This is a genomic window from Pseudoalteromonas sp. BSi20311 (assembly GCF_000239875.1).
Classification (GTDB): domain Bacteria; phylum Pseudomonadota; class Gammaproteobacteria; order Enterobacterales; family Alteromonadaceae; genus Pseudoalteromonas.
In genome coordinates, this window is record NZ_BADU01000078.1 from 1 (window position 1) to 49780 (window position 49780).

47 protein-coding genes and 1 pseudogene are annotated in these 49780 nt (G+C 40.7%); 30 read left to right on the forward strand and 18 right to left on the reverse strand.

Annotated features, from left to right (window positions below):
* Positions 1-30 precede the first annotated feature (30 nt).
* Positions 31-636 carry a TIGR04211 family SH3 domain-containing protein gene (locus P20311_RS08745; RefSeq protein WP_008111843.1) on the reverse strand — a complete coding sequence of 202 codons (606 nt, stop codon included), beginning with the start codon at positions 634-636 and terminating at the stop codon, positions 31-33.
* Between the two features lie 212 nt (positions 637-848).
* Between P20311_RS08745 and P20311_RS08750 the strand changes: the two genes are divergently transcribed.
* Positions 849-2369, forward strand: a complete 1521-nt coding sequence (locus P20311_RS08750) for a CYTH and CHAD domain-containing protein (RefSeq protein ID WP_008111845.1) — start codon at positions 849-851, stop codon at positions 2367-2369.
* The gene (locus P20311_RS08755) at positions 2369-3061 is read left to right on the forward strand and encodes an START domain-containing protein (RefSeq protein WP_008111847.1); all 693 of its coding nucleotides are present in this window, start codon (positions 2369-2371) and stop codon (positions 3059-3061) included. The genes P20311_RS08750 and P20311_RS08755 overlap by 1 nt, the downstream gene beginning before the upstream one ends.
* 46 nt (positions 3062-3107) lie before the next feature.
* Here the strand turns inward: P20311_RS08755 and P20311_RS08760 are convergent, their stop codons facing one another.
* Complete coding sequence (locus tag P20311_RS08760) at positions 3108-4625, reverse strand: S10 family peptidase (RefSeq protein ID WP_008111849.1); 1518 nt, start codon at positions 4623-4625, stop codon at positions 3108-3110.
* A gap of 305 nt (positions 4626-4930) precedes the next feature.
* Between P20311_RS08760 and P20311_RS08765 the strand changes: the two genes are divergently transcribed.
* From P20311_RS08765 to mrcB, 4 genes are all read left to right on the forward strand, one after another.
* On the forward strand, positions 4931-5713 hold the full coding sequence (locus tag P20311_RS08765; RefSeq protein WP_008111851.1) for a response regulator: 783 nt from the start codon (positions 4931-4933) through the stop codon (positions 5711-5713).
* A gap of 258 nt (positions 5714-5971) precedes the next feature.
* A complete protein-coding gene (locus P20311_RS08770; protein WP_010391070.1) occupies positions 5972-6310 on the forward strand; it encodes a P-II family nitrogen regulator in 339 nt (112 codons plus the stop codon).
* A 9-nt stretch (positions 6311-6319) separates the two neighbouring features.
* A complete protein-coding gene (locus P20311_RS08775; RefSeq protein ID WP_008111855.1) occupies positions 6320-7549 on the forward strand; it encodes an ammonium transporter in 1230 nt (409 codons plus the stop codon).
* Between the two features lie 140 nt (positions 7550-7689).
* Complete coding sequence (mrcB, locus tag P20311_RS08780; protein ID WP_036985023.1) at positions 7690-10023, forward strand: penicillin-binding protein 1B; 2334 nt, start codon at positions 7690-7692, stop codon at positions 10021-10023.
* A 63-nt stretch (positions 10024-10086) separates the two neighbouring features.
* On the opposite strand, the gene hemL is transcribed toward mrcB, so the two are convergent.
* The 4 genes from hemL to P20311_RS08800 all read right to left on the reverse strand — a co-directional run bounded on the left by hemL (position 10087) and on the right by P20311_RS08800 (position 14668).
* A complete protein-coding gene (gene hemL, locus P20311_RS08785) occupies positions 10087-11367 on the reverse strand; it encodes a glutamate-1-semialdehyde 2,1-aminomutase (protein ID WP_008111861.1) in 1281 nt (426 codons plus the stop codon).
* Positions 11368-11405: 38 nt separating this feature from the next.
* Positions 11406-12422 carry an aspartate carbamoyltransferase gene (locus tag P20311_RS08790; protein WP_008111864.1) on the reverse strand — a complete coding sequence of 339 codons (1017 nt, stop codon included), beginning with the start codon at positions 12420-12422 and terminating at the stop codon, positions 11406-11408.
* Between the two features lie 112 nt (positions 12423-12534).
* The gene (locus tag P20311_RS08795) at positions 12535-12969 is read right to left on the reverse strand and encodes a CopD family protein (protein WP_008111866.1); all 435 of its coding nucleotides are present in this window, start codon (positions 12967-12969) and stop codon (positions 12535-12537) included.
* 16 nt (positions 12970-12985) lie between these two features.
* Positions 12986-14668 carry a chloride channel protein gene (locus P20311_RS08800; protein ID WP_008111867.1) on the reverse strand — a complete coding sequence of 561 codons (1683 nt, stop codon included), beginning with the start codon at positions 14666-14668 and terminating at the stop codon, positions 12986-12988.
* 237 nt (positions 14669-14905) lie between these two features.
* Between P20311_RS08800 and erpA the strand changes: the two genes are divergently transcribed.
* The gene (gene erpA, locus P20311_RS08805) at positions 14906-15244 is read left to right on the forward strand and encodes an iron-sulfur cluster insertion protein ErpA (RefSeq protein WP_002958911.1); all 339 of its coding nucleotides are present in this window, start codon (positions 14906-14908) and stop codon (positions 15242-15244) included.
* 55 nt (positions 15245-15299) lie between these two features.
* On the opposite strand, the gene P20311_RS19290 is transcribed toward erpA, so the two are convergent.
* The gene (locus P20311_RS19290) at positions 15300-15488 is read right to left on the reverse strand and encodes a hypothetical protein (protein WP_008465463.1); all 189 of its coding nucleotides are present in this window, start codon (positions 15486-15488) and stop codon (positions 15300-15302) included.
* Between the two features lie 368 nt (positions 15489-15856).
* Between P20311_RS19290 and P20311_RS08815 the strand changes: the two genes are divergently transcribed.
* Positions 15857-16096, forward strand: a complete 240-nt coding sequence (locus P20311_RS08815; protein WP_008111877.1) for a helix-turn-helix domain-containing protein — start codon at positions 15857-15859, stop codon at positions 16094-16096.
* A gap of 72 nt (positions 16097-16168) precedes the next feature.
* On the opposite strand, the gene P20311_RS08820 is transcribed toward P20311_RS08815, so the two are convergent.
* The 4 genes from P20311_RS08820 to P20311_RS08835 are packed head-to-tail and all read right to left on the reverse strand — an operon-like array spanning position 16169 to position 19929.
* Entirely contained in the window at positions 16169-17545 is a 1377-nt protein-coding gene (locus tag P20311_RS08820) for an MFS transporter (protein ID WP_008111878.1), read from the reverse strand.
* A 51-nt stretch (positions 17546-17596) separates the two neighbouring features.
* Positions 17597-18217, reverse strand: a complete 621-nt coding sequence (locus tag P20311_RS08825) for a peptidylprolyl isomerase (RefSeq protein ID WP_008111880.1) — start codon at positions 18215-18217, stop codon at positions 17597-17599.
* Between the two features lie 2 nt (positions 18218-18219).
* Positions 18220-18780 carry a YajG family lipoprotein gene (locus tag P20311_RS08830; RefSeq protein WP_008111881.1) on the reverse strand — a complete coding sequence of 187 codons (561 nt, stop codon included), beginning with the start codon at positions 18778-18780 and terminating at the stop codon, positions 18220-18222.
* Positions 18781-19929, reverse strand: a complete 1149-nt coding sequence (locus P20311_RS08835; RefSeq protein WP_008111883.1) for a methyltransferase — start codon at positions 19927-19929, stop codon at positions 18781-18783. It lies immediately after the preceding gene.
* A gap of 43 nt (positions 19930-19972) precedes the next feature.
* On the opposite strand from P20311_RS08835, the gene P20311_RS08840 reads away from it, so the two are divergent.
* The 17 genes from P20311_RS08840 (at position 19973) to cyoE (ending at position 35732) form a co-directional block, all read left to right on the forward strand.
* Positions 19973-20566 (forward strand): alpha-ketoglutarate-dependent dioxygenase AlkB, encoded by a 594-nt coding sequence (locus P20311_RS08840; protein ID WP_008111886.1) that lies wholly within the window; start codon positions 19973-19975, stop codon positions 20564-20566.
* Positions 20567-20639: 73 nt separating this feature from the next.
* Positions 20640-20957 carry a BolA family transcriptional regulator gene (locus tag P20311_RS08845; RefSeq protein WP_008111888.1) on the forward strand — a complete coding sequence of 106 codons (318 nt, stop codon included), beginning with the start codon at positions 20640-20642 and terminating at the stop codon, positions 20955-20957.
* A 102-nt stretch (positions 20958-21059) separates the two neighbouring features.
* Positions 21060-22253 (forward strand): enoyl-ACP reductase FabV, encoded by a 1194-nt coding sequence (gene fabV, locus P20311_RS08850; protein WP_008111889.1) that lies wholly within the window; start codon positions 21060-21062, stop codon positions 22251-22253.
* A gap of 355 nt (positions 22254-22608) precedes the next feature.
* Positions 22609-23952 (forward strand): Na(+)-translocating NADH-quinone reductase subunit A, encoded by a 1344-nt coding sequence (locus P20311_RS08855; protein ID WP_008111891.1) that lies wholly within the window; start codon positions 22609-22611, stop codon positions 23950-23952.
* Position 23953: 1 nt separating this feature from the next.
* Entirely contained in the window at positions 23954-25159 is a 1206-nt protein-coding gene (locus P20311_RS08860) for an NADH:ubiquinone reductase (Na(+)-transporting) subunit B (protein WP_008111893.1), read from the forward strand.
* Entirely contained in the window at positions 25152-25901 is a 750-nt protein-coding gene (locus tag P20311_RS08865) for a Na(+)-translocating NADH-quinone reductase subunit C (protein WP_008111895.1), read from the forward strand. The genes P20311_RS08860 and P20311_RS08865 overlap by 8 nt, the downstream gene beginning before the upstream one ends.
* The gene (locus P20311_RS08870; protein ID WP_006791491.1) at positions 25901-26533 is read left to right on the forward strand and encodes an NADH:ubiquinone reductase (Na(+)-transporting) subunit D; all 633 of its coding nucleotides are present in this window, start codon (positions 25901-25903) and stop codon (positions 26531-26533) included. Before P20311_RS08865 ends, P20311_RS08870 begins: the two co-directional genes overlap by 1 nt.
* A 10-nt stretch (positions 26534-26543) precedes the next feature.
* Complete coding sequence (nqrE, locus tag P20311_RS08875; RefSeq protein ID WP_006791490.1) at positions 26544-27152, forward strand: NADH:ubiquinone reductase (Na(+)-transporting) subunit E; 609 nt, start codon at positions 26544-26546, stop codon at positions 27150-27152.
* 17 nt (positions 27153-27169) lie between these two features.
* Positions 27170-28393 carry an NADH:ubiquinone reductase (Na(+)-transporting) subunit F gene (gene nqrF / locus P20311_RS08880; protein ID WP_008111899.1) on the forward strand — a complete coding sequence of 408 codons (1224 nt, stop codon included), beginning with the start codon at positions 27170-27172 and terminating at the stop codon, positions 28391-28393.
* A 99-nt stretch (positions 28394-28492) separates the two neighbouring features.
* On the forward strand, positions 28493-29515 hold the full coding sequence (locus P20311_RS08885; RefSeq protein ID WP_024601890.1) for an FAD:protein FMN transferase: 1023 nt from the start codon (positions 28493-28495) through the stop codon (positions 29513-29515).
* Positions 29516-29612: 97 nt separating this feature from the next.
* Positions 29613-29825, forward strand: a complete 213-nt coding sequence (gene nqrM / locus P20311_RS08890; protein ID WP_010391098.1) for a (Na+)-NQR maturation NqrM — start codon at positions 29613-29615, stop codon at positions 29823-29825.
* A gap of 326 nt (positions 29826-30151) precedes the next feature.
* The gene (locus P20311_RS08895) at positions 30152-30580 is read left to right on the forward strand and encodes a hypothetical protein (protein ID WP_008111904.1); all 429 of its coding nucleotides are present in this window, start codon (positions 30152-30154) and stop codon (positions 30578-30580) included.
* Positions 30581-30908: 328 nt separating this feature from the next.
* On the forward strand, positions 30909-31862 hold the full coding sequence (cyoA, locus tag P20311_RS08900; RefSeq protein ID WP_008111912.1) for a ubiquinol oxidase subunit II: 954 nt from the start codon (positions 30909-30911) through the stop codon (positions 31860-31862).
* Positions 31863-31864: 2 nt separating this feature from the next.
* Positions 31865-33853, forward strand: coding sequence for a cytochrome o ubiquinol oxidase subunit I (cyoB, locus tag P20311_RS08905; RefSeq protein ID WP_008111914.1), 1989 nt, complete (start codon positions 31865-31867; stop codon positions 33851-33853).
* A complete protein-coding gene (gene cyoC, locus P20311_RS08910; RefSeq protein ID WP_008111916.1) occupies positions 33850-34482 on the forward strand; it encodes a cytochrome o ubiquinol oxidase subunit III in 633 nt (210 codons plus the stop codon). Before cyoB ends, cyoC begins: the two co-directional genes overlap by 4 nt.
* Positions 34482-34838 carry a cytochrome o ubiquinol oxidase subunit IV gene (gene cyoD / locus P20311_RS08915; protein ID WP_008111918.1) on the forward strand — a complete coding sequence of 119 codons (357 nt, stop codon included), beginning with the start codon at positions 34482-34484 and terminating at the stop codon, positions 34836-34838. Before cyoC ends, cyoD begins: the two co-directional genes overlap by 1 nt.
* A 9-nt stretch (positions 34839-34847) precedes the next feature.
* Positions 34848-35732, forward strand: a complete 885-nt coding sequence (gene cyoE / locus P20311_RS08920) for a heme o synthase (protein ID WP_008111919.1) — start codon at positions 34848-34850, stop codon at positions 35730-35732.
* A gap of 78 nt (positions 35733-35810) precedes the next feature.
* Here the strand turns inward: cyoE and P20311_RS08925 are convergent, their stop codons facing one another.
* The 4 genes from P20311_RS08925 to ettA form a co-directional block, all read right to left on the reverse strand.
* The gene (locus P20311_RS08925) at positions 35811-36479 is read right to left on the reverse strand and encodes a hypothetical protein (protein ID WP_008111921.1); all 669 of its coding nucleotides are present in this window, start codon (positions 36477-36479) and stop codon (positions 35811-35813) included.
* A 60-nt stretch (positions 36480-36539) separates the two neighbouring features.
* Positions 36540-37448 (reverse strand): histone deacetylase, encoded by a 909-nt coding sequence (locus P20311_RS08930; RefSeq protein ID WP_008111922.1) that lies wholly within the window; start codon positions 37446-37448, stop codon positions 36540-36542.
* A 57-nt stretch (positions 37449-37505) separates the two neighbouring features.
* Positions 37506-37868 carry a PilZ domain-containing protein gene (locus tag P20311_RS08935; protein ID WP_008111924.1) on the reverse strand — a complete coding sequence of 121 codons (363 nt, stop codon included), beginning with the start codon at positions 37866-37868 and terminating at the stop codon, positions 37506-37508.
* A 137-nt stretch (positions 37869-38005) separates the two neighbouring features.
* Positions 38006-39679, reverse strand: coding sequence for an energy-dependent translational throttle protein EttA (gene ettA / locus P20311_RS08940; RefSeq protein WP_008111928.1), 1674 nt, complete (start codon positions 39677-39679; stop codon positions 38006-38008).
* Positions 39680-39904: 225 nt separating this feature from the next.
* Between ettA and metA the strand changes: the two genes are divergently transcribed.
* From metA to metH, 3 genes are read left to right on the forward strand one after another with little or no spacing between them, the layout of a single operon-like run.
* Positions 39905-40852, forward strand: a complete 948-nt coding sequence (gene metA / locus P20311_RS08945) for a homoserine O-succinyltransferase (RefSeq protein WP_008111930.1) — start codon at positions 39905-39907, stop codon at positions 40850-40852.
* A complete protein-coding gene (locus P20311_RS08950; RefSeq protein WP_008111932.1) occupies positions 40842-41912 on the forward strand; it encodes a homocysteine S-methyltransferase family protein in 1071 nt (356 codons plus the stop codon). The genes metA and P20311_RS08950 overlap by 11 nt, the downstream gene beginning before the upstream one ends.
* Positions 41913-41922: 10 nt before the next feature.
* Entirely contained in the window at positions 41923-44553 is a 2631-nt protein-coding gene (gene metH, locus P20311_RS08955) for a methionine synthase (RefSeq protein WP_008111934.1), read from the forward strand.
* Positions 44554-44677: 124 nt separating this feature from the next.
* Here the strand turns inward: metH and P20311_RS08960 are convergent.
* Positions 44678-45537, reverse strand: a pseudogene (locus P20311_RS08960) (IS982 family transposase).
* A 525-nt stretch (positions 45538-46062) separates the two neighbouring features.
* Here P20311_RS08960 and P20311_RS08965 point away from each other — a divergent pair.
* Together P20311_RS08965 and P20311_RS08970 are read left to right on the forward strand one after the other, a co-directional pair.
* Positions 46063-46830, forward strand: a complete 768-nt coding sequence (locus P20311_RS08965; RefSeq protein ID WP_008111938.1) for a hypothetical protein — start codon at positions 46063-46065, stop codon at positions 46828-46830.
* A gap of 71 nt (positions 46831-46901) precedes the next feature.
* Positions 46902-47597, forward strand: a complete 696-nt coding sequence (locus P20311_RS08970) for an aspartate/glutamate racemase family protein (RefSeq protein ID WP_008111940.1) — start codon at positions 46902-46904, stop codon at positions 47595-47597.
* 75 nt (positions 47598-47672) lie between these two features.
* On the opposite strand, the gene P20311_RS08975 is transcribed toward P20311_RS08970, so the two are convergent.
* Positions 47673-47870 (reverse strand): CsbD family protein, encoded by a 198-nt coding sequence (locus tag P20311_RS08975; RefSeq protein ID WP_008111942.1) that lies wholly within the window; start codon positions 47868-47870, stop codon positions 47673-47675.
* Positions 47871-48192: 322 nt separating this feature from the next.
* Positions 48193-49710 (reverse strand): DUF3360 family protein, encoded by a 1518-nt coding sequence (locus P20311_RS08980; protein WP_008111944.1) that lies wholly within the window; start codon positions 49708-49710, stop codon positions 48193-48195.
* Between the last annotated feature and the right edge of the window lie 70 nt (positions 49711-49780).

Sequence of the window (49780 nt, forward strand, 5' to 3'; positions counted from 1 at the left end):
TNTTTTTATGCCTGCTATAGTAAGTTAAGCTTATGCCCAACCTTCATAGCGTTTTCTACGTGATAACACGATAGTTAAGATAATTCCTAAGAACAAACCTAAAAATGCAATGGCTCCGCCGTATGTAAGTAACTGGCGTTTTTCTTTAGCACTGGTTGCTTGTTTTAGTTGTTGCTCTTGAGAAAGCTCACCTTGTAACTGACTAATTTGTGCTAATAGTTGCGCGTTTTGTTCGGTTAACTGTGCGTTTTGCTCTTGCAGCTCAGGTAACTCAACTTGCGCTTGACGAAGTCTATTTTGCATAGTGCTTATTTCATTATTGAGGGCTTGGTATTGTTGTTTTAAACCAGCTGATTCACTAATGAATTTAGCTTCTACCCAGCCTTCACGATCTTTATCATCTTTAACTTTTATAAAACCATTTTGTTCATCAGATAATAAAGTGAGTTGCGTACCTGCATCTATTGAACCAAGTAAACGATAGTCTTTACTGGCACCTGAGCGCATGAAAGTATACAAATTATCGATTATATAAGCTGTTTTAGCATTAGTCGGCGACGTTGATTGAGCTTCCTCTGCTTGGCTCATAAACGGGGCGGCTGTTAAAAGCAGCCATAGTAAACAGTGTTTTAGCATTTATCTACCTTGTTAATCTAGCAGTGTCCGTTGTGAACGTGATTTTTATTTCGCATAAGTATATAGATAGTATGGATTTAATAGTTTAATAGCAAGACAGATATTGTAACCAGAGCATTTTGCTTGTGTGTTTATGACTAAAAAATTTGCAATATAGGGCTGCTTTGTTTATTTTGAGCACTTATTAATTTTAAGGGTAATCCGCAAGCCTAATGGATACTGAGATAGAACTGAAATTTTTGGTATCAGATGACGTCATTCCACTGATCCCCTCACTAATTACTCAATTTGCAAAAACAGTCACAAACAAACCTTCTAAAAGTTTGCAAAATGCTTATTATGATACACCAAGCAGAGAGTTAAGAGCACTCGATATTGGCTTTAGAACGCGTTGTACAGACGAGCGCTGTGAGCAAACAATTAAGCTAGCTGGAGAAGTGGTAGGGGGCTTACATCAGCGCCCAGAGTACAATCTTCCAATAGAAACAAACCGACCAAATCTAATGGCGTTTGATTCATCAATTTGGCCTCACGGTATGCAAATTGATGCCATATCACAAAATCTATTCCCTATTTTTAGTACTAATTTTATTCGCCGTACGTGGTTAATAGAAACCCCAAATGGTGCCAAAATTGAAGTGGTATTAGATAAAGGTGAAATTGCTGCGTCAGGTAAGGTAGAAATCATCAGCGAGCTTGAAATCGAGCTGGTTGAAGGTAGTCGTGAGGAGCTATTTGCTTTTGCAGATATATTAGTGAGCCAAAACAGCATTCGTTTAGGGCTCTATTCAAAAGCAGCAAGAGGGTACCGCCTTGCGGATGACACGCCGCTTCAACCAAGTAAATCAATCGGCTTTGTGAAACTTAATAAGCAAGCCACTCAAGAGCAAGCCCTTATTGAAGCTATGGGGTTTGGTATTCGCTTTGTGCAAAAGCACGAGCAATGCTATTTCGATAAGCCAAGTTTAAAAACATTAAAACGTGTAACCGACGGCATTAGCTTAATTCGCCACAACTTTTGGTTGTTTGACGATATTGTTAGTAAAGAAAGTACCGAGCAACTCAGAACAGAACTCAAGTGGCTATTAAGTGAGTTAGCATGGGTTGAAAATGCAATTCAGTTAAAAACTTATACTTCTAAGCGCCATGCTTTTTATAAAAAAATAAATAGCGCCCCAGCGTTAACGCAAGTTATTAACGATTTAAAAGAGTTACAGCCGAGCATTGACGATATTTTTTCGCTTTTTCATAGTGCACGCTACAACCGTTTATTGCTGAGCTTAACAACGTGGCTGATAAATAAGCAGTGGCGTAAAGATTGGAGCCAAGCAGAGCTTCAAAATGCAGAGCAACCTATTGTAGATATTGCTCATCGCTTATTTGATAAAGATTGGAAAAACTTACACCGTTTACTCCCTAAAGAGCAAAGCTTAGCAGGCAATGATTACTTAAACTTTCGCACTCAATTAGAAAATAGCTTACTCAGTGGTAATTGTTTGGGCGCACTGTTTAATAAAGATGAGCGATTAGAATTTAGGCTCCCTTGGCTGGATATTTCTCATGGGATGTATGAGTTAAGCACGCTTGATTATTTAAAACAGCTGTGTGGCGGGCAAGAAGATGCTCAACTGGCAAAAATACAACTATGGTTAGAGCAAAAATCTGACTTTTTAGTCAGTGCCATGGAGCAAAGTCGACATGCTTCATTTGATACAGAACCTTATTGGCTTTAATGACTAAGCACTTTTGTGGCCGGACTTTGCTGCAAAAGTGCATGATTTTTTCACTTTTGTGTTTTGCTACCAATGTGTGTTCACAGCCATCTTGGCAACTTTACGAAAGTAAACAAGGGGTAAGTGTTTATTTTCAGCGTTTAACTGACGATACCTTGAAAATGAAAGCTGAAACGGTGGTTAACAATGTCACCGCAGAGGATTTAGTTGCTTTACTTAGTGATACCGATACAGCCCCTAGCTGGATAGAAAACATTACTAAGGTCACGTTACTCAAAAGTTTAAGCCCTTCAGAAAACTTAGTTTATAGTTATATTGATAGCCCGTGGCCTGTTAGCAATAGGGATGTGATTACTTATTCGTGCTATACAAGGGTGAGTTCGTTGCAAACGCAGCTTAGTATTCACGCGCGCCCAGATTTTTTACCTAAAACTAAAGGGGTAATAAGAATAAGCATCTTAAATGCAACGTGGTTGCTAACTCAGCAGGCGGAAAATTTACACATTAGTTATCAGGTATATGCGTTACCAGGCGGCAAGATACCTACATGGTTAAATAATAGGGTCGCTTTAAAAAGCACCCTTAAGACTCTAATCAATTTAGCTGAAACACTTGCGACTAAGCAGTACACAGCGAAGTCAACCGTCATTCGTACTGGGGATTGCACACATGGCGAATTGCCGCAGTTATAAGCTAAAAAGTGACCTAAGAGGTCACTTTTTAGTGGGTAAAAGCTAATTAGTATTTAGCGGATTCACCGTCTTTGGGTAAAGACTGATTTATAAACTCGCGTAAATCGTTATTAGAGCTTTCTAAATCTGCGTGGCGTAGATACATCATATGGCCACTGCGGTAGCCTTTAAAGCTTAACCTATCTTGCATTTTACCACTTGGATCTAATTGCCACATAGTATATTTGGCATCAAAGTAATTGGTTGCACCGTCAAAGTAGCCCGCCTGAACCATTACATTTAAATAAGGGTTTTGAGCCATGGCTAAGCGTAAATTTTCACCGGTATTATTTCCGCTTCTATCCCATGGGTGAACGTTACCAAATAAGTTATATTTGATATCGGTTTTGTAATTAAGCTCTTCACGAAGATAATAGTTAATTGCAGGAGTGAAAGAGTGCAGCCATGATGTAAGCTCTGCCCAGTAATCTGGTGACTCACCGGCATCGCGTTTATCTATGCCTAAATAGCGCGAATCCAGTCGACCAACCATTTGTCCGCGTTCACGCAATAACTCTTTCCAAAAAAACTGTGTTGGAATATCTAAATTGTTTTGACTAACAAATGTTTCAGATAAACCCGCATATTCAGCCATTTTTTTAATAATACGACGTTTTTCGTCAGGCGCAATAAAGCCGCCTTTTGCAAGCGCAGGAATAAGCTCATTAACGGTAAACTGTTCAACTTCCGGTAATAGCTCGTCTAAATCTTTTGCTTGTAAATCGGCGTTTAATGCTTTGTGGTACCATGCAGTAGCTGCAAAGTAAGGTAGGCGGTTAGCTGCTTTTACTGGTCCGTCGCGTTTAATACCGATATCGGTAGGAGATACGAGTACAACACCGTTAATGTACATCCACTGACTATTTTGCAGCTCATGCGCTAAACCCGATACACGAGTAGTACCATAGCTTTCACCAATTAAAAACTTTGGAGAACGCCAACGTTCATTTCGAGATACAAAAGTATTAAGCCATTCTGCGAGGTACTTTATATCGGCATTAACGCCAAAAAATAGCTCTTTTTGTTTATCTTTGGGTAAAAAGTTACCGTCTTTATCTTCTACAACACGTGAATAACCTGTATTTACAGGATTTACATAAACGATATCCGCTACATCTAAAACCGAATAAGGGTTATCTTTTACACCATAAGGTTGAATTGGGTAGCCTTCGTCGTCAATTTTTAAAACGCGAGGGCCGGTGTAAGCTAAATGCATCCAAACTGATGCTGAACCAGGGCCACCATTAAATGAAATAAGTAATGGACGCTTTGTTCTATCATCTACTTTATCGCGGGTGTAGTAAGTGTATTGAAGGGTTGCAATGGCATCACCCTTGTTATCCCATACTGGCTGTGTGCCTGTTGCTACCGTATAAGAAAATCGTTCGTTATTTATTTTTGCTTTGTGCTGAGTAACTACTTTACTGTCGATATCAATACGGCGTTGATTATCGGCAAACGTTGCACTCGTAAATGTAAGTGCAATTGCGGCAATGGGTAAAAATAGACTTCGACTAAATTTCATAACTAACCCTTTTTATTTTATGTACTGCAGTTATAGCGATATTTGAGTAAAAAACAAAAGTATTGAGACTAGCTGCCGATAATAATCGTTGAGTTTATGTAATTAAGATTAATCTCAACATAGCAAACAGGCGAAATATACTTGATGTGTATGCCATACTGTAAGTTTAAGGCGATTAAGAAATTTAATTATTAATTAAGCTTTTTAGGTTATTGGTCGCTTTAATTGTTTTTAAATGGATGCTTGAGAGTGATTTATTTTTAGGTTTATTACCATAAAGGGTGAACGTAAATGAAAGGGAGTTTATGCAACGGGTTTTAATTGTTGAAGATAATATAAGGGTACAACAGGTACTCAAACATATTGCTGCTCATTATCTTGGTGTGCGGGTTGATTTCGCTCAGTCACTTACTCAATGTAAAAAGTTACTAAATCAAACTAGTTATTCGCTCGCGTTAGTTGATTTATCTGTTGGTGGTCAAATCGATACTGATATAACTCGCTTTACACTGTCGCAAGGTATCCCTACGTTGGTGATGACAACGCAAACAGATGAACATACACGTTTAAAAATGCTGGAATTAGGTATTATCGATTACGTCATTAAAGATAATCGCGACTCTTATCTTTACGCTATAAAATTTGTAGCACAGTTATTGCGTAACCAGGGGCGCAAAGCGCTGGTTGTAGATAATTCCTTATTGAGCAGTAGCTTGGTTAAGCAAATGCTCGAAAAACAATTGTTTGACGTCATTACTGTTGATAATAGTGCGCAAGCTCTTCATATACTTGAGCATGATCAGGCTATCAACTTAGTGATCACTGACCATAACTTATCAGGTATGAATGGTTTTGAATTAATTAGAGTTATTCGTAATATTAAAAGCCGTGAGCAATTGGCCATTATTGGTTTAGCTGATGTATATAGTTATGGCGTTGCTGCACGATTTATTAAATCAGGTGCGAATGACTTTTTAACTAAACCCTTCACCCATGAAGAGTTTCACTTTCGAGTGGTGCAAACTATGGAGTCAATATGGCTAAGTAATGCTAAAAAACCGGCTTTGTCTTTCGATGCGACAGAGTAACTTTAATCTTAAATACATTATCAATGTGTATTTGGCGAGAGTGTAACGGTTAGTTAAAGACGATTATTTGCGTATTTATCGACTCGCACCAATTCTGTATTTTGACTTAAAAAAAGCGCACCTAAATGGTGCGCTTTTTTGTTTTTTATATTATTTAATTTAATAACCCTCTGTTTTTATTTGTAATTTAAAGCTGGCACAAAGGTTGGATTGCATAGAGCAAATACAATAACAAGCTAGTGTCCTAAGGGGGCCTTTGTGAAAATGATCAGTGCAATAATAAAGCCATTCAAACTAGATGATGTGCGTGAAGCACTCGCTGATTTAGGCATCGAAGGAATGACCGTGGTTGACGTTAAGGGGTTTGGACGTCAAAGAGGTCATACAGAGTTATACCGTGGTGCAGAGTACCAAGTTGACTTTATACCTAAAATTAAACTTGAAATTGCCACTCGTAGTGAAAATTGCCAACGCGTTGTAGAAACCATTACCAAAGTTGCTGGAACGGGCAAAATTGGTGACGGCAAAATTTTTGTTTACGACTTAGATCAAATTGTCCGTATTCGTACTGGCGAACTTGATGATGATGCTATTTAAGGGGGCAACATGGAAAATACAATTATAGAGCTGAAGTTTTCGCTCGATACGTTTTACTTTTTAATCTCTGGCATCTTAGTTATGTGGATGGCAGCTGGTTTTGCAATGTTAGAAGCAGGTTTAGTGCGCTCAAAAAATACCACAGAAATTCTAACTAAAAATATCGCACTTTATTCTATCGCTTGTACTATGTTTTTGTTGGTCGGTTACAACATTATGTATGTAGACAACGTTGAAGGCGGAATAATTCCTTCATTTGGTGGCCTAATAGGTAGTCAAGCGGCAGACGCCGATCATTCACTAGAGTCTGATTTTTTCTTCCAAGTAGTATTTGTTGCAACGGCTATGTCTATTGTATCTGGCGCCGTAGCGGAGCGTATGAAGTTATGGGCTTTCTTAGTGTTTACAGTAGTACTTACAGGATTAATTTACCCAATTGAAGGTTACTGGACATGGGGTGGCGGCTTCCTATCTGAATTAGGCTTTGTTGATTTTGCAGGTTCTGCCATTGTCCATGCAACCGGTGCAGCTGCAGCGCTTGCGGGTGTAATTCTACTGGGTGCACGTAAAGGTAAATATGGTAAAAATGGTGAAATTTACCCAATTCCAGGTTCAAACTTGCCACTTGCTACATTGGGTACATTTATTTTATGGATGGGTTGGTTTGGCTTTAACGGTGGATCACAGTTATTAATTTCAGATAAAGAAAATGCAACTGCAGTAGGTCAAATACTACTTAACACCAATGCTGCTGCAGCTATGGGTGCAATATCAGCCTTGTTCTTATGTAAATTATTATGGGGTAAGGCAGATTTAACCATGGTACTTAATGGCGCACTTGCAGGCTTAGTGGTTATTACTGCAGATCCATTATCACCATCACCATTAATGGCGTGTTTATATGGCCTACTAGGTGGATCTTTGGTTGTACTAAGCATTGTGGCACTTGATAAAGTGAAAATTGACGACCCTGTAGGTGCCATCTCTGTGCATGGTGTATGTGGCATATTAGGTGTGGTATTAGTGCCGGTTACTAATGCCGAGGCTAGCCTTGTGGCACAGTTAATTGGTTTACTATGTATCATTGGCTTTGTGTTTATCGCTTCATTCATTGTTTGGGCAGTCTTAAAACAAACTATGGGTATTCGTGTTACCGAAGAGGAAGAGCTAAACGGTATGGATCAACATGATTGTGGTATTGATGCTTACCCAGAATTTGTTTCAGTAAGAAGTAATTAAAAGTAAAAGTATTGTGTGTTCAATCAAAGCCCTACTCAGTTAGGGCTTTTTTGATTTCAGGAAGGGTTAATTTTTCAGGTGTTAGAGTAATGTGATAAGCTCCTCGCGTTAAATCAACCTTTGGAATGTATTACACTTAAATGGCTGAAAAAAAGAAAACACCGACCAGTAAACCCTCGACTAAGCGCGCTACTAAGTCATCTAAAACATCAGCGCGAAAAAGTGCTGCAAAAAAAACCGCAAGTTCGGCTAAACGGCCATTTTTAAAAACTTTGTTTTCTATTTTTTGGAAACTGAGTCTGGCGACTTTCATCGCTGTAGCACTTTACTTTATTTATCTTGATGCAAAAATCACCCGCCAATTTGAAGGCAACAAATGGCAACTTCCAGCCCAAGTGTATGCGCGTTCAATGACGTTTTTTCCTGGGCAGTTTTTATCTGAGCAAGAAGTTTTATGGGAGCTTAAACGTTTAAATTACACGGCAGTTAATCGCTTGAGCCGCACAGGGCAATATATTAAAACAGCTAATAGTATTAAGATTTTTCGTCGTGATTTTGAATTTTATGATGGTTTAGAAAATGCTCATGTAATTGAATTACGTTTCTCTGGGGAAAAGGTTGCCAGTATTAAAGATAAATTCGGTCGTCGCTTAAACACTGCCAGATTAGAGCCTGTACAAATAGCCCGTATAGGTAATGACTCAAAACAAGACCGCGAATTTGTGCCATTAGATAAATTTCCAGACATGCTTAAGAATGCTTTGTTAGTGGTCGAAGACCGCGATTTTTATGATCACCACGGGGTATCGGTATTTTCTATTTTACGGGCTTTATATACCAATATTCGCGCAGGAAGAACCGTGCAAGGGGGCAGCACACTGACACAACAGTTGGCTAAAAATATTTATCTTACCCGTGAACGTTCATTAGTACGTAAAATCAATGAAGCTTTTATTGCGCTTATTCTTGATTATCGTTATTCAAAAGATCAGATTCTCGAAGCCTATTTAAACGAAGTCTACCTAGGTCAGTCTTATAACCAAGGTGTGCATGGTATGGGATTAGCGGCTGAGTTTTACTTTGCAAAACCCGTTGATGAACTTGAGTACGACCAAATTGCTCTGCTGGTGGCCATGGTTAAAGGCCCTTCTTATTATAACCCTAGACGTTATAAAGAACGTGCTATGGAGCGTCGTGACTTAGTGCTGCGTTTAATGGTCGATAACAAACTTATTTCCACTAAAGAGTATCGAGCCTCATTAAAGCGCGCAATTGATATTGCGCCAATGAAAGCCAGCTTACAAAAGTCTTACCCAGGTTACTTGGAGTTGGTTAATCGCGAGTTAAAACAGCTGCTACCTGATCAAGAAGTATTAGATGCAGGGGTGCGCGTATTTACCTACTTCGACTTGCAAAAACAAACCGCAATGGAAGAATCGATTAAGGCCAGTTTACCTTATTTGGAAAGGCGTCCAAATACCAAAGAATTAGAAGCGGCAATGATCTCCGTTAATGTTGAAAAAGCTGGTGTATCAGCGTTAGTCTCTGGACGTGATGTGCGCTATTCAGGGTTTAACCGCGTACTTGATACCAAGCGCAATATTGGCTCATTAGTTAAACCGGCAGTGTATTTAAGTGCACTGCAGCTTCCTCATTATAATTTAGCGACGTTGCTTGATGATTCACCCGTGCAAGTCACCAACGAAGAGGGAAAAGTATGGCAGCCAGAAAACTTTGATCATCAATATCGAGGTGCCGTGCCTCTTTATAAAGCATTCAGCCACAGCATTAATATTCCGGCAGTTAACTTAGGGCTTGATGTTGGGGTTGATAAAGTTGCTAATACACTCAGAGGACTAGGTGCTAAAGGCCATATTAATGAATACCCGTCGCTGCTATTAGGGGCTATTGAAATGTCGAGTTTTGAAGTGGCTCAGCTTTATACCACAATTGCTGCTGATGGCGAATACAGAGAGCTGACGTCTATCTCGGCATTAACCGACTCTGTTGGTAAAGTACTTTATAAGCATAAAGTGAGTAACGAACAACGCTTTGATAAAGATGCCATGTACATGACCAAATACGCTATGAAGCGAGTAACTAAAGATGGCACCGCTAAACGCTTAAATTTACATTTTCCGTCGATTCAGCTCGCAGGTAAAACAGGTACCAGTAACGAATTACGCGACAGCTGGTTTGCTGGGTTTGATCAAAATACAGTGACGGTTGCATGGTTAGGTCGTGATGATAATAAAAGTACTGGCTTAACCGGCAGTGTAGGCGCGCTTGAAACCTATATTCGTTATTTAAAACCCTTAAACCCGCAAGCAATTGCCGATACCCGTCCACCTTCAATTCGGTGGGCATTTGTAAACGAGCAAACCGGGAAGCAAGCACCACCAGGGTGTGGCAAAGTGATTCAATTACCGCTTAGGGCCAGTGAGTTTAAACCAAGGCCCCAATGTATTCGCTAAGTAATAAAAACAAAAAAGCCCGAAAGGGCTTTTTTATGGGTAAGCGATCTTATGAGCTAAACGTTATAGTTTAGCAAAAGCGCGCTCTGCCGCTTCAATCGTTGCCTGAACTTCTTGCTCTGTATGCGCAGCACAAACAAAACCAGCTTCAAACGCTGAAGGTGCTAAATAAACTCCTTCTTCAAGCATTAAGTGGAAGAACTTTTTAAAGCGCTCTAAATCACATTCAGTGGCTTGTTGGTAAGTAGTTACTTTTTCTGCATCAGTAAAGAAAAAGCCATACATGCCGCCAGCGTAGTTAGTCGTTAAGGCAATACCTACTTTTTTAGCTGCTGCTTCAAAGCCTTCACAAATCGCTTTACTAATAGCTTCTAATTTTTCGTGAACGCCAGGTGCACTTAGTAACTCAAGTGATTTTAAGCCTGCAGCCATCGCAATTGGATTTCCTGAAAGTGTACCCGCTTGATAAACTGGGCCTACAGGTGCGATGTAATCCATAATTTCTGTTTTACCACCAAACGCGCCTACTGGCATGCCACCACCAATTACTTTACCTAAACAGGTTAAGTCTGGTTTGATGTTGTAGTAAGCCTGAGCGCCACCAAGGGCTACACGAAAACCTGTCATTACTTCGTCAAAAATAAGCACAGATTGGTACTGATCACAGACTTCACGCAGTCCTTCTAAAAAGCCAGGTACTGGTGGGATACAGTTCATGTTACCTGCAACTGGCTCAACAATAATACACGCGATTTCATCGGCGTATTTAGCAAAAATTGCTTTCACTTCTTCAATATTGTTAAACGAAACCGTAAGGGTGTGCTTAGCTAAATCTTCAGGAATGCCTGGAGAGTTAGGTACACCCATAGTTAATGCACCAGAGCCGGCTTTTACTAGCAGTGAATCTGCATGGCCGTGGTAACAACCCTCAAACTTTAAAATTTTGTCACGACCAGTAAAACCACGAGCTAAGCGAATTGCACTCATTGTTGCTTCAGTACCTGAGCTTACCATACGTACTTTTTCGATAGATGGGACTAGCTCTTTAACTTTTTCAGCCATTAAAATTTCAGCTTCGGTAGGTGCACCGTAGCTTAAACCATTTTCTACCGCATCATGCACTGCTTGTTTTATTTCAGGGTGATTGTGGCCCATAATCATTGGACCCCAAGAGCCCACATAATCAATGTAACGGTTGCCATCAGCATCAAATGTAAACGCGCCCTGTGCTTTAGTAATAAACAGCGGAGTACCACCTACACCATTAAAAGCACGCACTGGTGAATTTACGCCACCAGGAATAGAGTCTTGAGCTCGTTTAAATAAGTCTTGGCTAATTGTCATGAAAAATCCTATTGTTTTATCACTTTAAAATTAAAAGCTTAGCTATCGCGTTTGCGGCTAAACCAAGGAACGTCTACTTCATACTGCTCGACTTTGTTTTCTACGCCGAGGGTTAAAGCAAACAGCGCCATACGAATAAGTACGCCATTTTGTACTTGGCGGAATATTGCTAGATTGTCGTTAGCATTTAAGTCGTTATCAAGTTCGTTTGCCTCTAAACGGCTATCGCGAGGAAGCGGGTGCATTAACACCGAGTTCGGTTTGCAATGGGAATTGTAAATAGACTGGCTAATTCTAAATCCACCACGGTATTTATTAGCTTCCTCTTGAGACGGAAAACGCTCTTCTTGAATGCGTGTTTGATAAACAATATCTGCCGCTAAGTTACCTTCCATTTTATCAACCAGTTCAATTTTATGTCCCGCATTTTCAACGACAGATAAAATTGAGTCAGGCATTTGCAAGCCATTAGGGGCAACCATTGAAAAGCGAATGTTTTTGTAATGACATAGTAGCTTTGATAGCGAGTGAACGGTTCGGCCATATTTTAAATCGCCGACTAGCGCAATGTGCATACCATCAATATTTTGCTCGAAGCGGTTAAGCTCTCGCTCAATAGTTAATAAATCAAGCAGCGCTTGAGTAGGGTGCTCATTGGGTCCATCGCCACCATTTATTACTGGTACGCTGCAACCTGTTGCAAATTCAGCTACCGAGCCTGAGTCTGGATGGCGCATTGCAACCGCATCAGCATAGGCTGAAATAACACGTGCGGTATCATATAGTGACTCGCCCTTAGCAAGCGCAGAGCTTTGCATACCGGTGGTTTCACGAACTAGTCCACCGAGTAAATTAAACGCAGTGCCAAAACTAACACGAGTACGCGTACTAGGTTCAAAAAACAGGTTCGCTAAAATAGCGCCTTCAAGCACATTGGTACGCTTTTGTTTTTTAGCGTATGGCTCCATTTTTTTTGCCACAGTAAATATACGTTCAATACAGTCTCGATCGAGTTGATTAACAGAGAGTATATTTTCACCTTGGAAACTGAACATGGGGTTATTCCTAGTTATTCAAAAAGGCGCGATAATCCATAAAGGAGCACGCAATCGCGCGTATTATACAAACTTAGTTTGCGACTTGGCAGTGTAATTTATAATCCTGTATTTAAAAGCTTGGCTTAATTATGGCTAAGGCAACTATTACGAGTAACGCTAAAACAGGTAGTTCGTTGAAAATTCGGTAAAACCGATCGCTTTTAGTATTTCTATCGTGTTTAAAATCAGCTAATAACTTGAAACAGTAGCCATGATAAATATATAAAATGATTACCAGCACTAGTTTGTAATGCAACCACATGCTGTAACGAAACCATTCGCGGCCGTATTCAAAGATGGTTAACACGCCAAATACTGCGGTAAGCACAGCAAAGGGAGTAACAAAATAAAGTAGCCGACGTTCCATTACTTTTAGCATTGAGTTACACGATTTTTCTTCACTCATAGCGTGATAAACAAAAAGGCGAGGTAGGTAAAAAATACCGGCAAACCAAGCAATCATAAAAAATACGTGCAAGGTTTTGTAAATTAATAATGCGCTCATACTGTTCTCATTATTGTTAAAGTAAACTGTTGCGTATGGTTAGAATATGGTGGATTTGATCCCACCGTAGTAATCCCATAATTTGTTGATTATCTAGCAAGTTATACACATAAAGCGCGCCACTGCGTTTATCATTTAAAATTTCAAATGCATCTGCAAGGGTGGCTTGGCTGCTAATACCTTGTAAGTTAATGTATTTTATATTGACCGCCTGATCAGACATTAAACTTAAGTCATATTCAGCTAGGCGATAACCATTTTCCTCGTCAAACACAATTAACGGTGTTTGGCTGTCCATGGCATCTAGGCTGTTTTTTATTTGCTCTTTATCATCGGAGTAGAGCAGTTTAAAGTCTTCATCCATATCATCCATCACCCCTACTTTTTGTAGGGCTTCAGTGGCGGGAGATACATGGTAAGGTAATCCCTGAAAGTCTAATTGCTGTAAAAATATAGAGCGGTTACCAAATACCTGCAAAGCTGTAACGTAGGCGGTGGTAATGACGATCATCGCCGGTACAATAATTTCCGGTGAAGAGGTCAGCTCCATCACGGTGGTCAGTGCTGCTAAGGGGGAGTGCAACGTTGCCGCCAGTAAGCCTGCCATGCCAAGCACGCCATAAGTGCCTGCTATGTCAGTCCCAGGGCTAATAAACTGGGCAAAAAATGCCATTAAAGTGCCGGTTAAAACGCCAAGCCCAATAACGGGACCAATTAACCCACCAGGGATACCTAAGCCAATAGCAAACAAAGTGGCTAATAACTTGGCAATTAAAATAGTGGTGAGTAGTTGAATATTTTCAGGTGACTCTACCGCAATAGTTATCGCACTCATACCCGAGCCCATTGCTTGTGGAACTGCGTAAGCAATTAAACTGGCAATACACCCTGCAATTATTAAACGTGGAAACATACTTAATGGTTTAAAGGTTTTAATAATCAGCATTAAGTTTTGGTTAAAAGCATAAGCCACCGCGCCCAGCCCCATGCCACACAAAATCAAATAGGGGTAATGCCAACCACTTAAGGGGGCAATGCTAATCAACGCAAGTTCTGAGCCCTCACCAAATACAAACTGAGTGGCTAATGCGCCGGTAACAGCTGCGAGCATTATCGGCACAAAAATATGTACTTTGTATTCCCTGAGCACCACTTCCATTACAAAAATAACCGCAGCAAGCGGGGTATTGAACGACGCAGCAATTCCCGCGGCAACGCCACAACCACTGAGGGTACGCATAGCGTTGTGAGGTAAGTGTAATTTATTCGCTAATATGCTTGCCCCTGCTGCTCCCATGTGAACTGATGGGCCTTCCCGGCCAACAGAAAAACCACTGATCAGTGCCAGCGCACCACCAACAAACTGATTAACCGTGTTATACAGTGGCATTTGCCCGTAATGGCGCTTGATTCTGTGTATTACAAAAGGAATACCTAAGCGGTAATGTTTAAAACCAGTGAAAGCGGCAAATGTAGCTATTAATAACGCTGCCACTAAGGGCATTAATACCCGTTCTAAAGTGGGTAGAGTGGTAAAATCGTCAGGGGTTTCTAGAAATAAGCTTTGAAAAAATAAAATGGTTAAGCGGAACAGTATAATAAAAAATGCAGCAATTAATCCGGCACTTACGCCTAATAAGCATAATTGTACGGATGTTTTTGGTTTTGCTAATCGACGTCTCAGTCGCTCAAGCCACATGCTTTATTTCCCCGTAGCATTTTTAGGCGTCAAGTTTATCAAAATAGTCTAGGGAAGTCCTTGAGATTTTTAACAACAGATTAATTTAAATTTAATTTATACTGCACCTATTCACAGAGTGAGCTAAACAAGCCATGTTAGCATTGGAGCGTAGAAGCAGGATTAACTATACTTGATTAAAACACTCAGGTATTAGATAATCTCACGCATTAGTATTAAGGTATTGAGGGTTATAAGATGTCTGAAGAATTACCCATTAAGTTTAGCGACGCAGCCGCTGTGCGTGTTAAACAGTTAATCGACGAAGAAGAAAACCCAGATCTAAAACTGCGTGTTTATGTCACAGGCGGTGGGTGTTCAGGTTTTCAATACGGTTTTACTTTTGATGAAAAAGCAAACCCGGGCGATTTAGAAATTGTTAAAAATGGGGTTACCTTAGTCATTGACCCTATGAGTATCCAGTATTTAGTTGATGGTGAAGTTGACTACACTGAAGGATTAGAAGGGGCACGCTTTTTTGTCTCTAATCCTAATGCGACCACCACATGTGGCTGTGGCGCTAGTTTTAGCGTATAAAAATATCGTTATCCAAAAAAACCGCTTAATCAGCGGTTTTTTATGTCTGTAGTAATTATAACTCAGTTGGGCTGTATTCTGTTATTTGCATTATCAACACAAAAAAACCAAGTACAAACGCTGAGAAAGCTAAAATATAGATAAAGCCTTTTTTACCCTGCTTTAATGGGATTGCATAATGACGCAAAAAAAAGTACCACCCCAAGCATAAAATAATAGGCAGTAAAAAGAGTAGTCTAAACATGATTTAATCTCTATCAGCTAGGGACAATAAACCCTAATAATAAACAGCTTATTTTTAAATGAAACAAAAAAGTTATAAAAATATTTAACCTTATTCAGACTTGGTAAATATTTGTTGTTAAACTTTAATCGCAGAATTACTAATTAATCATTCAGATCAACGGTGAATGGTATATAATGTATCCAAGAATGAAACGGGCAAGGTTTCATTTTTCACAATAATAAAGAGTTAGTACATATTTGAGCGTTTTTTGTTGGTTGAATTGTAAGCGTTTACACTGCGAATTAGTTAGTGGCAGTGAGTTTATGGTGTTGATCACAATGAGCACTTGGCAATATGTACAGTTAAACAACGAGTAGGAGTTGTATATGATGGGTAAAACCGTATCTTCGGAAGAAAATGCAAAGTTAACAAAGTGGCTTAAAACTAAGCGCCATGAAAAAGGCTACACAATGCGCAGCCTAGCGCAAATTTTGGGTACGCCACATTCTTTTATTGGCAAAATTGAAAATCAAGAGCGTCGCTTAGATGTGATTGAGTTTGTTCGCTACTGTAATGCATTAGAAGTCGACCCGTATGAAGCATTAAGCTTAATTAAAGCTGACTAACGCTGTTAGGCTGTAATCGTAAAGTTAAATCTAACGTCTACAGCCAATACTAATGCAGGGATGCATTAGGTGTTACCTACTATGATAATTTTGCTCTAATGCATATAGTTTGTGCCTAATTAGATATAAAAATATTAATGAAGGTAAAACCATAAGTGCTGTTAAAACAAAAAATAATGACCAATTCCCCATTAGCCAATCATCGATAACTACGCCACTATAACTCGATAATAACGTACGTCCTAAATTACCCAATGATGCTAATAGCGCATAATGGGTGGCGCTAAATGCTCTGTCACACAGCATAGATATAAAAGCAACCATCGCCACTAAAGACCAAGCTTGGGTAAAACCATCAACTACAATCGCCATTGCATATAAGTGTTCTTGTGGCCCTGCTAAGGCAATCCAAGAAAACATTAAGTTAGATGCAGCCATGGCTACGCCACTAATAAATAAGCCTTTTACTATGCCATATTTGTGGTTAAAAATACTGCCCAAAAAGGCAAATACAATGGTGATTAAACCCGTGCCCAGCTTGGAGTAATTTGCTATTTGGGTATTACTAAAGCCCACTTCTTTATAAAATACAATCGACATTCGTGCTAAAAATGCTTCACCAATTTTAAATAAGAAAATAAATGCCAGCAGTGCTAAAGCGGTTTTAACCCCATTTTTAGCAAAAAAGGTTTTAAATGGATCAACCACAGTAACCCCCAGCCATGCGAGCGTTTTTGTAAGTGGTGTTTGTTTGCTTGCCGCAAGCTTTTCAAGATAAACACGCTCTAGCTCGGCATGAACAGCTTCACGGTTTGATTTTGGTTCTTTAGCCCAAAACACACAGCTAATTAATAACAGCATAATCGCAGATAAAAAATAATAGACCTGCGGCCAGTTTATGTTTGGCATATCTGCCATGTAAAAGGGCACAGCCCCTAATAAAGCATAACCTGTCCACCAACCTGATGTAGCCATTGCGGCGGCTGCGGTGGCTTTGTGAGATTCATTTTCACTAAGAGTGTCTATTCGAAAAGCATCTATAGCAATATCTTGCGTTGCAGAGGCTATGGCGATCAGCAAGCAAAGTGCGGCGGCAATCGCTAGGTTTGCTTTTAGATCAAGCCCTGCAAGTAGTAACGTGCCAAATAAAATAAAGCTTTGGCAAAACAGGATCCAACTACGACGCTGACCAAGCCAGTTGTACAAAAAGGGCAGTTTAGTGCGATCTATTAAAGGCGACCATAAAAAATTGATACTATAGGCACCAAACACAATGCCAAATAAGCCTATCATGCTGCGACTCAAACCTTCATCTTTAAGCCAAGCCGACATTACCGAGCCAATTAACACCCACGGAAAACCACTGCTCATTCCAAATATAAAAACATTAATTAAACGTTTATCTTTAAAATAAGAAAAGTATTCGCGAACAGAAAGTGTGCTATTCATAGGGGCTCATTGGCTCATAGAAAGAGCAGCCAAAGCTGCTCTGATAAAAAGTTATAAAGGGACTTGCTCAAGCACCTTGATATTTAATATAACAACCGGTTTTTCAGGGACAAAGTTGTAGCCAATTTTGTCATTAAAACCCGTTTTTACAGCCATGATTTTATCGAGCGTCTCATAACCTTCCATAACACTGCCAAACACTGCAAATCCCCAATCACGCCCTGGATTTAAATGGTCATTGTCATCCATGTTAAAAAAGAACTGACGCGTTCCTGAGTGTGGTTCTCGATCTTGATAGGCCATAGCAATGCTATACATATCGTTAGTTAAGCCGTTACCGCTTTCATTAAAAATAGGGTCGTTTTCATGCAGGCCATCGTAATCTTTATCATAACCACCGCCTTGAATTACAAAGTCACGGTCATTTTCTACATCGCGTTCTACACGATGAAACACACTGCCTTGATAGCTTTTATCAGACACATAAGTCAAAAAGTTATTGACCGTAATAGGGGCTCTTGAGCGGTCTAGCTCAACCACAATACTGCCCAACGATGTCACAATTTCTACTCGAGGGAAAATATTATCTTTTTGCACAAAGCGGCCTTCTTGAGCCGCTAAACTATTTACGCTAAAAAATAAGCTTACGCAGATTAAAAAAAGTTGCTTCATTATTAACCTTCTAAAAATGCAATTAATTCAGGGTCAGATACAATGCGGGTAATTAACTGCTCAGTCAACTTATTGAGCTGACCTTCAATTTTTGCCCTATCATGACCAAGTGGTCCAGATAAATTAGCATTACCGCTATAACGCTTACTGAAATTACTGGTAGGGCGAATCACTCGTACTTCAAATTCAATCTTGGCATCACTGGTATGGCTCATTAGCTTTTCTGTAACCACAGCTTGCAGTGCATGAATATCTAACTCAAAGCGCAATTGCGCTAAATTAGAAATGCTAGCGCCATTGCGACTAAGCGCACTGTCTAATGCACTTTTAACTGACTCAGTAATACCCGTGCTGGCAATGGTTTTTGTTTTGCTTGATTCAATAAGCTTTAAGGTTGCACTGTCACCACGTAAATCAATCACGCTGGTGTTTAAGCTGTTATTGATTGAGCTTATTTGCCCACTTTTATAGACGGGATTGAGAATAAGCTGATTAGGCTGATTGGCACATCCCGAAAAAACCACTAAAGTACAACAGCTCAATAATATCTTTATGAGTTTCATTTATAACGTTCCACTATTTTTAGTTGCGCTGAGTACCACAAACTTTTTATTAGAGCCTAATAAAGTACAGTTACCAAACATACGGTTTAGTTTGTCATGATAATCTAAATGACGATTGCCAATAATACGCAGCTCGCCACCTTCCTTTAATGTGTCTTTTGCTTGCTTGAACATTTGCCACGCGATGTGGTCGGTAACCGCTTGTGCTTGGTGAAAGGGCGGGTTGCACAATACAATATCAGCACTTTCACGTTCAAAGTCAGTTAAACAATCATTCTCTATAAAAGTACATTGTTCAAACTTGTCTTCCATGTTTAATTCAATGTTGAGTCGAGCTGATTCAACCGCCATATACGACTCATCAACAAAGCTAATATGAGCATTAGGACAGCGCGCTAATGTCATTAAGCCAACCACGCCATTACCACAGCCTAAATCAATAATATTTTTTGCTTTATTTGTTTGCGGCAAGTAATTGAAAAAGAAACGTGCGCCAATATCAAGTGAATCACGCGAAAACACATTGGCATGATTACTTATTGTAAAATCAGTGCCTTCAAGTGGCCAGCTGACTGGGAAATCTGCGCCTTTATAACCGCCAGCAGCTTGGCTAATAATTAAACGTGACTTTTTTACTGCAAGACTTGTTTTCGTCTCACCAATAAAGTTTTCAAATGCTTTAATAGTAGAGTTATGCACGTCTTTAGTTTTTGCAGCACCAATAACTGGCGTATCTGGCGCGAGCACCTCGCTTAATTCAGATAGCTGATATTGTAAAAAAGCCAACGTGCGTGGTACTTTTACCAACACTAGGTCTACTTGCTCAGGCAGAGCCGATAAACTATCAAGCTGGCTAAACGCCGTCGTCGCGATTTTGTTTTCCGCTAAGTTATAAGCAGCCGCCTGATGGCTAATATATGAGTCGTTTACTGAACAAACTGTTAATTGTTGCTTGCTAAAGTAACAGCTAAGTGCACCAAAGCTGTCGTTTAAGATCAGTAACGAGCGACAATCAGGGTAGTGTTCATTAACATAGTCAATAAGGTATTCGTCTGCTGAATCCCACGCTTGTAAGCTGCGGTTTTTTTGATCCAAAGGAAAGCGTTCAAGAGTAAAGGTGTTATCGCCGAGCGTAGCTTGCGTAGTCATAATAGTTTAATGATCGGTAATCAAATGATAGGTAAATTCTAACATGCAACCGCCAAACGCCAACCCCCAACTTTTACCAAATGGCTTTTCTTATCAAAGTAAGGTGCTTAGTGCGCAAAAAAGCCTCGATTTATTTTACTATTTGCAGCAAAACCTAAACTGGCAACAGCCAAACATTACAGTGTTTGGTAAAACGGGGCCAATACCAAGGCTGCAATGCTTTATCAGCGAAGAAAATCTTGAGTACGGCTATTCTGGGCATAAACTCGATTTAGAGCCTTGGCCAGACGTATTACTTGCAATGCGAACACGTTTAGAGAATCACCTACAGCAACCATTTAACTCAATTTTGGTTAATTATTATCGGGATGGCCATGATTGCATGGGCTGGCATAGCGATGATGAGGCCGAACTGGGATCGCAGCCTACTATCGCATGTGTATCGCTTGGCGCAGAGCGGTTATTTAAGCTCAAACATAAAGCGAGTGGCAAAATAACCAATATAAAATTACAAAGTGGTAGTTGTTTAATAATGAATGGCCATAGCCAACAAGAATATCAACATGCACTACCTAAACAAACAACACTTAAACACCCAAGAATAAGTCTAACTTTTAGAGATATTAAAGCTAAGTAAGAATAAGCATTAGCCATGCGATGCTCTCAATTGTTATAGTAAGCCAATCAGTGAGTTATTTAGGGACGTTAACATGTCAATGCAAGAACAAATACGCAACAAGCTAGCCGAGGCAATTGCCTGTAAGCATTTAAATGTTATTAATGAAAGCCACATGCACAGTGCAGGCACTGAGTCACACTTTAAAGTAATTGTGGTAAGCGAAGAGTTTGTAGGTAAACGACTTTTACAGCGTCATCGTGAAATTAACGAAATTTTAAAAGATGAGTTAGCAAATCACATTCACGCACTTGCTATGCACACTTACACCCCTGAAGAATTTACCGAGCACGACGGTGAGGCACCGCAATCGCCTAATTGTATGGGTGCTCAAAAATTGGATAACAGGTAGCTAGAAGGTAGTTTGAGCATTTGGTAACTGATCAGATCAGTTTTTTTTGTTTTAGCCTTTAAACTAGCGCTAATTTTTATTGTAAAAGATATAGGATGATCAATGGTCATTAAGCCTAAAATTCGCGGATTTATCTGCACCAATGCACACCCAGTTGGCTGTGCAGAGCATGTTCAAGAACAAATTAATTATGTTAAGCAGCAAGGAGCATTAAAAAATGCGCCTAAAAATGTATTAGTTATTGGTGCGTCTACAGGTTATGGCCTTGCATCTCGTATTACTGCTGCATTTGGTGGTGGCGCTAAAACATTAGGTGTGTTTTTTGAAAAAGAAGGCACTGAACGTAAAACAGGCTCTGCGGGTTGGTATAACACGGCGGCATTTCAAGCAGCCGCTGAAGCTGAAGGCTTATGGTCTAAAAATATTAATGGTGATGCGTTTTCTAACGAAATCAAACAAAAAACAATCAACACCATTAAAGCTGAATTAGGTAAAGTTGACTGTATAATTTACAGCTTAGCGTCACCTCGTCGCACTGATCCAAATACAGGCGAAGTGTTTTCTTCAACACTTAAGCCAATTGGTAATGCAGTAACCACTAAAAACTTAAATACGTCAAAGCGTGAAATCGATGAAGTAACCGTTGAAGCTGCAAACCAAGACGATATCGACAACACCATTAAAGTAATGGGTGGCGAAGATTGGGAAATGTGGATTGACGCCCTTAAAGAGGCAGATGTATTAGCAGAAAACTTTAAAACAACGGCTTACACATACATTGGTAAAGAACTAACTTGGCCAATATATGGGCATGCAACCATAGGTAAAGCGAAAGAAGATTTAGACCGTGCCACTGCAGCTATTAAAGCCGCTACCCAAGATTTAAACGGTGAAGCTTATGTTTCTTCACTTAATGCGGTAGTTACTCAAGCAAGCTCTGCAATTCCAATTATGCCGCTTTACATTTCTGCATTATTTAAAGTAATGAAGGCTGATGGCACTTACGAGGGCACTATTGAGCAAATTCATGCACTATTTAGTGAAAACCTATACGGTGATTCACCACGTTTTGATGAGGGTGGGCATTTATTCCAAAACTACAAAGAATTGGAAGATGATGTGCAGTCTCGCGTTCAAACCATTTGGGACAGTGTAGACACAAGTTCTATTGATGAGCTTACAGATTACGTTGGCTACCATAATGAGTTTTTACGCCTGTTTGGTTTTGGTATTGATGCTGTTGATTATGAGCAAGACGTAAACCCTGTTGCGCCAATTGCAAATATGATTGACTAAATATTGCCATGAACAAGTTGTTATATTAAAAGTCGCCTTGTGCGACTTTTTTGTTTTTTAGCTTTGATTTGAAAAAATATTTGTTAATTGATGGTTTATTTACCACTTTGGTCTAGCTTGTATTTTATTAATTATGAATTACAAAACTAAATAAACGTTTCTCTCGTATAATTTTCATAAATACACTCGCATAGTCAGTCACAATAATGTTAAAATCAAAGCAATATGTGAGGAGTTTTACTGCGCTGCTTGTTTGGTATCTATAGCGAGTCATTTTATAGCTTGCAATAATACAAATAGCGGCGTGGTTGGTACGATTTTTCAGTTTCTTTCCGTTAATGTAGTGCAAGTGCGTATGATCAATATAAAAAAAGGTCTGGATTTACCCTTAGAGGGCGCACCTCAGCAAGTTATTCATGATGGTTCTTCCGTCAAACGTGTAGCTGTGCTAGGTGAAGAGTTTATCGGTATGCGTCCAACCATGCATGTTCGTGTGGATGACCAAGTCAAAAAAGGCCAGGTACTTTTTGAAGATAAAAAGAACCCAGGCGTATTATTTACTGCACCAGCTTCTGGTACAGTAAAAGAAATTAATCGCGGTGCTAAACGTGTTCTGCAATCTGTTGTTATTGAAGTAAACGGCAGTGAGCAAATCACCTTTGGTTCTTTCTCGGAAACTGAGCTTAATAGCTTAGACCGTGAAAAAGCTAAAGAAGTACTAGTTCAATCGGGTCAATGGACAGCACTACGTGCTCGCCCATTTAGTAAAATAGCGGCGTTGGATGCAAATCCTAGCTCTATTTTCGTGACAGCTATCGATACCAATCCACTTGCTGCAGATCCTGCAGTAATTATTGCTGAAAATGCGAAAGCGTTTGAAGCAGGTTTGGCTGTTGTGTCACGTTTAACCGATGGCAAAGTATTTGTTTGTAAGCAAGCAGGCAGCCAAGTTCCTAGTTCACCTATCGCTCAAGTAGAAGTACATGAGTTTGGTGGCGTGCACCCAGCTGGCCTTGTTGGCACTCATATCCATCACCTTGACCCAGTATCTGCTAGTAAGCAAGTTTGGCATATCGGTTACCAAGACGTTATTGCGTATGGTCACCTTTTCCTTACTGGTGAAATTTACACAGACCGTGTAATCTCGCTTGCAGGTCCGCGTGTTAAGAATCCTCGTTTAGTGAAAACACAATTAGGTGCTTCTCTAGATGACTTAGTTGCAGGTGAATTAGAAGACGGTGATAACCGTGTTATTTCTGGTTCTGTACTTGCAGGTGCTACGTCGTCTGGTGTTCATGCATTCTTAGGCCGTTACCACGTTCAAGTATCTGTATTACTTGAAGGTCGCGAAAAAGAATTGTTTGGCTGGATTGCACCAGGTAGTGATAAATTCTCTGTAACGCGTACATTCTTGTCTCACCTTACACCGAGTCGTTTATTTAAAATGACAACGTCTACGGGCGGTTCAAAACGTGCCATGGTTCCACTTGGAAGCTATGAGCGTGTTATGCCACTTGATATTTTGCCAACGCTTTTATTACGTGACTTATTGTCTCGTGATTTAGACAGTGCAATTTCATTAGGTGCGCTTGAATTAGATGAAGAAGATTTAGCGTTATGCACCTTCGTTTGTCCTGGCAAATACGAGTACGGCGCAGCCCTACGCGATTGCTTAACTACGATCGAGAAGGAAGGCTAAAATGGGCTTAAAAACTTTCTTAGAAGATATCGAACCACATTTTGAACCAGGTGGTAAGCATGAAAAATGGTACGCGCTGTATGAAGCTGCTGCGACTATTTTTTACACGCCAGGTTATGTAAATAAAGGTTCAACTCACGTTCGTGATAACATCGACCTAAAACGCATGATGATTTTAGTGTGGATGGCGACGTTCCCTGCCATGTTCTTTGGTATGTTCAACATTGGTCATCAAGCGGCAATTGCACTTGGTAATGGCTTTGAGCTAGCGAATATTTGGCAAGTAGGTTTATTCCAGTTACTTGGCGGTGAATTAACCGTTGATGCAGGCTGGGGTGCGAAAATGTTCTACGGAGCCTGTTTCTTCCTACCTATATATGCAACTACCTTTATTGTTGGTGGTTTCTGGGAAGTGTTATTTGCTTCTGTGCGTAAGCATGAAGTTAATGAAGGTTTCTTCGTAACGTCTGTATTGTTTGCATTAATTCTGCCTGCAACGATTCCTTTATGGCAAGTTGCGCTAGGTATTACTTTTGGTGTAGTTATAGCAAAAGAAATATTTGGTGGTACAGGCCGTAACTTCTTAAACCCTGCGCTTGCTGGTCGTGCGTTTTTATTCTTCGCATACCCTGCACAAATTTCAGGTGACACAGTATGGACTGCCGTAGATTCATTCTCTGGCGCAACTATGCTTGGTCAAGCGTTTGCTGGTACGTTAAATTACGCGACTGATATTGAGCTTTGGTGGAATGCGTTTTACGGATTCATTCAAGGTTCTATGGGTGAAACGTCTACACTAGCTGTACTAATTGGTGGTTTATTCCTAATTTACGTGCGCATTGCGTCTTGGCGTATCGTGCTAGGTGTATTCCTAGGTATGGTAGTAACCTCATCAATACTGAACACTATTGGTTCTGAAACCAATGCAATGTTTGCTATGCCTTGGTACTGGCACATGGTATTAGGTGGTTTTGCATTCGGTATGTTCTTTATGGCAACTGACCCTGTATCTGCTGCATTTACTGATAAAGGTAAATTAGCATACGGTGCGCTTATTGGCTTTATGGTTATCATGATCCGTGTTGTTAACCCTGCATACCCAGAGGGCATCATGCTAGCAATCTTATTTGCTAACTTGTTTGCACCTTTATTCGATCACTTTGTAGTGCAAGCTAATATCAAGCGGAGGTTGGCACGTAATGTCTAGTAATAACGAATCAATTGGCAAAACGCTAGCTGTTGTTGTCTCATTATGTTTAGTGTGTGCAGTTATTGTATCACTAACATCTGTACAACTACGCCCTCTGCAAAAAGCAAATAAAGCAAAAGATATTCAAAGCAATATCTTAGCTGCTGCTGGTATTGGCAAAGTTGATAACGTTGCCGAAACGTTTGATGCTAAAATCGAAACTCGCTTTGTTGATATGCAAAGTGGTGAGTTTGCTGAGCCGGTAGAAGATTTTGACTTTGAAAAAAGCAAATACGATGCTGATTTAAGTAAATCTTTAAAAGAGAATGGTATTAAAGACATCGCCGGTATTCAACGTATTACCAAGCGTGCGCCTGTTTATATCTCTAAAAAAGACGATGGCTCTACTGATGCAATCATCCTTCCTATTCAGGGTTATGGTTTATGGGGTTTAATGTACGGTTTTATCTCGCTTGAAAGCGATGGTGAAACTATTAAAGACATCATTTTCTACAAACATAACGAAACACCTGGTCTAGGTGGTGAAATTCAAAACCCACAGTGGACTGCAACGTGGGAAGGTAAAGAGTTACCAATCCAAATCGTTAAAGGGACTGCAGCCGGTGATGAGCATAAGATCGATGGTCTTTCAGGTGCTACATTAACGTCTAATGGTGTTGACCATGCAGTTGATTTTTGGACTGGCGAAAATGGCTTTGGCCCTTTCCTTGCGAAAGTACGTAAAGGAGCATTGAACTAATGGCTGATACTAAAGAAATGAAGGCGGTCCTATTTGGTCCAGTTTTCGCTAACAACCCAATCGCATTACAAGTACTTGGTATTTGTTCTGCGCTAGCGGTAACGTCTAGCTTAAAAAATGCATTAATCATGTCAATTGCATTGACCTTGGTAACTGCATTCTCTAGCCTTTTTATCTCGACTATTCGTAACCATATCCCATCATCAGTACGTATCATCGTACAGATGACGATTATTGCATCATTAGTAATCGTGGTTGACCAAGTACTACAAGCTTTCTCTTACGCTACGGCAAAAGAGTTATCAGTATTCGTTGGTCTAATCATTACTAACTGTATCGTAATGGGTCGTGCTGAAGCTTATGCAATGAAGTCGCCGCCATTAATGTCTTTCCTTGATGGTATAGGTAATGGCTTAGGTTACTCTGTAGTGCTACTTACTGTTGGCTTTATTCGTGAGTTATTCGGTAAAGGTTCACTATTCGGTGTTGATATTATTCCATTAGTACAAAATGGTGGTTGGTACCAACCTATGGGTCTATTGATCTTACCACCGAGTGCATTCTTCATCATTGGTTTATTCATTTGGGTACTTCGTACTTATAAGAAAGACCAAGTAGAAGCTAAAGCGTAAGGGGCGATAAGTGGAACATTATATTAGTTTATTTGTAAAAGCCGTTTTTATTGAAAACTTAGCGTTAGCATTCTTCCTAGGTATGTGTACTTTCTTAGCCGTGTCTAAAAAAGTAACTACATCAATTGGCCTAGGTGTAGCGGTTATTGTTGTATTAGGTATTTCAGTACCGGTTAACAACTTGGTTTACCATGCGGTATTAGCACCAGGTTCACTTGAGTGGCTTGGTTACCCAGAAGCAGATCTTAGCTTTTTACGTTTCTTAACTTTCATTGGTGTTATTGCAGCACTAGTGCAAATTCTTGAAATGGCATTAGATAAGTTCTTCCCACCGCTTTACAACGCATTAGGTATTTTCCTACCACTAATCACAGTTAACTGTGCAATTTTTGGTGCGGTAGCCTTCATGGTTGAGCGTAACTATAACTTCGGCGAGTCTGTTGTTTATGGTATTGGCGCTGGTGTGGGTTGGGCGCTTGCAATTACATTACTTGCAGGTATCCGTGAGAAAATGAAGTATTCAGACGTACCAGATGGTTTACGTGGTTTAGGTATTACCTTCATCACTGTTGGCTTGATGGGTCTTGGCTTTATGTCATTCTCTGGTATTTCACTGTAATAATAGCGAGGTCAATCATGGATATTTTCTTAGGCGTTGGTGTTTTTATCGCTATCGTTGTAATACTAGTTTTAATCATCATTGGTGCTAAATCTAAGCTAGTTGCAAGCGGTGATATCATCATCGGCATTAATGGCGATGCAGACAAAGCCATTAAAACATCAGCAGGTAGTAAGCTATTAGGTGCACTATCTGAGTCAGGTATTTTCGTATCTTCTGCATGTGGTGGCGGTGGCTCTTGTGGCCAGTGTCGCGTACACATTAAAGAAGGCGGCGGTGATATTCTGCCAACTGAACTTGACCACATCTCTAAAGGTGAAGCACGTGAAGGTTGTCGCCTAGCGTGTCAGGTTAATGTTAAAAACGACATGGAAATTGAACTTGAAGAGTCAATTTTCGGTGTTAAAAAATGGGATTGTGAAGTTATCTCTAACGATAACAAAGCGACGTTCATTAAAGAACTTAAGCTACAAATTCCTGATGGCGAGTCAGTGCCGTTCCGTGCGGGTGGTTACATCCAGATCGAAGCGCCAGCTCACCATGTTAAATATGCAGATTTCGATATTCCTGAAGAGTATCGTGGCGATTGGAACCATTTTGGTTTCTTCGATCTGGAGTCAAAAGTAGACGAAGAAACAATTCGTGCTTACTCAATGGCTAACTATCCAGAAGAAGAAGGCATCATCATGCTTAACGTGCGTATCGCTACGCCGCCGCCAAGAAACCTAAGCCTACCATGTGGTAAAATGTCTTCGTACATTTGGTCACTTAAAGAAGGCGATAAAGTAACTATTTCTGGTCCATTTGGTGAGTTCTTCGCTAAAGACACAGACGCTGAAATGGTATTCGTAGGTGGTGGTGCAGGTATGGCACCAATGCGTTCACATATCTTTGACCAACTTAAGCGTTTAAACTCTAAACGTAAAATTAGTTTCTGGTATGGTGCGCGTTCTAAACGTGAAATGTTCTATGTTGAAGATTTTGACGGCCTAGCTGAGCAAAACGAAAACTTCGTTTGGCACACAGCGCTTTCAGATCCGCAACCAGAAGATAACTGGGAAGGCTACACAGGCTTTATCCATAACGTGTTATTTGAGAACTATCTTAAAGATCACGAAGCGCCTGAAGATTGTGAGTTCTACATGTGTGGTCCTCCAATGATGAATGCGGCTGTTATCACTATGCTTAAAGACTTAGGTGTTGAAGAAGAAAACATCTTACTAGATGATTTCGGTGGCTAATACCCAAACTGATTAAATTTAGTTAAAATACCAGCCTCGTCGCATTTTATGTGACGAGGCTTTTTTATATTAATTTTTAACCTATTAAGTAGGGTTGTTATGAACAAAGTAAATACTCCCCAGGGCATAATCGCCTTATTTATAATCACGCTGACTTTACTATTATCTGGATGTGGAAAATCAGTCCCAGAGGAAACCTACTTAGAAGGTAAAACGATGGGTACAACTTACCACATTAAGTTTTACGCTGAGCAAGTTGACCCTCAAGCAGTACAAGCAGAAATCGATGCGGTTTTAGTTGATATCAACCAGTCTATGTCGACCTATATCGAAGATTCAGAAATAAACACCTTTAACCGTTTAGATGCCAACGAAGTAATGCCAATCAGTGATGACTTCAGGGCAGTTATTAGTGAATCTATGCGTATAGGTAATTCAACTAAGACCCTAGATGTGACTATGGGGCCGTTGATAGATTTATGGGGGTTTGGCCCAGATAAAAAACCAACAAAGCGCCCAACGAATGAAGCTCTGGCAAATATGATCAATAACATTGGTATAGATAAGCTGGTCCTTAACGAGCAAGGCTTAGCAAAAACGATGGCTGATTTAGAGTTGTCGTTTTCAGCTACAGCAAAAGGATATGGTATTGATAAAGTGGCTGAGCTATTACAAAGCAAAGGCATTACAGATTACATGGTTGAGATTGGCGGGGAGTTACGTATTGCTGGTACAAAACCAGACAATCAAGCATGGCGAATAGCAATTGAACAACCTGATGCAAACCCAGGTGAGCGAAAAGTACACCGTGTACTTGCACCAGGCAATAACGGTATTGCCACCTCAGGTGATTATCGAATCTTTTATACAATGGATGGCGAAACCTATACTCACCTTATTGATCCTATGACAGGGATGCCAATTAAGCATGACTTAGTTTCTGTTACAGTTTTACACCCTAGCGCTATGACGGCCGACGGTTTAGCGACTGCTTTAACGGTTATGGGAATGGAAAAAGCACAACGTTATGCGCAGCAGCATGATTTACCAGTGTATTTAATTGCTAAATCGGCACAGGGGTTAGTCACTTATTCAAGTCCTGCGTTTAAGCCTTATTTATAGTCTTTAGGTTTATATCCTTAGCATGAGGGTATATAATATACGGAGCTCAAATACGCTATTTGAGCTCATTTTATTGCTGAACAATAGGGGCTAAGCAATGTCACTTTTTTTTCTAACCTTTGGCTTACTTATTTTAATTGTCGCTGCGATGGCGATAGGCATGATAGTTCAAAGAAAATCGATGGCGAGTAGCTGCGGAGGCTTAGGCTCTGTAGGTATTGATAAAGCATGTGATTGCGATGATCCATGTGATAAACGCAAAAAGCGTCTAGCCAAAGAGCAAGTATGGAAAGAAAACCAAATTCTTTAAATAGATTTATTTCTGTTTAAACAAAAAACCTCTCGTAGCTCACTACGGGAGGTTTTTTATTTATATCGCCATAAATAAATCATCAGCTGATAAAATAATCGTGTTTTTATCTTGAACAGAAAACTCTCTTTGTTATACTCATGCCCGAACTTTCAGTAAGTTTTGAAAGTTCTATTGATGCGGATCAAAACTAGCTTAGCCAAATAGTGCTAATGCGTTGAGACTGTATTTCATGTCACTGTATAAGGCTTTACGGCTGCAACCTGTTTTTGTTGCCACGGTGTATGCCAAATTTTGTTATTAGTCATTTTAATAGGTGAATGTTTTTGAACTCATTTTCTTTGTTTCATACCAGCGCTTTGCTTACCTTAGGTAAGTCAGTGTTGCATGAGCGCTTTAATAAAGCGAAAAGAGGCGTGAGTGTGGCTATAACATTATTAGTTTTTAATGCCGTTATGTTGCTTAGTGGCGCTATTGAGGATGCCTTTAGGCTTGAAGCATTGATCAGTGATGGCTTTTTTATAGAGCCATTATTACTGACGATTGCCGAATTTTTAGCTCATCCCATCTTATCGTGTCAGTTACTTATTGGCCTTTGTTGGCTATTGTTCCACATGTTTCCAGCGCGTCGTGCTGGAATAATCCTCCGTAAAGCAGCCTTTGCTTTTAGCGAGGCTAAAGTTCAGCAACCCGTGCAAGCTGCACATGGTTGTCGTGCTCCACCTAGCTTTACAGGTTGTCTGTTTACTCGTTAATTTTATGAGTATAGGTTACACCTGTGGTATCTAATTATTTATTCTTGCTGTAAATAACGATTACTTTCATTGTAGCTTAGTGTTTTTACACACTCTCAGCCAACCACACCTCACCCAAGTTAATTTTTATTGCGTTATATTAATGTGTTTAAAAAAGCTGGGTTGGTTCTGCTAGGTGTTTTTTATTAAGCCAGTGGTCAATACTTCATGCTTGCATTCGCTCTGCATTATTTGTAATTCAATTTTAATTAACTTGGGTTTTTATCAAATATCGTTGCTAAATATTTTTGGCAGCTAATAAAAACTCTTTAGGTTTTAGGATAGTCCCTTGTTAATTCGTAACCTTTTTAATATTGCTTTAGCTAGTATGGCGCTGATTTTATCAGGCTGTAATGGCGGGGTACTCGACCCAAAAGGGCAGATAGGTATTGATGAGAAAAATCTGATCATCATCGCCACTGTGCTTATGTTGTTAGTTGTGATCCCCGTTATTGTGATGACTTTATATTTTGCTTGGAAATACAGAGACACACAAAACCATGAAATTTACGCACCAAAATGGGCTCACTCTAATAAGATTGAGGCTGTTGTATGGGCGGTTCCTATTGTTATTGTTGTTATTTTAGGTGTGATCACCTGGCAGTCAACTCAAGAGCTTGACCCTTATAAACCGATAGAGGGTAAAGGTGAACACTTAACTGTTGAAGTGGTGTCACTTAATTGGAAGTGGTTATTTATTTACCCTGAACAAGGTATTGCTACGGTAAACGAATTGGTATTTCCTGCTAATGTTCCGGTTGAATACAAAATCACGTCAGAAAGTACCATGAACTCGTTTTTCATTCCCCAGTTAGGTAGTCAAATTTACTCAATGGCGGGCATGGAAACTAAGCTGCATTTAATTGCTAATGAGCCAGGCACGTTTAAAGGCTTTTCGGCTAATTACAGTGGTGCGGGTTTTACTGGTATGAAATTTAATGCCATCGCAACACCAACAAAAGCTGACTTTAACCAGTGGGTTGAACAGGTTAAAACCAACGCTAATAGCCTTACTCATGCCAATTATGTTGAGCTTGCCAAAGCGAGTGAAAACAATCCCGTCGCTTATTATGGCAAGGTTGATGAAGGTTTATTTCATACCATAGTGATGAAATACATGCAGGCGCATGGCGATATGAACAAAAAACACCACTCGATGGGTAAACATCAGCAGATGAGTAATGAGCATCAGGCAATGGGTAACCATACAATGCCATCATCACACAGCCAGGGCGAGGAATAATCATGTCGTTTTTAGGTAAATTATCTATAGATGCAATTCCGTTTCATGAACCTATTATCATGGTTACCATGGCGGTGATTGCTATAGTCGGGCTTATTATAGCTGGGCTAATAACAAAATATAAAAAATGGGGTGTGCTTTGGCGCGACTGGATCACCTCGGTTGATCATAAACGCTTAGGCGTCATGTACATTTTATTAGCGCTAATCATGCTGTTTCGTGGTTTTTCTGATGCCATTATGATGCGTGCGCAGTTAGCGCTTGCTACCAGTGGTGCGCCAGGTTATCTGCCACCAGAACATTACGACCAAATATTCACCGCCCATGGCGTTATTATGATCATCTTTATGGCGATGCCATTTATGATTGGTTTAATGAATATTGTTGTACCACTGCAAATTGGTGCTCGCGATGTGGCTTTTCCATTTTTAAATAATTTAAGTTTTTGGTTTACTGCCAGTGGCGCCATTTTAATAAATTTATCGCTGATATTTGGTGAGTTTGCTAAAACAGGCTGGGTTGCTTACCCACCGTTGTCGGAGTTGACCTTTAGCCCTGGGGTGGGGGTCGATTATTATATTTGGGCCTTGCAAATATCGGGGCTCGGTACGCTATTAACCGCTGTTAACTTCCTAGTGACAGTATTTAAAATGCGTGCCCCTGGTATGACACTGATGAAAATGCCAATTTTCACATGGGCATGTACCTGGGCAAATATCTTAATTGCGGCATCATTTCCAATTTTAACCGCAGTGCTGGCCATGCTAACGCTAGACCGTTATTTAGATTTCCACTTCTTCACTAATGAAGCCGGCGGTAACGCCATGATGTATATCAACCTGTTTTGGGCATGGGGTCACCCAGAGGTATACATTTTAGTATTACCAGCTTTTGGTATTTTTTCTGAAATAGTGTCGACCTTCACTGGTAAACGTTTATTTGGTTATAAATCGATGGTATATGCCAGCGGTGCCATTTCTATTCTTGGCTTTATTGTATGGTTACACCACTTCTTTACTATGGGCTCAAGCGCCAATGTAAATGCCTTCTTTGGGGTGATGACCATGGTCATAGCTGTGCCTACTGGGGTTAAGTTATTTAGTTGGTTGTTTACTATTTACCGTGGCCGTTTGCGCATTACTGTACCGGTACTTTGGACGCTTGGTTTTATGGTTACCTTCAGTATTGGTGGTATGACGGGGGTATTACTGGCAATCCCTGGTGCCGATTATGTATTGCATAACAGCTTATTCTTAATCGCTCATTTCCATAACACCATCATTGGTGGCGCAGTATTTGGCTACTTAGCCGGCTTTGTTTTTTGGTTTCCAAAAGCAATGGGCTTTAAGCTTGATGAGCGTTGGGGTAAAGCGTCATTTTGGTGTTGGTTAATCGGTTTTTTCGTAGCCTTTATGCCATTGTACGTACTCGGCTTTTTGGGCATGACGCGTCGCTTAAACCACTCTAATAATCCTGATTGGAATATCTGGCTTTATATTGCTGCAGTGGGTGCCGTGATTATTATGTTCGGTATTATTTGCCAAGTTATTCAGCTTTATGTGAGCTTTAAAAACCGCGAAGCGCTTGATGATACCACTGGCGATCCTTGGAACGGTCACACCCTTGAATGGTCAACGTCATCACCACCGCAATATTATAACTTTGCTGAAATCCCGCATGTTGATGATATTGATACATGGACTGACATGAAAGAAAAAGGCCTGGCTTATCAAGGTAAATCTAGCTATAGCCCAATTCATATGCCAAAAAATACCGCATCGGGTGTGCTTATTGCTGCGAGTTTAACGGCGTTTTGTTTTGCCATGATCTGGCATATTTGGTGGCTAGCAGGGCTTGGTTTTATTGGCGCGATTGCGCTGTTTATTAACCGTGCTTACACCAGTGATGTAGATTACTACGTGCAAAACGATGAAATATTACAAATTGAAGGCGCGCATATTGCCAGTAACACGAAGGAGGTAAGCGCATGAGTACGTTATCTGCAACTCAAGGCCATGTAAATTTAGAGCCTCATAGCGTAAGTCATACGCATGAACATCACGATACTTCAGGCGATACAATCTTTGGCTTTTGGCTTTATTTAATGACCGATTGCCTTTTATTTGCCTCATTTTTTGCAACCTACGCAGTGCTTTATATGAACACCGCAGGCGGTGTATCGGGCAAAGATATTTTTGAGCTTGATTTTGTTGCCGTTGAAACTGCGGCGCTACTTATAAGTAGTATTACTTTTGGTTTTGCCATGATTGCCGCTCAAGGGCAAAAAAAGGCGCTGACGCTTGGTTGGCTCGCGGTCACTTTTTGTTTAGGCGCGGTGTTTATTGGTATGGAAATTTATGAGTTTCATCATTTAATTGTTCATGGCAATGGCCCACAGCAAAGTGCTTTTTTAACATCGTTTTTCTCATTAGTGGGCTTGCATGGTTTACATGTAACTGCAGGCCTTATCTGGATGAGCATAATGATGATTGAGGTGATTAAGCGCGGTTTAGGTAAACAAACCGTCACGCGCTTAAGTTGCTTAAGCTTATTTTGGCACTTTTTAGATATTGTGTGGATTTGTGTATTTACCGTTGTTTATTTAATGGGGGCAATGTAATGAGCCATAGCGAAACACATGCTTTAGAGCAAATGCAAAGCCAACATCATGATCAGTCACATGGTAGTGTTAAAACATACCTGATTGGCTTTGTCTTATCAGTGATTTTAACGGCCATTCCATTTTGGATGGTGATGGAGGGCGACTTTTCAAAGGTCACCACACTCTGGAGTATCGTTACTTTAGCAATCGTGCAAATTTGGGTGCATTTAAAATACTTTTTACACCTTAATTTCACCACTGATGAAGGTAAAGCAAATACCTTTACCTTCTTGTTTAGCGCGTTGATCATCGTCATGGTGGTTGGACTGTCTGTTTGGATCATTTATGAATCAAACGCAATGATGATGTATTAGAGGTTTCAGATGTTTCGTCGTTATTTAGCTGTTACTAAGCCAGGTATTATTATGGGGAATTTGATCAGCGTTGCCGGTGGTTTTTTACTCGCCGCCCGCGGTGATATAGACCCATGGTTAATGTTGGTTACCTTGGTTGGTTTATCGCTTGTTGTTGCATCGGGATGTGCCATAAACAATGTTATTGATAGAGACATTGATGTTGCCATGGCGCGTACTCGCTCACGTGTGACTGTAACGGGCGAAATGTCTGCAAAAGCCGCTTTAAGCCATGGCGTGTTATTAGGGCTAATTGGCTTTGGCTTATTAATTGCCTTTACCACTCAAGCGGCGGTATTTTTTGCCGCCTTTGGCTATGTCATCTATGTAGGGGTTTACAGCCTCTACATGAAACGCAACTCTGTTTACGGTACCTTTATTGGTAGTCTGTCGGGCGCAGTTCCACCTGTTGTTGGCTATTGCGCCGTTACGGGTGTGTTCGATATGGGCGCATTAATACTGCTGGTGATGTTTAGTTTGTGGCAAATGCCGCACTCATATGCAATTGCTATTTTTCGCTTTAAGGATTACCAAGCCGCTAATATTCCAGTATTGCCCGTGGCGCAAGGTGTTAATAAAGCTAAGCGCCATATTGTGCTTTATATTGCAGTATATGCTTTAGTGGTGATGCTATTGCCAATTAGTGGTTATACCGGTGCTGCCTTTATGGCCGTTGCCTGTATCACCAGTTTTTGGTGGTTACTCATGGCACTTAGAGGGTATCGATACAACATAGACACCACCCGTTGGGCACGCCAAGTGTTTGCGTTTTCAATTATTAATATTACCGCTTTGAGTATTGCCATGGCGGTAGATTATCAAACAATTGCGCCACAGTTAGTGGCGCTAAACTGATCTTATCTGATCAATGAACCGAGTTAATTCCCAAAGTTAACCAAAGGCTCTGAGCATTGCGAGGAGCCTTTTTTCGATTTATTTTAATTTTTCTGCATCGTAATACATGGGTTTTAATGTGCCACAATTTATAAACTTATAATTGAGTTCACCAGCAGAAGGCACTTCGGTTGAGGTACGGAACTTTTGTAAGCAGGCGCCATTTAAATCAACAAACATAATATGATTAAAGCTGGGCGGCTGGGTTATTTGATGAATATAAATACGGTTATTGTTTTTTAGCGTAATCATATCGTACTGCTGCCATTTTGAGGCTGGATTTAAATCGGTTAGCTCACGCGTAAACATTTGCTCGCTGAGCTCTATCAGTTTATCACTATAAACTAAGCTACCCCCTTGCTTGTAATCACCAAGGTATACATCGGCGGTAATCGCGACTTCTTCGCCTCGCATTAAGCGTTGAATATTAAACGGCTTTGGTTTTACTGTGATTAACTCAGCATCACGTACTAGATCTAAAAACGGAATATCCGATACATCCACTTTGTACATAACGTGCATATTATAAGGAAGCTCATAGCTCGGAATATTAATGGCGTACACACTTGAACCATGGTTAACCAGTACCATGGCATGCTCTGCTTCATATTTGGGATCTAATGGCGGAAGCTCAGGTGGGTCTTCAGCCAGAGCGCTTATAGGTAAAACTAAACAGATAAACAATACTATAAAAGTGAATAACCGCATAATAACCTCAATTAATTTATAAGCTTAAAGTATAGCTTAGTTTATATATTTATTTTTTATTTAAAAACTGGCCGCTTGTTCTATAACAATGCCATGGCGTTTTGCAAGGCGCTGATGATCTCTGTCATAGCCTCCACCAATCACAGTGGCTACAGGGGTATTATTTGCAAGGCAACGCTTAAGCACTAAGTGATCGCGCTTTTCTATTCCTTGCCAACTAATATCCAGTTTACCTAAGCCATCCTCTTGCCAAATATCAACGCCAGCATCATACAAAACCAGATCTGGGTTAAGCTCGTTTAATAAAAATTGCAGGGTATCGTCAACAATACCTAAGTATTCAGCGTCTTGCATATTATTGGCTAAACCAATATCTAAATCGCTAGGGGACTTTCTAAACGGGAAGTTTTTCTCGCAGTGTATTGAACAGGTAAACGCATAAGGTTGATGAGCCAGCATAGCTGCGGTGCCATCGCCTTGGTGAACATCTAAATCAAAAATCAGTACGTTAGTAACTTCCCGGTTTTGAATTAACGTTTGTGCGGTAAAAGCTAAATCGTTCACCATACAAAAACCCGAGCCAAAATCACTGTGGGCATGGTGAGTGCCGCCCGCTAAATGGCACGCAAGCCCATTTTTAAGGGCTAAACGCGCGGTTTGCAGTGTTCCCAGCGGGGCGGTAAATGTGCGGTTCATTAGTGCTTGTGACCAAGGCAGGCCAATACGGCGCATGGCTTTTTCATCTAGGCGGTTATGCCATAAATCGTGAATGTAGTTTTCACAATGTACTATTTCTAACTCTTCTACACTACCATGTGGTGGTTCTGTGATATTACTGCCAGCAAGTCCTAGGGTTTTAACATGTTGGTGTAGCTGTGCAAATTTACTCATTACAAAGCGATGTTTTGGATCAAAACTAAACGAGTAGTTAGGATGATAAACTAAAGGTAGATTGGGGTTTAAACTCATATCTGCGTCGTTTAATTATTTTTGGTTATGGTAATCAACTTCACGCAGTGCGTCTATTTATGTTTGGTGAATAAGCGTTTCAAGCTCGCGGTGTAATAATGTTTCATCGGCAAGGTTTAGCTCAACTAAACGCTTTAAATGCGTGATACTGTCTATATCAATACTGTGGCATTTAAGACCAATATGATTTTCTTCTATGTGACGAATAACCACCGGCATTTTTATTTCAATATCGCTTTGTGGCAAAGTAAAACGTAGTACTGCTTCGTCATTTTTGTTCCCAGTAAATGCATCGCTTTTAGTAATAAGCGCACCATGTAAAGAGATATCTAATAGAGTGCATTCATACTGGCTGCTAGCCATAACTAATTGCGCTGCAGTAGAGAACATAATACGAGAAAATTGCCGACGGTTTTGCATAATAATCTTATAAAGCTGTTATTTATAATAAGCATAGCTGGTAATGCCCAACACGCCAATTTGCTTAAAGATAAAAATAGCTCGCATAAAAAAGCCCCGCATTAAATGCAGGGCTTTTAACTTATTCACTGTGGCTGTTAGCCAATTTTTTTATACTTTATGCGCTTAGGCTGTGCAGCTTCTGCGCCAAGAGTCTTTTTAAGCCACTCTTCGTATTCAGTGTAGTTACCATCAAAGAAGTTAATTTGGCCTTCGTCGCGGTAATCTAAAATGTGTGTAGCAATACGGTCAAGGAACCAACGGTCATGCGAGATACACATGACACAACCTGGGAATTCTAAAATTGCATTCTCAAGAGCACGTAATGTTTCAACGTCCAAGTCATTAGTTGGCTCATCTAGAAGTACCACGTTGCCGCCTGCTTTTAACAGTTTAGCTAGGTGTAAACGGTTGCGCTCACCGCCAGATAAGTCTTTAACAAACTTTTGCTGATCGTTGCCTTTAAAGTTAAAACGGCTAACGTAAGCACGGCTTGGGAACTCAAAGTTACCAATTTTTAGTACATCTTGGCCGTCAGAGATTTCTTGGAATACCGTTTTGCTTTCGTCCATGTTGCCACGGAACTGATCAACAGTTGCCAGTTCTACTGTTTCACCAATGCTGATATTACCGCTATCTGGCTGCTCTTCACCGCTTAACATTTTGAATAGCGTTGATTTACCTGCACCATTGGCACCAATAATACCCACAATAGCGCCCTTAGGCATGCTAAAGCTTAAGTCATCAATTAAAACGCGGTCGCCAAAGCTTTTACGTAAGTTGTTTACTTCTAATACTTGGTCACCTAAACGTGGGCCAGGTGGAATAAACAATTCGTTGGTTTCGTTACGTTTTTGGTAATCAGACTGTTGTAGCTCGCTAAACTGCGCCATACGTGCTTTTGACTTAGCTTGACGACCTTTAGGGTTTGAACGCACCCACTCAAGTTCTTGTGCAATTGATTTTTGACGTGCTTTTTCAGATTTTTGCTCTTGTTGTAAGCGGGCATCTTTTTGCTCAAGCCAAGACGAGTAGTTACCTTCCCACGGAATACCTTCACCACGGTCAAGCTCTAAAATCCAACCTGCTACATTATCAAGGAAGTAACGGTCATGCGTTACTGCCACAACAGTGCCTTCGTAGTCATGTAAGAAGCGCTCTAACCAGGCAACCGACTCAGCATCTAAGTGGTTAGTTGGTTCATCGAGAATCAGCATGTCTGGTTTTTCAAGTAACAAACGACAAATAGCAACACGACGGCGCTCACCACCCGATAGGTGCTCAATTTTAGCATCCCACTCAGGTAAACGAAGTGCATCGGCAGCACGCTCTAATACGTTATCGATATTATGACCATCGTGCGCTTGAATAACCGCTTCTAATTCACCTTGCTCTTTAGCCAGTGCGTCAAAGTCAGCGCCTTCCATTGCGTATTCGTTATACACTTCGTCAAGGCGGTTAAGGGCATGTTTTACTTCACCTACAGCTTCTTCAACAATTTCACGAACTGTTTTGCTTTCGTCCAAAACAGGCTCTTGCGGTAAGTAGCCAATTTTAGTGCCTGGTTGAGGGCGAGCTTCACCTTCAAACTCTTCATCAACACCCGCCATAATGCGAAGTAGTGATGATTTACCAGAACCATTTAAACCTAGCACACCAATTTTTGCGCCTGGGAAAAAATGCAACGAAATATCTTTTAAGATAGTGCGTTTTGGTGGCACAACCTTAGATACTCGACTCATCGAGAATATAAACTTATCAGGTAAAACCATGGAAGAAGCCTTCAAATAATAATAAAAATTTCAATGCTGTATTGTAGTGGCTCACAGGTGAAACAGTCAACGAATGGCACTGTTTTAAAGTACATATTCAATTTATACAAAACGCGTGAATAAATTTCATTTAGACATCTATACATCTAGAGGTTGATATTTTTGGCATTCTGTTCATAATGAGAGCGTATTAACTCTCGGTTTTTATGAGCAGGAGCTTTAAGAATGCCAATTACAGTAGAAGACGAATTGCCAGCTATTGCACGTTTACGTCATGAAAACGTGTTTGTAATGCCAAAAACGCGTGCAAAAACCCAAGAAATACGCCCTATGCGTTTGGCTATTCTTAATCTTATGCCTAATAAAGTAGAAACCGAAGTACAGTTTATTCGCTTGTTGGCTAATTCTCCGCTGCAAGTAAATGTTGAGCTATTGCGCCTAGACACGCACCGCAGCAGTAGCAACTCAGAGCAACACTTAGATACTTTTTATCGTTACTTTTCAGAAGTAAAAAACAACAACTACGATGCGCTGTTAATTACCGGTGCGCCGCTCGCGCATTTAGAGTATGAAGAAGTAGCTTACTGGGAAGAGCTCAAAGTGATTATTGATTGGGCCGAGCAGCATGTAACTTCTACCTTGTTTTCGTGTTGGGCTGCCCATGCGGCTTTATACCACCGTTATAATTTAAAGCGCGATTTAAAAGACAATAAACTTTGCGGAGTGTTTACCCACCAATGCTATTTTGCTCATGGCGCACTTACTCGCGGCTTTGACGATACCTTTTTAGTACCGCACTCACGTTATGGCCACATAGATATTAATAAAATAAACGCCTGTGAAGAGCTGGTGGTATTAGCGGGCTCTGAACGAGTAGGGGCGTATTTACTTAAAAATAAATCCGGCAGCCAAGTGTTTATTACCGGCCACCCCGAATACGATGCCGACAGTTTAAAAGCCGAATATGAGCGCGATTTACAAAAAAGCCCCGATGCGCCAAAGCCCGAAAACTATTTTCCTGATGACGATGCCAGCAAACAACCGTCTAAAACATGGCAAAGCCACGCGTTTTTACTGTTTTCAAACTGGTTAAATTATTACGTTTACCAAACCACACCCTATGATATTAACTTAGTTAGCCAAGACGTAAGGACTAACAACTATGCCGAATAATCCTCAAAACAATAAGCATCAAGAGCTGAGCGCTGCGCTCAAACAGCGCATTTTAATTTTAGATGGTGCAATGGGAACCATGATCCAAGCGCATAAGCTTGAAGAGCAAGACTACCGTGGTGAACGTTTTAAAGATTGGCACGTGCTTATTAAAGGTAATAACGATTTATTAAGCCTAACCAAGCCTGAAATTATTACTGATATACACCGCAGCTTTTTAGCCGCCGGTGCCGATATTATCGAAACCAACACCTTTAACTCGACAACCATTTCGATGGAAGATTACGACATGGCGAGTATAAGCCGTGAAGTTAATTTAGAGTCAGCTAAGTTAGCCCGTGCTGTATGTGATGAATTTAGCGCTAAAACCCCAGAAAAACCGCGCTATGTAGCGGGTGTTTTAGGGCCAACATCTAAAACCTGTTCGTTATCTCCGGATGTAAACGACCCTGGCTATCGTAATATCACCTTTGATAAGTTAGTGACTGCGTATGTGGAGTCGACCCTTGCACTTATGGAAGGCGGTGTAGATATTATTTTAATCGAAACAATATTCGACACGCTTAATGCAAAAGCCGCCTCATTCGCGGTAGAAGAAGCGTTTGAACAAGCAGGGCGTACATTACCAGTGATGATATCAGGCACTATCACCGACGCCTCAGGCCGCACGCTTTCAGGGCAAACCACCGAAGCATTTTATAACTCTATTCGCCATATTAAGCCGCTTTCAATTGGCTTAAATTGCGCGCTAGGGCCAGATTTACTACGCCAATACGTTGAAGAGCTATCACGCGTATGCGAAACCTTTGTCTCTGTTCACCCTAACGCGGGCTTACCCAATGAGTTTGGAGAATACGATTTAGAAGCAGACGACATGGCAAAAGAGATCATAGATTGGGGTAAATCGGGCTTTATTAATATTGTTGGCGGTTGCTGCGGCACTACGCCTGCGCACATTCGTGCCTTTGCCAAAGGGCTTGAAGGCGCAGCACCACGAAAATTACCAGAGCTTGAAGTGCGCATGCGTCTGTCAGGCCTAGAAGCCTGTAACTTAAATTAAGGAGCCGCCAATGACCCAACAAATTGCAGTATTTACCAATGTCGGCGAGCGTACTAACGTAACTGGCTCGGCCATGTTTAAACGTTTGATCATGGAAGAAGACTACGAGACCGCTCTTAATGTGGCCCGCGAACAAGTAGAAAATGGCGCCCAAGTTATTGATATAAACATGGACGAAGCCATGCTGGACTCAAAAGCCGCCATGGTTAAGTTTTTAAACTTAATTGCCTCAGAGCCTGATATTTCTAAAGTACCTATAATGGTCGACTCCTCAAAGTGGGAAGTTATAGAAGCAGGCTTAAAGTGTATTCAAGGCAAGGCCATTGTTAACTCCATTTCACTTAAAGAGGGTGAAGAGCCGTTTATTCGCCAAGCTAAAATTATAAAACGCTTTGGCGCCGCCGCTGTTGTAATGGCGTTTGATACCGAAGGTCAAGCCGATACTGCCGATCGTAAGTTTGAAATTTGTGAGCGCAGCTACCGTATTTTGGTCGACGAAATTGGCTTTCCGCCAGAAGACATTATATTCGACCCCAACATATTTGCCGTTGCCACCGGCATAGAAGAGCACGACAACTACGCCGTAGAATTTATTGAAGGCACCCGCCGTATTAAGCAAAATTTACCCCATTGTAAAGTGTCGGGTGGGGTGTCAAACGTATCGTTTTCGTTTAGAGGTAATAACCCAGTACGTGAAGCGATTCACTCGGTGTTTTTATACCATGCTATAAAAGCGGGTATGGATATGGGGATAGTAAACGCAGGGCAACTTGCGGTTTACGACGACATCCCCGAGGAACTTCGCAAAGCCGTAGAAGATGTAATTCTTAATACCGACCCCGGTGCTGGCGAGCGCCTTGTTGAACTTGCACCTAAATATTCAGGCATGGCGCAAGCTGAGCGCGTAGAAGATTTAGAATGGCGCACTTGGTCGGTTGAAAAACGCCTAGAGCATGCCCTAGTAAAAGGCATAACCACCTTTATAGATGAAGACACAGAAGAGTGCCGTGCTGGCGCAGATAAACCTATTCACGTCATTGAAGGGCCACTCATGGACGGCATGAACGTGGTTGGGGATTTATTTGGCGCGGGTAAAATGTTTTTACCCCAAGTGGTTAAGTCGGCCCGTGTAATGAAACGCGCGGTCGCCTACCTTGACCCATTCATTGAAGCCGAAAAAGAAGAGGGCGCGACCAACGGTAAAATTGTTATGGCCACCGTAAAAGGCGACGTGCACGACATAGGTAAAAACATTGTAGGCGTAGTACTACAATGTAATAACTACGAAGTAATCGACCTTGGGGTAATGGTGCCAGCAGATAAAATACTGCAAACCGCGATTGACGAAAAAGCCGATATTATAGGCCTTTCGGGCTTAATTACCCCATCGCTTGATGAAATGGTACATGTTGCCAAAGAAATGAAGCGTCGTGGCTTTGAGCTGCCGCTAATGATTGGCGGGGCAACCACCTCAAAAGCGCATACCGCAGTTAAAATAGAGCCGCAGTACGACAAAGGCGTGGTGTATGTAAATAACGCCAGCCGCGCCGTGGGTGTGGTGTCTAATTTATTATCAAAAGAGCATAAAGCAGAGTTTTTAGCTAAAACCACCGCCGAATACGACAAAGTACGCGAACAACAAGCACGCAAAAAACCACGTTCTAAGCCTGTTACCATACAGCGCGCCCGCGATAATGCTGCAAAGCTCGATTGGGATAACTACACCCCACCCGTGCCTAAAAAGCTGGGCGTGACTGAGTTTAAAAATGTATCAATCGCGACTTTACGCAAATACATAGACTGGACGCCTTACTTTATGACCTGGTCAATCGCCGGTAAATATCCGCGCATAATGACCGACGAAGTAGTGGGCGAACAAGCACAAAGCTTGTTTAAAGACGCCAACGATATGCTCGATGAGCTTGAAAAGTCAGGCACTTTGCAACCATTAGGTGTTATTGGTTTATTCCCAGCAAACCGTGTGGGCGATGATATAGAAATTTACACCGACGAAACCCGCAAAGAGCTATTAACTACCTCATGTCATTTACGCCAGCAAACCGAAAAAACCGACTTTGCTAACTACTGCCTAGCCGATTACATTGCGCCAAAAGGCACGCCAGATTACTTTGGTGCGTTTGCGGTAACAGGTGGCTTAGAAGAAGACGACCTCGCCAATGCGTTCGACGCACAGCAAGACGACTACAATAAAATAATGGTTAAAGCGGTTGCTGATAGGCTCGCCGAAGCCTTTGCCGAATACTTGCACGAACAAGTGCGTAAAGAGTATTGGGGTTATGCACCCGATGAAAACCTCGAAAACGATGAACTAATACGCGAAAACTACCAAGGTATTCGCCCAGCACCCGGTTACCCAGCGTGCCCAGAGCATACCGAGAAAAAGAAAATTTGGCAGTTACTCGATACTGAAAAACGCATTGGTATGCAGCTCACCAGCTCTTACGCCATGTGGCCAGGTGCTGCGGTTTCGGGTTGGTACTTTTCACACCCACAAGCGAAATACTACGCGGTAGCGGCAGTACAACGCGACCAAGTAGAAGACTACGCTAAGCGAACCAATATGACGCTCGCAGAGGCTGAAAGGTGGTTATCGCCTAACTTGGGATATGAGCCGGAGTAAAAGAGCAGCGGTCAAAAGTTGAAGCGGTCAGTTTTTAGCTGTCAGCTATCAGTAAAACAAAAAACGAGCCAAATTAGGCTCGTTTTTTATTAGCTTATTAATTAACCTCAGATCTGCATAAGAATTAAAGCCGAGTCACTTTAATACTCGGCTTTTTAGTCTGAAAGGTATAGGCAATTAATCCAGCCATTAAATTAACCATAAATGAGATGCAGCTGCGGTGCCTTGTATGGTCTATTTGAGCCATATTTTTCAGTTGGTCGAAAACTGTTTCAATGATAAAACGCTTTGATAACATCGCTCTATCCCAAGATGATATTGGCTGACGTTTCATATTACTTCGTTGACCTGTAATAAAATCAATGCCTTGCTCAGCAAGTTCCGCTTTTAGGTTTGCAGATACATAACCTTTATCAGCGTATAAACTACCTGTAACATTATCGACCATATCTAACACCGGCTGTCTATCATCAACATTCCCAGCTGTCACTTTTACTGCTAATAAACCACCTTCATCATTCATGATGAGGTGAAGTTTAAACCCATAAAACCAGCCCATTGTTCCTTTACCCCGCTTGGCTTTTCCCGCGAAAACTTGGTGGCGAGGAATACGCATGTTGTGACACACCTTGAGAGAGTAGAATCGATAAATGCAATGCCTGTTGGTTTATCAAAGCGCTGCTTCAGATAGCTACACAGAGCAGGTAACGTGGCCTGAAGTAACTTCAACATACGTGTATAACTGACTAAATCAGGAAAATAATGTCGCCAATACTGACAAACAAATTTGGTGTAGTAAGTTTTAAAGTCGCGATAACCTGATTGATGAAAGGCAATTAATATAGTCATCACTTCGCTAGAGGATAGTCGAGACGGCTTAATGCGTTGCTTCTCACCTGATTCTATTAGGTGTTTAAGCCACTGAGGTTCAAACAATAAACAAAAATCATCGACATCTACGTAAATTGCATCTAAGTTATTCATGCCCTTGCCTCGGTAATCTTATGTTTCTTGGTCGAAAGATCTGATCACCGCAAGGGCATTTAGTTCCATTTCTTATGTGCAGCTCAGGTTAATTAATAGTATGAAATTGTAAGGTTCGATTAATGTCAGTTATTTACCATTGCTTTTTAATAGTTTGATAACTCTAATTACCCTTTCAAGAGTGATAGTAAGTAGTAAAAATAATTCTGTAAGCTCACGCATAATACTTCTCCTCAGTTATTGTTGAGTTAATAGTATGTTCAGAAATTCAATTGGTCAAATTTTATAAGTTATTGTTTTTATTGTATTTAATTTTTCATCTGGTAGGCATTTTATTATACTGGGTTCTTTGGGTATTATGCTGGGAATTACTGGAGGAAAAGATTATTTTTTTAAAAAAACTGAAATAAACTACTTTTAAATTGTTTTTTGCTTGAGTAGTTATTTTTAGAATGATTTAAAGCGGCTTTTCACTAATATTAACTCTCATAAAGTTGTACAGGTACTTTAAACTTAAGGACTACAATGAAGCATCTAAATTACATATTGCTTTGCCTATCCCTACTTTTCACATCGAACACATTTGCGCTTGAGCAAAAGTATCACGGGAGTGTTTTACCTGTTATTGCTGCTTTTAAAGCGGAGGATAAAACTGCGATTGCTGCGCATATTCGCTACCCTCTAAAAAGGCAGTATCCACTTCCTGATATTAAAAATGAAGCTGAGTTTATTAACCGCTTTGATGAAGTGTTTGATGAGGAACTTGTTGCCGTTATTGGCAGCTCTAATATCAATACCGACTGGGATAACGTAGGTTGGCGCGGCATTATGCTAAATAACGGCGTAATGTGGGTAGACACAGACGGCAAAGTTATTGCCGTGAATACACAAAATACTACTGAGCAAGCACATGCAGAAAAGTTAATCGCTCAAGATAAACAATCACTCCATTCAAGTATTAAAACTTTTCAAAAACCAATACTCGATTGGAAAACAGCTAACTATCGTGTTCGCATTGATAATTTAGGCGATGGAAACTTCCGCTATGTATCGTGGAGTATTGATAAAAGCCCAAGCGACAAGCCTGATATCGTTTTAATTAATGGTAATATTACCTTTGAGGGTAGTGGCGGCAATCATCACTATACGTTTAAAAACGGGCGTTACAGTTACGTGTTACATGTCACTATTATTGGTTGCGATACATCTTCACTTGGTTGGCTTGAAGTATATAAAGACGATAAGTTGTTATTGTCTGACGCTGTGATCAGTGCAGTTAATAAGGCTAATTAAGTTTCTAGTGAAGAGCGGCTATTTTTAACTTATTGTGAAACGTAAACTGTAATCGAGAGTGGGAACTAGCTATGAAAACAATCGGTATGTTGGGTGGTATGAGTTGGGAGTCAACAGCCAGCTATTACAAAGCGTTAAACCACGGTGTTAAAAATGCGTTAGGTGGGTTGCATAGTGCTAAAATTTGTATGGTGAGCGTCGATTTTGCGGAAATTGAAACGCTGCAGCATCAGGGCGATTGGCAACAAACAGCCACTATACTCACCGATGCGGCTAAATCTGTAGAGGCTGGTGGTGCCGACTTTTTACTTATTTGTACCAACACTATGCATAAAGTGGCCGATGAGATTGCCAGTAATATTACCATTCCTATTTTGCATATTGCCGATGCCACCGCAGAGCAACTAAAACTCGATAATATTTCGCGAGTAGGGTTGTTGGGCACGCAATTTACAATGGAGCAAAACTTTTACAAAGAGCGTTTAACCAATAAGCATAACATTGAGGTATTAATACCTGAGCCTAATGAGCGAAAGCGAGTGCACGAGGTTATTTATTCACAGTTATGCCAAGGGATTATTGATGACGATTCGCGAACTGATTATGTGCGTATTATAGAGCGATTATTTGAGCAAGGCGCGCAGGCCATCATTTTAGGCTGTACTGAAATCGCCTTGTTGGTAAAGCCACAACATACGCAGGTTCCACTTTACGATACCACCAAAATACATGCCGAAGCAGCAGTGAAGTTAGCGCTGGCAAAATAGTTAAGCTTGAGATAACAAAAAAACCGCCAATTGGCGGTTTTTTATTAGCAAGTAAAGCTGTTAACGCGCTTTATATTAATGACCTTTCTCAAAGTCATTTACTTCGCGCTCGGCCTCATCTTTGGATTTACCGTATTTTTGCTGAATTTTACCAACAAGCTCGGTACGGCTACCTTCAATTTTATCTAAATCATCGTTGGTAAGATCGCCCCATTTTTGTTGCGCTTTACCTTTAAGTTCTTTCCAGTTTCCTTCAATACGATCGCTATTCATAATTAGCTCCTTATTAAGAGTGATGATTTTTCATTTTAAAAGCGTTACTAATAAAATGATATTTAACGTTCACTTATAAAGTTGCAAAGCCTATACCAGAAAGTGAAATGTTAAGTTTTTAATATATATCAATTGGTTATGGTTTTTTGATGTGTAAGTTCTTTTTGCTGGTGGCGAGCTTTATAAAAATTCTGCAGGGTGGCTTGTAATTATTTCAGGGACTGTCACTTCAGGGATTATTATTGCAGAGCACACTGTGCTGGATTTTATAAGAACAAAAAAAGCGAGCTATTAAAGCTCGCTTTGCTGTTTAATAAAGGAATTAATGTCTAAAGCTTGGCATTAGCGCAGGAATGCCTGGCAGCATACCTACCAGTGCCATTACACCGGTTAATAATACAAACATTATAAGTGGGATGACCCAGCGACTCATTCGCGATAAATCAGCACTTCTTTCTTTACAGCCAATAAGGCCCAAGTTATCAAGTAGCATAGTTAGTGACCAACCAAATGCAGGGTTTACTAGGCTTGATGCAAACACCACAATGGCGGCTGATTGGGTGGTTTTACCTTCACGGGTCATTTCCATACCCGCTTCAAGTAGTGGAATAAACACCCCTACAATTAATGCAACACACAATACTGGCTGCCAAATAGCTAAGTCCATTGGATAGCCCCAAACACCCGCGATAATACAAAATAACGCAGTTAAAATTGCGCCTGCAGGAATAGGGCGTTTTGCAATAGCTGCAGGAACAATGTAAGTGCCCCAAGATGATGCAAAGTTAGCACCGCCTAATAGCGAGCCAAAGGTTTGTCTTGTTGATGCGCTAAGCATGGTATCGTCAATATTCATTTGTACTTTTTCAGTACGCTCTGGGTAGCTTATTTTTTGAAATACTTGATGGCCTAAAAAGTCAGGCGACCACATAGCAACTGCTAAAACTGCAAAAGGAAGTACAACTACAAAGCTTTCTGCTGTTGGTAGACCAAGCATCCAACCGGTGTTTTCCCCCCACCAGTACATAGGGTTCATGTTTGGTAAGCCCGGTGCCGTATTAAACTCAAACGGTGCGCCCAATGCAAAAGCAGTAAAACCACCAATTAAACAGCTCAGTGGCACGGCTAACCAGCGTTTTTTGTAATGCTCCAATAAAGCATAAAGTAAAATTGTGGCTAAGATTACGATAAAGGCAATATGGGTCATTTGAATTTCTTCAGCCCATGCAAACAGCTTTTTAACTTGTGAAATGGTACCCACAAAACCCAAATAAAGAAGTAGGCCACCACATACTCCTTTACTGGTGAGCTTGGCCATGAGACTGCCGCCTTTACTAAATGCTAATATCAATCCAAAGGCACCTATGAGTAAACCAAAGGCCATAGGGTGTCCGCCTGCGGCAACCACAATAGGAATTAATGGAATAAGTGGGCCATGAGTACCCGCTAAGTTAGCGGTCGGTAAAATAAAGCCAGAAAATAGTAAAATAAATAACGAAACAATTAAAAGTTCGTAGCGTACGTTTTCAAGTACAAAGCCATCACTCAACCCCAAAGGGCCTGCAAACGTGGCAGCAATGGCTGCAACCATCACAACTTTACCTATAGTTGCGGCCATCGCTGGAATGGTGTCTTCAAATTCAAAGCGATAATCTCTAAACGGTAAATTTGGACGCCAGCGTTTTGGCTGCATAATTTGCAGCTCGTGCTCTAGGTAAGCGTCGCGGCTTTCAAACTCAGAGCTTGGCTTATGAAGATTTTCATAGCTATCGGACACGGTTTGAGTATCCGCTCCTGATATAGCATCAGATGAATTATCATCTAGCGGCTTGGTGGTCATGACTTCTCCTGCAACTTAGTTGCTAACTCAAAATAAAAATACAGCTTTTACAAAGCAAATGAACGTTGAG

What these genes read in the sequence shown, in the direction of transcription:
- P20311_RS08745 (WP_008111843.1), bottom strand. Translation starts at nt 636, where the DNA reads ATGCTAAAACACTGTTTACTATGGCTGCTTTTAACAGCCGCCCCGTTT.
- P20311_RS08750 (WP_008111845.1), top strand. Translation starts at nt 849, where the DNA reads ATGGATACTGAGATAGAACTGAAATTTTTGGTATCAGATGACGTCATT.
- P20311_RS08755 (WP_008111847.1), top strand. Translation starts at nt 2,369, where the DNA reads ATGACTAAGCACTTTTGTGGCCGGACTTTGCTGCAAAAGTGCATGATT.
- P20311_RS08760 (WP_008111849.1), bottom strand. Translation starts at nt 4,625, where the DNA reads ATGAAATTTAGTCGAAGTCTATTTTTACCCATTGCCGCAATTGCACTT.
- P20311_RS08765 (WP_008111851.1), top strand. Translation starts at nt 4,931, where the DNA reads ATGCAACGGGTTTTAATTGTTGAAGATAATATAAGGGTACAACAGGTA.
- P20311_RS08775 (WP_008111855.1), top strand. Translation starts at nt 6,320, where the DNA reads ATGGAAAATACAATTATAGAGCTGAAGTTTTCGCTCGATACGTTTTAC.
- mrcB (WP_036985023.1), top strand. Translation starts at nt 7,690, where the DNA reads ATGGCTGAAAAAAAGAAAACACCGACCAGTAAACCCTCGACTAAGCGC.
- hemL (WP_008111861.1), bottom strand. Translation starts at nt 11,367, where the DNA reads ATGACAATTAGCCAAGACTTATTTAAACGAGCTCAAGACTCTATTCCT.
- P20311_RS08790 (WP_008111864.1), bottom strand. Translation starts at nt 12,422, where the DNA reads ATGTTCAGTTTCCAAGGTGAAAATATACTCTCTGTTAATCAACTCGAT.
- P20311_RS08795 (WP_008111866.1), bottom strand. Translation starts at nt 12,969, where the DNA reads ATGAGCGCATTATTAATTTACAAAACCTTGCACGTATTTTTTATGATT.
- P20311_RS08800 (WP_008111867.1), bottom strand. Translation starts at nt 14,668, where the DNA reads ATGTGGCTTGAGCGACTGAGACGTCGATTAGCAAAACCAAAAACATCC.
- erpA (WP_002958911.1), top strand. Translation starts at nt 14,906, where the DNA reads ATGTCTGAAGAATTACCCATTAAGTTTAGCGACGCAGCCGCTGTGCGT.
- P20311_RS19290 (WP_008465463.1), bottom strand. Translation starts at nt 15,488, where the DNA reads ATGTTTAGACTACTCTTTTTACTGCCTATTATTTTATGCTTGGGGTGG.
- P20311_RS08815 (WP_008111877.1), top strand. Translation starts at nt 15,857, where the DNA reads ATGATGGGTAAAACCGTATCTTCGGAAGAAAATGCAAAGTTAACAAAG.
- P20311_RS08820 (WP_008111878.1), bottom strand. Translation starts at nt 17,545, where the DNA reads ATGAATAGCACACTTTCTGTTCGCGAATACTTTTCTTATTTTAAAGAT.
- P20311_RS08825 (WP_008111880.1), bottom strand. Translation starts at nt 18,217, where the DNA reads ATGAAGCAACTTTTTTTAATCTGCGTAAGCTTATTTTTTAGCGTAAAT.
- P20311_RS08830 (WP_008111881.1), bottom strand. Translation starts at nt 18,780, where the DNA reads ATGAAACTCATAAAGATATTATTGAGCTGTTGTACTTTAGTGGTTTTT.
- P20311_RS08835 (WP_008111883.1), bottom strand. Translation starts at nt 19,929, where the DNA reads ATGACTACGCAAGCTACGCTCGGCGATAACACCTTTACTCTTGAACGC.
- P20311_RS08840 (WP_008111886.1), top strand. Translation starts at nt 19,973, where the DNA reads ATGCAACCGCCAAACGCCAACCCCCAACTTTTACCAAATGGCTTTTCT.
- P20311_RS08845 (WP_008111888.1), top strand. Translation starts at nt 20,640, where the DNA reads ATGTCAATGCAAGAACAAATACGCAACAAGCTAGCCGAGGCAATTGCC.
- fabV (WP_008111889.1), top strand. Translation starts at nt 21,060, where the DNA reads ATGGTCATTAAGCCTAAAATTCGCGGATTTATCTGCACCAATGCACAC.
- P20311_RS08855 (WP_008111891.1), top strand. Translation starts at nt 22,609, where the DNA reads ATGATCAATATAAAAAAAGGTCTGGATTTACCCTTAGAGGGCGCACCT.
- P20311_RS08860 (WP_008111893.1), top strand. Translation starts at nt 23,954, where the DNA reads ATGGGCTTAAAAACTTTCTTAGAAGATATCGAACCACATTTTGAACCA.
- P20311_RS08865 (WP_008111895.1), top strand. Translation starts at nt 25,152, where the DNA reads ATGTCTAGTAATAACGAATCAATTGGCAAAACGCTAGCTGTTGTTGTC.
- P20311_RS08870 (WP_006791491.1), top strand. Translation starts at nt 25,901, where the DNA reads ATGGCTGATACTAAAGAAATGAAGGCGGTCCTATTTGGTCCAGTTTTC.
- nqrF (WP_008111899.1), top strand. Translation starts at nt 27,170, where the DNA reads ATGGATATTTTCTTAGGCGTTGGTGTTTTTATCGCTATCGTTGTAATA.
- P20311_RS08885 (WP_024601890.1), top strand. Translation starts at nt 28,493, where the DNA reads ATGAACAAAGTAAATACTCCCCAGGGCATAATCGCCTTATTTATAATC.
- nqrM (WP_010391098.1), top strand. Translation starts at nt 29,613, where the DNA reads ATGTCACTTTTTTTTCTAACCTTTGGCTTACTTATTTTAATTGTCGCT.
- cyoB (WP_008111914.1), top strand. Translation starts at nt 31,865, where the DNA reads ATGTCGTTTTTAGGTAAATTATCTATAGATGCAATTCCGTTTCATGAA.
- cyoC (WP_008111916.1), top strand. Translation starts at nt 33,850, where the DNA reads ATGAGTACGTTATCTGCAACTCAAGGCCATGTAAATTTAGAGCCTCAT.
- cyoD (WP_008111918.1), top strand. Translation starts at nt 34,482, where the DNA reads ATGAGCCATAGCGAAACACATGCTTTAGAGCAAATGCAAAGCCAACAT.
- cyoE (WP_008111919.1), top strand. Translation starts at nt 34,848, where the DNA reads ATGTTTCGTCGTTATTTAGCTGTTACTAAGCCAGGTATTATTATGGGG.
- P20311_RS08925 (WP_008111921.1), bottom strand. Translation starts at nt 36,479, where the DNA reads ATGCGGTTATTCACTTTTATAGTATTGTTTATCTGTTTAGTTTTACCT.
- P20311_RS08930 (WP_008111922.1), bottom strand. Translation starts at nt 37,448, where the DNA reads ATGAGTTTAAACCCCAATCTACCTTTAGTTTATCATCCTAACTACTCG.
- P20311_RS08935 (WP_008111924.1), bottom strand. Translation starts at nt 37,868, where the DNA reads ATGCAAAACCGTCGGCAATTTTCTCGTATTATGTTCTCTACTGCAGCG.
- ettA (WP_008111928.1), bottom strand. Translation starts at nt 39,679, where the DNA reads ATGGTTTTACCTGATAAGTTTATATTCTCGATGAGTCGAGTATCTAAG.
- metA (WP_008111930.1), top strand. Translation starts at nt 39,905, where the DNA reads ATGCCAATTACAGTAGAAGACGAATTGCCAGCTATTGCACGTTTACGT.
- P20311_RS08950 (WP_008111932.1), top strand. Translation starts at nt 40,842, where the DNA reads ATGCCGAATAATCCTCAAAACAATAAGCATCAAGAGCTGAGCGCTGCG.
- metH (WP_008111934.1), top strand. Translation starts at nt 41,923, where the DNA reads ATGACCCAACAAATTGCAGTATTTACCAATGTCGGCGAGCGTACTAAC.
- P20311_RS08965 (WP_008111938.1), top strand. Translation starts at nt 46,063, where the DNA reads ATGAAGCATCTAAATTACATATTGCTTTGCCTATCCCTACTTTTCACA.
- P20311_RS08970 (WP_008111940.1), top strand. Translation starts at nt 46,902, where the DNA reads ATGAAAACAATCGGTATGTTGGGTGGTATGAGTTGGGAGTCAACAGCC.
- P20311_RS08975 (WP_008111942.1), bottom strand. Translation starts at nt 47,870, where the DNA reads ATGAATAGCGATCGTATTGAAGGAAACTGGAAAGAACTTAAAGGTAAA.
- P20311_RS08980 (WP_008111944.1), bottom strand. Translation starts at nt 49,710, where the DNA reads ATGACCACCAAGCCGCTAGATGATAATTCATCTGATGCTATATCAGGA.